Source organism: Pseudomonas sp. NPDC086581 (assembly GCF_044746165.1).
Taxonomy (GTDB): Bacteria; Pseudomonadota; Gammaproteobacteria; order Pseudomonadales; family Pseudomonadaceae; genus Pseudomonas.
Genome location: NZ_JBIVBR010000003.1, coordinates 389034 through 444968, shown reverse-complemented (window position 1 = coordinate 444968; position 55935 = coordinate 389034). Strand labels below are relative to the sequence as shown.

Annotated in this window: 53 protein-coding genes and 1 pseudogene (2 of these 54 running past the window's edge); 29 read left to right on the top strand and 25 right to left on the bottom strand. The window is 65.7% G+C overall.

What is annotated here, in order from left to right:
* The 8 genes from ACIPK7_RS09600 to ACIPK7_RS09565 form a co-directional block, all read right to left on the bottom strand.
* Positions 1 to 468, bottom strand: partial view of an FAD-dependent oxidoreductase gene (locus ACIPK7_RS09600; RefSeq protein ID WP_401087363.1) — the beginning only. The gene continues 1395 nt to the left of window position 1, outside the view; the window shows 468 of its 1863 coding nt (coding positions 1-468); its start codon is at positions 466 to 468; the stop codon falls past the left edge of the window.
* A gap of 158 nt (positions 469 to 626) precedes the next feature.
* On the bottom strand, positions 627 to 2051 hold the full coding sequence (locus ACIPK7_RS09595; protein WP_401087361.1) for a gamma-aminobutyraldehyde dehydrogenase: 1425 nt from the start codon (positions 2049 to 2051) through the stop codon (positions 627 to 629).
* 105 nt (positions 2052 to 2156) lie between these two features.
* Positions 2157 to 2963, bottom strand: coding sequence for an ABC transporter permease (locus tag ACIPK7_RS09590; protein ID WP_192224871.1), 807 nt, complete (start codon positions 2961 to 2963; stop codon positions 2157 to 2159).
* Complete coding sequence (locus ACIPK7_RS09585; RefSeq protein WP_081517783.1) at positions 2953 to 3903, bottom strand: ABC transporter permease; 951 nt, start codon at positions 3901 to 3903, stop codon at positions 2953 to 2955. Before ACIPK7_RS09585 ends, ACIPK7_RS09590 begins: the two co-directional genes overlap by 11 nt.
* A gap of 1 nt (position 3904) precedes the next feature.
* Positions 3905 to 4933 carry an ABC transporter ATP-binding protein gene (locus ACIPK7_RS09580; RefSeq protein ID WP_401087358.1) on the bottom strand — a complete coding sequence of 343 codons (1029 nt, stop codon included), beginning with the start codon at positions 4931 to 4933 and terminating at the stop codon, positions 3905 to 3907.
* Between the two features lie 232 nt (positions 4934 to 5165).
* Positions 5166 to 6311, bottom strand: coding sequence for a putative ABC transporter substrate-binding protein YdcS (gene ydcS / locus ACIPK7_RS09575; protein WP_401087356.1), 1146 nt, complete (start codon positions 6309 to 6311; stop codon positions 5166 to 5168).
* A gap of 129 nt (positions 6312 to 6440) precedes the next feature.
* A complete protein-coding gene (locus ACIPK7_RS09570) occupies positions 6441 to 7895 on the bottom strand; it encodes a gamma-aminobutyraldehyde dehydrogenase (protein ID WP_401087354.1) in 1455 nt (484 codons plus the stop codon).
* A gap of 173 nt (positions 7896 to 8068) precedes the next feature.
* Entirely contained in the window at positions 8069 to 8980 is a 912-nt protein-coding gene (locus ACIPK7_RS09565; protein ID WP_184587549.1) for a LysR family transcriptional regulator, read from the bottom strand.
* A 245-nt stretch (positions 8981 to 9225) separates the two neighbouring features.
* On the opposite strand from ACIPK7_RS09565, the gene ACIPK7_RS09560 reads away from it, so the two are divergent.
* From ACIPK7_RS09560 to eco, 3 genes are all read left to right on the top strand, one after another.
* A complete protein-coding gene (locus ACIPK7_RS09560) occupies positions 9226 to 9948 on the top strand; it encodes a tellurite resistance TerB family protein (RefSeq protein ID WP_401087352.1) in 723 nt (240 codons plus the stop codon).
* A 289-nt stretch (positions 9949 to 10237) separates the two neighbouring features.
* The gene (locus tag ACIPK7_RS09555; RefSeq protein WP_401087350.1) at positions 10238 to 10975 is read left to right on the top strand and encodes a tellurite resistance TerB family protein; all 738 of its coding nucleotides are present in this window, start codon (positions 10238 to 10240) and stop codon (positions 10973 to 10975) included.
* 108 nt (positions 10976 to 11083) lie between these two features.
* Positions 11084 to 11566 (top strand): serine protease inhibitor ecotin, encoded by a 483-nt coding sequence (gene eco, locus ACIPK7_RS09550; RefSeq protein WP_401087348.1) that lies wholly within the window; start codon positions 11084 to 11086, stop codon positions 11564 to 11566.
* A 40-nt stretch (positions 11567 to 11606) separates the two neighbouring features.
* Here eco and ACIPK7_RS09545 read toward each other — a convergent pair whose 3' ends face one another.
* Positions 11607 to 12512 (bottom strand): LysR family transcriptional regulator, encoded by a 906-nt coding sequence (locus tag ACIPK7_RS09545; protein ID WP_192436189.1) that lies wholly within the window; start codon positions 12510 to 12512, stop codon positions 11607 to 11609.
* A 124-nt stretch (positions 12513 to 12636) separates the two neighbouring features.
* Between ACIPK7_RS09545 and ACIPK7_RS09540 the strand changes: the two genes are divergently transcribed.
* Both ACIPK7_RS09540 and ACIPK7_RS09535 read left to right on the top strand, forming a co-directional pair.
* Positions 12637 to 14301 (top strand): GMC family oxidoreductase, encoded by a 1665-nt coding sequence (locus ACIPK7_RS09540; protein WP_401087346.1) that lies wholly within the window; start codon positions 12637 to 12639, stop codon positions 14299 to 14301.
* Between the two features lie 126 nt (positions 14302 to 14427).
* Positions 14428 to 16050 (top strand): MFS transporter, encoded by a 1623-nt coding sequence (locus tag ACIPK7_RS09535; protein WP_401087344.1) that lies wholly within the window; start codon positions 14428 to 14430, stop codon positions 16048 to 16050.
* A 214-nt stretch (positions 16051 to 16264) separates the two neighbouring features.
* Here ACIPK7_RS09535 and ACIPK7_RS09530 read toward each other — a convergent pair whose 3' ends face one another.
* On the bottom strand, positions 16265 to 17308 hold the full coding sequence (locus ACIPK7_RS09530) for an LLM class flavin-dependent oxidoreductase (protein ID WP_401087342.1): 1044 nt from the start codon (positions 17306 to 17308) through the stop codon (positions 16265 to 16267).
* Positions 17309 to 17512: 204 nt separating this feature from the next.
* On the opposite strand from ACIPK7_RS09530, the pseudogene ACIPK7_RS09525 reads away from it, so the two are divergent.
* Positions 17513 to 18604 (top strand): annotated as a pseudogene (locus tag ACIPK7_RS09525) (cache domain-containing protein); the annotation flags it as partial.
* A 126-nt stretch (positions 18605 to 18730) separates the two neighbouring features.
* Entirely contained in the window at positions 18731 to 19459 is a 729-nt protein-coding gene (locus ACIPK7_RS09520; RefSeq protein WP_401087403.1) for a methyl-accepting chemotaxis protein, read from the top strand.
* A 344-nt stretch (positions 19460 to 19803) separates the two neighbouring features.
* Here ACIPK7_RS09520 and ACIPK7_RS09515 read toward each other — a convergent pair whose 3' ends face one another.
* The gene (locus tag ACIPK7_RS09515) at positions 19804 to 20289 is read right to left on the bottom strand and encodes a flavin reductase family protein (RefSeq protein ID WP_401087340.1); all 486 of its coding nucleotides are present in this window, start codon (positions 20287 to 20289) and stop codon (positions 19804 to 19806) included.
* 333 nt (positions 20290 to 20622) lie between these two features.
* Here ACIPK7_RS09515 and ACIPK7_RS09510 point away from each other — a divergent pair, with 333 nt between their 5' ends.
* Positions 20623 to 22020: a purine-cytosine permease family protein gene (locus ACIPK7_RS09510; RefSeq protein ID WP_401087338.1), complete on the top strand. Its 1398-nt coding sequence runs from the start codon at positions 20623 to 20625 to the stop codon at positions 22018 to 22020.
* A gap of 539 nt (positions 22021 to 22559) precedes the next feature.
* Here the strand turns inward: ACIPK7_RS09510 and ACIPK7_RS09505 are convergent.
* Positions 22560 to 22853 (bottom strand): DUF1330 domain-containing protein, encoded by a 294-nt coding sequence (locus tag ACIPK7_RS09505; RefSeq protein ID WP_401087336.1) that lies wholly within the window; start codon positions 22851 to 22853, stop codon positions 22560 to 22562.
* An 88-nt stretch (positions 22854 to 22941) separates the two neighbouring features.
* Here ACIPK7_RS09505 and ribBA point away from each other — a divergent pair, with 88 nt between their 5' ends.
* The 5 genes from ribBA to ACIPK7_RS09480 all read left to right on the top strand — a co-directional run bounded on the left by ribBA (position 22942) and on the right by ACIPK7_RS09480 (position 28307).
* Complete coding sequence (ribBA, locus tag ACIPK7_RS09500) at positions 22942 to 24051, top strand: bifunctional 3,4-dihydroxy-2-butanone-4-phosphate synthase/GTP cyclohydrolase II (RefSeq protein ID WP_401087334.1); 1110 nt, start codon at positions 22942 to 22944, stop codon at positions 24049 to 24051.
* A gap of 322 nt (positions 24052 to 24373) precedes the next feature.
* Entirely contained in the window at positions 24374 to 25399 is a 1026-nt protein-coding gene (locus tag ACIPK7_RS09495) for a polyamine ABC transporter substrate-binding protein (RefSeq protein ID WP_401087332.1), read from the top strand.
* Positions 25384 to 26334 (top strand): ABC transporter permease, encoded by a 951-nt coding sequence (locus ACIPK7_RS09490; RefSeq protein WP_401087330.1) that lies wholly within the window; start codon positions 25384 to 25386, stop codon positions 26332 to 26334. The genes ACIPK7_RS09495 and ACIPK7_RS09490 overlap by 16 nt, the downstream gene beginning before the upstream one ends.
* Positions 26335 to 26337: 3 nt before the next feature.
* Positions 26338 to 27147 carry an ABC transporter permease gene (locus tag ACIPK7_RS09485; RefSeq protein ID WP_401087328.1) on the top strand — a complete coding sequence of 270 codons (810 nt, stop codon included), beginning with the start codon at positions 26338 to 26340 and terminating at the stop codon, positions 27145 to 27147.
* 17 nt (positions 27148 to 27164) lie between these two features.
* The gene (locus ACIPK7_RS09480) at positions 27165 to 28307 is read left to right on the top strand and encodes an ABC transporter ATP-binding protein (RefSeq protein WP_401087326.1); all 1143 of its coding nucleotides are present in this window, start codon (positions 27165 to 27167) and stop codon (positions 28305 to 28307) included.
* Positions 28308 to 28500: 193 nt separating this feature from the next.
* On the opposite strand, the gene ACIPK7_RS09475 is transcribed toward ACIPK7_RS09480, so the two are convergent.
* The 7 genes from ACIPK7_RS09475 to ACIPK7_RS09445 form a co-directional block, all read right to left on the bottom strand.
* The gene (locus ACIPK7_RS09475; protein ID WP_138212605.1) at positions 28501 to 29064 is read right to left on the bottom strand and encodes an NUDIX hydrolase; all 564 of its coding nucleotides are present in this window, start codon (positions 29062 to 29064) and stop codon (positions 28501 to 28503) included.
* A gap of 4 nt (positions 29065 to 29068) precedes the next feature.
* A complete protein-coding gene (locus ACIPK7_RS09470) occupies positions 29069 to 29821 on the bottom strand; it encodes a GntR family transcriptional regulator (RefSeq protein WP_081517812.1) in 753 nt (250 codons plus the stop codon).
* Positions 29822 to 29903: 82 nt separating this feature from the next.
* The gene (locus ACIPK7_RS09465) at positions 29904 to 30293 is read right to left on the bottom strand and encodes a carboxymuconolactone decarboxylase family protein (RefSeq protein ID WP_401087324.1); all 390 of its coding nucleotides are present in this window, start codon (positions 30291 to 30293) and stop codon (positions 29904 to 29906) included.
* Between the two features lie 187 nt (positions 30294 to 30480).
* Entirely contained in the window at positions 30481 to 30969 is a 489-nt protein-coding gene (locus ACIPK7_RS09460; RefSeq protein ID WP_401087322.1) for a flavin reductase family protein, read from the bottom strand.
* A gap of 13 nt (positions 30970 to 30982) precedes the next feature.
* A complete protein-coding gene (locus tag ACIPK7_RS09455; RefSeq protein WP_401087320.1) occupies positions 30983 to 32464 on the bottom strand; it encodes an aldehyde dehydrogenase in 1482 nt (493 codons plus the stop codon).
* The gene (locus ACIPK7_RS09450) at positions 32461 to 33294 is read right to left on the bottom strand and encodes an alpha/beta fold hydrolase (protein WP_081517816.1); all 834 of its coding nucleotides are present in this window, start codon (positions 33292 to 33294) and stop codon (positions 32461 to 32463) included. Before ACIPK7_RS09450 ends, ACIPK7_RS09455 begins: the two co-directional genes overlap by 4 nt.
* Positions 33295 to 33317: 23 nt before the next feature.
* Positions 33318 to 33908, bottom strand: a complete 591-nt coding sequence (locus ACIPK7_RS09445; RefSeq protein ID WP_192436242.1) for an amino acid synthesis family protein — start codon at positions 33906 to 33908, stop codon at positions 33318 to 33320.
* A 263-nt stretch (positions 33909 to 34171) separates the two neighbouring features.
* Between ACIPK7_RS09445 and ACIPK7_RS09440 the strand changes: the two genes are divergently transcribed.
* Entirely contained in the window at positions 34172 to 34456 is a 285-nt protein-coding gene (locus tag ACIPK7_RS09440) for a hypothetical protein (RefSeq protein WP_192436241.1), read from the top strand.
* A gap of 670 nt (positions 34457 to 35126) precedes the next feature.
* On the opposite strand, the gene ACIPK7_RS09435 is transcribed toward ACIPK7_RS09440, so the two are convergent.
* The 3 genes from ACIPK7_RS09435 to ACIPK7_RS09425 form a co-directional block, all read right to left on the bottom strand.
* Entirely contained in the window at positions 35127 to 35516 is a 390-nt protein-coding gene (locus tag ACIPK7_RS09435; protein ID WP_192436240.1) for a hypothetical protein, read from the bottom strand.
* Positions 35517 to 35634: 118 nt separating this feature from the next.
* Entirely contained in the window at positions 35635 to 37257 is a 1623-nt protein-coding gene (locus ACIPK7_RS09430; RefSeq protein ID WP_401087317.1) for a methyl-accepting chemotaxis protein, read from the bottom strand.
* A 156-nt stretch (positions 37258 to 37413) separates the two neighbouring features.
* A complete protein-coding gene (locus tag ACIPK7_RS09425; protein ID WP_192436238.1) occupies positions 37414 to 37851 on the bottom strand; it encodes a YqaA family protein in 438 nt (145 codons plus the stop codon).
* Positions 37852 to 38055: 204 nt separating this feature from the next.
* Between ACIPK7_RS09425 and ACIPK7_RS09420 the strand changes: the two genes are divergently transcribed.
* The 15 genes from ACIPK7_RS09420 (at position 38056) to ACIPK7_RS09350 (ending at position 54102) form a co-directional block, all read left to right on the top strand.
* The gene (locus tag ACIPK7_RS09420; protein WP_401087315.1) at positions 38056 to 39675 is read left to right on the top strand and encodes a methyl-accepting chemotaxis protein; all 1620 of its coding nucleotides are present in this window, start codon (positions 38056 to 38058) and stop codon (positions 39673 to 39675) included.
* A complete protein-coding gene (locus ACIPK7_RS09415; protein WP_401087313.1) occupies positions 39650 to 40162 on the top strand; it encodes a chemotaxis protein CheW in 513 nt (170 codons plus the stop codon). The genes ACIPK7_RS09420 and ACIPK7_RS09415 overlap by 26 nt, the downstream gene beginning before the upstream one ends.
* Entirely contained in the window at positions 40159 to 41394 is a 1236-nt protein-coding gene (locus tag ACIPK7_RS09410) for a CheR family methyltransferase (RefSeq protein ID WP_401087311.1), read from the top strand. Before ACIPK7_RS09415 ends, ACIPK7_RS09410 begins: the two co-directional genes overlap by 4 nt.
* Positions 41387 to 42073 (top strand): chemotaxis protein CheW, encoded by a 687-nt coding sequence (locus tag ACIPK7_RS09405; protein ID WP_401087309.1) that lies wholly within the window; start codon positions 41387 to 41389, stop codon positions 42071 to 42073. The genes ACIPK7_RS09410 and ACIPK7_RS09405 overlap by 8 nt, the downstream gene beginning before the upstream one ends.
* Entirely contained in the window at positions 42070 to 44349 is a 2280-nt protein-coding gene (locus tag ACIPK7_RS09400) for a hybrid sensor histidine kinase/response regulator (protein WP_401087307.1), read from the top strand. Before ACIPK7_RS09405 ends, ACIPK7_RS09400 begins: the two co-directional genes overlap by 4 nt.
* Positions 44346 to 45353 (top strand): chemotaxis response regulator protein-glutamate methylesterase, encoded by a 1008-nt coding sequence (locus tag ACIPK7_RS09395; protein ID WP_401087305.1) that lies wholly within the window; start codon positions 44346 to 44348, stop codon positions 45351 to 45353. The genes ACIPK7_RS09400 and ACIPK7_RS09395 overlap by 4 nt, the downstream gene beginning before the upstream one ends.
* A 38-nt stretch (positions 45354 to 45391) precedes the next feature.
* A complete protein-coding gene (locus ACIPK7_RS09390; RefSeq protein ID WP_401087401.1) occupies positions 45392 to 46402 on the top strand; it encodes a diguanylate cyclase domain-containing protein in 1011 nt (336 codons plus the stop codon).
* A gap of 120 nt (positions 46403 to 46522) precedes the next feature.
* A protein-coding gene (gene prfB / locus ACIPK7_RS09385; RefSeq protein ID WP_138212621.1) for a peptide chain release factor 2 occupies positions 46523 to 47618 on the top strand; the annotation gives its coding sequence in 2 pieces (ribosomal slippage) (positions 46523 to 46594 and positions 46596 to 47618; 1095 coding nt in all).
* A gap of 80 nt (positions 47619 to 47698) precedes the next feature.
* Complete coding sequence (lysS, locus tag ACIPK7_RS09380) at positions 47699 to 49204, top strand: lysine--tRNA ligase (RefSeq protein ID WP_081517829.1); 1506 nt, start codon at positions 47699 to 47701, stop codon at positions 49202 to 49204.
* A gap of 308 nt (positions 49205 to 49512) precedes the next feature.
* Complete coding sequence (locus ACIPK7_RS09375; RefSeq protein WP_192436230.1) at positions 49513 to 50229, top strand: TetR/AcrR family transcriptional regulator; 717 nt, start codon at positions 49513 to 49515, stop codon at positions 50227 to 50229.
* A gap of 107 nt (positions 50230 to 50336) precedes the next feature.
* The gene (locus tag ACIPK7_RS09370) at positions 50337 to 50900 is read left to right on the top strand and encodes a hypothetical protein (protein WP_401087302.1); all 564 of its coding nucleotides are present in this window, start codon (positions 50337 to 50339) and stop codon (positions 50898 to 50900) included.
* Positions 50897 to 52201 carry a flavohemoglobin expression-modulating QEGLA motif protein gene (locus ACIPK7_RS09365; RefSeq protein ID WP_401087300.1) on the top strand — a complete coding sequence of 435 codons (1305 nt, stop codon included), beginning with the start codon at positions 50897 to 50899 and terminating at the stop codon, positions 52199 to 52201. Before ACIPK7_RS09370 ends, ACIPK7_RS09365 begins: the two co-directional genes overlap by 4 nt.
* Before the next feature lie 88 nt (positions 52202 to 52289).
* Positions 52290 to 53225 carry an alpha/beta hydrolase gene (locus ACIPK7_RS09360; RefSeq protein WP_192436227.1) on the top strand — a complete coding sequence of 312 codons (936 nt, stop codon included), beginning with the start codon at positions 52290 to 52292 and terminating at the stop codon, positions 53223 to 53225.
* Positions 53222 to 53545 carry a hypothetical protein gene (locus ACIPK7_RS09355; protein WP_192436226.1) on the top strand — a complete coding sequence of 108 codons (324 nt, stop codon included), beginning with the start codon at positions 53222 to 53224 and terminating at the stop codon, positions 53543 to 53545. Before ACIPK7_RS09360 ends, ACIPK7_RS09355 begins: the two co-directional genes overlap by 4 nt.
* A gap of 38 nt (positions 53546 to 53583) precedes the next feature.
* Positions 53584 to 54102 (top strand): O-acetyl-ADP-ribose deacetylase, encoded by a 519-nt coding sequence (locus ACIPK7_RS09350; protein ID WP_192436225.1) that lies wholly within the window; start codon positions 53584 to 53586, stop codon positions 54100 to 54102.
* A 98-nt stretch (positions 54103 to 54200) separates the two neighbouring features.
* Here the strand turns inward: ACIPK7_RS09350 and ACIPK7_RS09345 are convergent, their stop codons facing one another.
* From ACIPK7_RS09345 to ACIPK7_RS09335, 3 genes are all read right to left on the bottom strand, one after another.
* Positions 54201 to 54992: an OmpA family protein gene (locus ACIPK7_RS09345; RefSeq protein WP_192431805.1), complete on the bottom strand. Its 792-nt coding sequence runs from the start codon at positions 54990 to 54992 to the stop codon at positions 54201 to 54203.
* A 37-nt stretch (positions 54993 to 55029) separates the two neighbouring features.
* Positions 55030 to 55449: a DUF4398 domain-containing protein gene (locus ACIPK7_RS09340; protein ID WP_225614796.1), complete on the bottom strand. Its 420-nt coding sequence runs from the start codon at positions 55447 to 55449 to the stop codon at positions 55030 to 55032.
* A 204-nt stretch (positions 55450 to 55653) separates the two neighbouring features.
* Positions 55654 to 55935: the end of a heavy metal translocating P-type ATPase gene (locus ACIPK7_RS09335; RefSeq protein ID WP_401087297.1), read on the bottom strand. It continues 2055 nt past the right edge of the window; only the last 282 of its 2337 coding nucleotides appear in the window; its start codon lies beyond the right edge, outside the window; its stop codon occupies positions 55654 to 55656.

Sequence of the window (55935 nt, the reverse complement as noted above, 5' to 3'; positions counted from 1 at the left end):
GTCGACGTTGAGCTGCTTGAGCAGCTTGTTCACCGTGTCGCTGTACAGGTGCTTGGGCGACTGGAAGGCTTCGCTGCCGCCGTAGCCGAGGATCATCCGGCCGCCGGCCTGGAACTCATTACGCTTGGCGTGGCCGCCGAAGTCGTCGTGGTTCTCGATGATCAGCACGCGCGCCTTGGGGTGCTTCTGCCGGTAGAACCAGGCTGCGGACAGGCCGCTTATGCCGCCGCCGACCACCACCAGGTCGTACTGCTCCTCGATCTTCAGGCCATCGGTATCGAATACCTTCTTCTCCCAGCCCATCTGGTGCGCGACCTCGAACGCGCCGGGATGGCTGCCGCGCATGCCGGTGAGGGCGGGCGGGTAGTAGCAGCCGGAGGGGGCGGCCTGGAGAAGTTGCAGCGGGGTGAGGCCTGCGCCGATGGTGAGGGCAACGCCGTTGAGGAAGTCGCGGCGGGTGATGGTCATGGGAAGTCCTTGCAAGGTGATGGCCCGGGGCACGGGCTGTCATGGTTTTACCCTTCCGCCCGGAAGGGGTTGCGGCATGCGTGGCCGCGCGGCGGTCCCGGTCGAGCGGGGCGCCGTAAAGCATCGGGCCCTCGTGTGAGGGCCCGACTTCTTACTGCTTAATGTTTGATCATCACGTGACGGATGGCGGTGTAATCCTCCAGGCCGTACATGGACATGTCCTTGCCGTAGCCCGACAGCTTCATGCCGCCGTGGGGCATCTCGGTGGTCAGCATGAAGTGCGTGTTGACCCAGGTGCAGCCGTACTGCAGGCGGGCGGACAGGCGATGGGCGCGGCCGATGTCGCTGGTCCACACCGAGGAGGCCAGGCCGTAGTCGGAGTCGTTTGCCCAGGCCAGCGCCTGTGCTTCGTCCTCGAACTCGGTGACCGACACCACCGGGCCGAAGATTTCGCGGCGGACCACTTCGTCGTCCTGGCGGGCGCCGGCGAGCACGGTCGGTTCGAAGAAGAAGCCCGCGCGGTCGGCACGCTTGCCGCCGGTGACCACTTCGATGTGCGGCACCTGGCGGGCGCGCTCGACGAAGCCGATGACGCGCTCCAGGTGCTGCTCGGTGATGACCGGGCCCAGTTCGGTGTTCGGGTCGTCCTGCTCGCCGTACTGGATGCTGGCCACCGCTTCGCCGAGCTTCTGCACGAACTTGGCGTAGACGCCTTTCTGCGCGTAGATGCGGCAGGCGGCGGTGCAATCCTGTCCTGCGTTGTAGAAGCCGAAGGTGCGGATACCTTCCACGGCGGCGTCGATGTCGGCGTCGTCGAAGATCAGCACCGGGGCCTTGCCGCCCAGTTCCATGTGCATGCGCTTCACGGTGTCGGCGGTGCCGGCGATGATCCGGCTGCCGGTGGCGACCGAACCGGTCAGGGACACCATGCGCACTTTCGGGTGGGTGGTCAGCGGCTCGCCGACGGTCGGGCCACGGCCGAACACCAGGTTGACCACACCGGCGGGGAAGATGCCGGCCATCAGTTCGGCCAGGCGCAGGGCGGTCAGCGGGGTCTGCTCGGAGGGCTTGAGCACCACGGTGTTGCCGGCGGCCAGGGCCGGGCCGAGTTTCCACGCGACCATCATCAGCGGGTAGTTCCACGGCGCGATGGAGGCAACCACGCCCACCGGGTCGCGGCGGATCATCGACGTGTGGCCCGGCAGGTATTCGCCGGCGGCGGAGCCCTGCATCACGCGGCAGGCGCCGGCGAAGAAGCGGAACACGTCGGCGACGGCCGGCAGTTCGTCGTTCAGCGCGGCGGAGTAGGGCTTGCCGCAGTTGTTGGATTCCAGGCGGGCCAGTTCCTCGGCGTTGGCGTCGATGGCGTCGGCCAGTGCCAGCAGGAGCAGGGAGCGGTCCTTCGGCGCGGTCTGCGACCAGCTGTCGAAGGCGGCGTCGGCGGCCAGCACGGCGGCATCGACCTGGGCCGGGGTGGCCTCGGCGATTTCCACCAGGGTGGTACCCAGCGACGGGTTCAGGACGGCGAGCTTCTCGCCTTCGCCAGCGACCAGTTGGCCGTTGATCAGCAGATTGGTTTGCATGGTTGAGTCCTCTAGCTCAGGAGCGTGGTGCAAATTCGGTTCGGGTATTTCTTTTTAAGGGGCCTGCCGGCGAACGGGCCGGCGGGCCTGAGGGGTTCTGTTGACTTACTTGCCGCTCCCCGCCACGCCCTCACCACCCTTGGTCAGGTAGTAGGCGCCGAGGATCGGCAGCATGGTCACGATCATCACCAGCATCGCCACCACGTTGGTCACCGGCACGTCGCGCGGGCGGCCCAGCTGGTTGAGCAGCCAGATCGGCAGGGTGCGTTCATGGCCGGCGGTGAAGGTGGTGACGATGATTTCGTCGAAGGACAGCGCGAACGCCAGCATGCCGCCCGCCAGCAGCGCCGAGCCGAGGTTGGGCAGGATCACGTAGCGGAAGGTCTGCCAGCCATCGGCGCCGAGGTCCATCGAGGCTTCGATGAGGCTGTGCGAAGTGCGGCGGAAGCGCGCGATGACGTTGTTGTAGACGATCACCACGCAGAAGGTGGCGTGGCCGATGACGATGGTCAGGAAGCCGGGCTCGATGCCGAGGGTCTTGAACGCCGAGAGCAGCGCGATGCCGGTGATGATGCCGGGCAGGGCGATCGGCAGGATCAGCATCAGCGAGATGCCTTCCTTGCCGAAGAAGTCGCGGCGGTACAGCGCGGCCGCGGCCAGGGTGCCCAGGAACATGGCGATCAGCGTGGCGACGCTGGCGATCTTCACCGACAGCTCGATGGCTTCGAGCACGTCCTGCCGCGCGAAGGCGACGCTGAACCAGTGCAGGGTGAAGCCCTTGGGCGGGAAGCTGAAGGCCGCGTCCTCGGTGTTGAAGGCGTACAGGAAGATGATCAGGATCGGGAAGTGCAGGAACACCAGCCCGCCCCAGGCGGCTGCTTTGAGCCCCCAGGAAGCTTTCTCAGAGTGCATCGAAGGCCCCCAGACGTTTGACGATGGAGAGATAGACCGCGATCAGTACGATGGGCACCAGGGTGAAGGCGGCGGCCATCGGCATGTTGCCGATCGCGCCCTGCTGGGCGTAGACCATGCTGCCGATGAAGTAGCCCGGCGGGCCCACCAGCTGCGGCACGATGAAGTCGCCCAGGGTCAGGCTGAAGGTGAAGATCGAGCCGGCGGCGATACCGGGGATCGACAGCGGCAGGATGACCTGGAAAAAGGTCTGCCGCGGGTGCGCGCCGAGGTCGGCCGAGGCTTGCAGCAGTGACGGCGGCAGGCGTTCCAGGGAGGCCTGGATCGGCAGGATCATGAACGGCAGCCAGATGTACACGAACACCAGGAAGCGCCCGAAGCTGGAGGTGGACAGGGTGTTGCCACCGATGCCCGGAATGCCCAGCAGCAGGTTCAACACTGGCTCAAGACCGAGGTGCTGGACGAACCACATGGCGACGCCACCCTTGGCCAGCAGCAGGGTCCAGGCATAAGCCTTGACGATGTAGCTGGCCCACATCGGCATCATCACGGCGATGTAGAAGAACGCCTTGGTCTTGCCGGTGGTGTAGCGCGCCATGTAGTAGGCGATGGGGAAGGCCACCGCGCCGCTGGCGATGGACACCGCGACCGCCATCAGCACGGTGCGCTGGATGATGTCGAAGTTGGAGCCGCTGAGCAGCGAGCCGAAGTTGGCCCAGGTCAGGTCCGGCGTCACCGTCATGGTGAAATCGTCGAAGGTGTAGAAACCCTGCCATAGCAGCGTCAGCAGCGAGCCGAGGTAGATCGCGCCGAACCACAACAGCGGCGGGATCAGCAGCAGCGAAAGATACAGCGTCGGCTTGCGGTAGAGCAGGTTGCACAGGCGGCGCAGCGGGCCATTGCTGGCCTGCGGCACCGGTGCGTTCATCGTCAGTTCCATGTCACGCGCCCTCGTTCAGCACCACCATCGCCTCGCGCGCCCAGCGGGCGGTCACGCGCTGGCCCGGCTGGTGGGCGAGGTCGATGTCGGCCCACTGGCTGTTGGCCTGGCTGAGGCAGAGGTTCTGGCCGTTGTCGAGACGGATCTCGTAGCGGGTCGCCGCGCCCTGGTACTGGATGTCGTGCAGCAGGCCGCTGATCTCGATGTCCGAGGCGCTGCGCTCGCCGTTGGCGAAACGGATGTGCTCGGGACGGATGGAGAAGGGCTGGGTATTGCCGGTCAGGCCCTGGGCGAGGTCGCCGCGCAGCACGTTGGAGGTGCCGACGAATTCCGCCACGAACGGGGTGGCCGGTTTCATGTAGAGGTTGCGCGGGGTGTCGACCTGCTCGATGCGACCCTTGTTGAACACCGCGACGCGGTCGGACATGGACAGCGCTTCGCTCTGGTCGTGGGTGACGAAAATGAAGGTGATGCCCAGCTGGCGCTGAAGCTTCTTCAGCTCGCTCTGCATCTGCTCGCGCAGCTTGAGGTCGAGGGCGCCCAGGGGTTCGTCCAGCAGCAGTACGCGCGGACGGTTCACCAGGGCGCGGGCCAGGGCGACGCGCTGGCGCTGGCCGCCGGAGAGCTGTACCGGCTTGCGCACGCCATAGCCGCCCAGGGCGACCATGCCGAGGGCTTCTTCGGCACGCTTGAGGCGTTCGGCCTTGCCGACGCCTTTCACCTTCAGGCCGTAGGCGACGTTCTCGAGCACGCTCATGTGCGGGAACAGCGCGTAGTCCTGGAACACCGTGTTGACGTCGCGCTGGTAGGGCGGTAGGCCCGCGGCCTCCTCACCATGGATGCGGATGGAGCCTGCGCTGGGTTGCTCGAAGCCGGCGATCAGGCGCAGGCAGGTGGTCTTGCCCGAGCCCGACGGGCCGAGCATGGAGAAGAACTCGCCGTCCTTGATGTCGATGGACACCCGGTCAACGGCCTTGACGTCGCCGAACTGGCGGGAGACCTGGGTGAATTGAACAGCGGGAGTGGTCATGGTGCACGCTCCAAGGGGCAGGAATCCGGCGTAGGGGAGCCCTGCCCGTGAATCTGAGATACGGGTGAATCGGTACAAGAAAGTAGGGGGAAAAGTCTTTCAGGAAGCGTCGCGAGCAGGCCCTCAGCCGCGTCCGGCCAGCGCACAGGAACCGCAGCGTACTTTAGTACGTGAGGATTCCGAGCACTGCCCGGGCGCGGATCAGGGCCGCGCAGCAGCTACCTGATGACTTTTAACGGCCGCCCATGATCCCGATGTAGTCCTGGGTCCAGCGGCTGTACGGCACGAACTTGCCGCCTTCAGCCTGCGGGGTCTTCCAGAAGGCGATCTTGTCGAACTGGTCGTAGCCGTTGGTGGCACAGCCCTCGGCGCCCAGCAGGGTGCTGGCCTTGCAGCCGGCCGGTACCGCCGGCACCGAACCGAACCAGGCGGCCACGTCGCCCTGGACCTTGGGTTCCAGCGACCAGTTCAGCCACTTGTAGGCGCAGCTGGGGTGCTGGGCATCGGCGTGCAGCATGGTGGTGTCGGCCCAGCCGGTGACGCCTTCTTTCGGGAACACGGTGGCGATCGGCTGACCTTCGGCTTTCAGGGCGTTGGCCTGGTACGGCCAGGCGCTGGAAGCGGCGACGCCTTCGTTCTTGAAGTCGCTCATCTGCACGGTGGTGTCGTGCCAGTAGCGGTGGATCAGGTCATGCTGCTTGCGCAGCAGGTCGACCACGGCGGCGTACTGCTTCTCGTCGAGCTGGTACGGATCGGTGATGCCTAGCTCCGGCTGGGTCGCCTTCAGGTACAGCGCGGCGTCGGCAACGTAGATCGGGCCGTCGTAGGCCTGCACGCGGCCCTTGTTCGGCTTGCCGTCGGGCAGGTTCTGGGCGTCGAACACGACCTTCCAGCTGTCCGGCGCGGTGGGGAAGACCTTGGTGTTGTACATCAGCAGGTTCGGGCCCCACTGGTACGGCGCGCCGTAGGTCTTGCCGTTGACCACGTACCAGGCGGCGTCCTTCAGGCGCGGGTCGATGTTCTTCCAGTTGGGGATCAGCGACGGATCGATCGGCTGCACGCGCTTGCCGTAGATCAGGCGCAGGGAGGCATCGCCGGATGCGGTGACCAGGTCGTAGCCGCCCTTGGCCATCAGGCTGACCATCTCATCCGAGGTGGCAGCGGTCTTCACGTTGACCTGGCAGCCGGTGTCCTTCTCGAACTGGGTGACCCAGTCGTAGTTCTTGTCGGACTGGCCGCGCTCGATGTAGCCGGGCCAGGCGATGATGTCCAGGCGGCCTTCGCCTTTGCCGACTTCCTTCAGGGCCTCGGCGGCCTGGACGCCGGCGCTGGCCAGCAGGGCGGTGGTGATGGCACTGAGCAGTGCGGTCTTGCGCATCGGGTGTCTCCCTCTCGTTGTTGTCTCTATTGGTGGGGCAGTTCAATCGAGCAACCACCCTCGTGCGAGCGGGCGCGCCGCTTCGCCGGGGTGCTTTCTTATGGTCCGGCGGGGGCGCCGCCGGGTCGTTCAATCCAGTTGCTGGCCGTGGCGCGCCATGATGTGGCGCACCACGCTGTAGTCCTGCAGCGAGTCGCTGGACAGGTCCTTGCCGTAGCCCGAGCGCTTGAGCCCGCCGTGGGGCATCTCGCTGGCGAGCATGAAATGGGTGTTGATCCAGGTGCAGCCGTATTGCAGGCGGTTGGCGATCTGGAAGGCTTTGTCCAGGTTCTGCGTCCACACCGAGGAGGCCAGGCCGTATTCGGAGTCGTTGGCCCAGTCCACCGCCTGTTCCAGCTGGTCGAAGCGGGTCACGGTGACCACCGGGCCGAACACTTCGCGCTGAACGATCTCGTCCTGCTGCTTGCAGCCGGCCAGCAGGGTCGGCTGGTAGTAGAAGCCGGGGCCCGAATGCACGGCGGCGCCGGTGACGCGCTCGATGTGCGGCTGGCCGAGGGCGCGTTCGACGAAGCTGGCGACGCGGTCGCGCTGGCGAGCGCTGATCAGCGGGCTGATCTCGTTGTCAGCATCGCGCTTGCGAGCGAAGCGGATGCTGGCCACGGCGTCGCCCAGTTCGGCGACGAGGCGGTCATGGATACCGGCCTGCGCATAGATGCGGCAGGCGGCGGTGCAGTCCTGCCCGGCGTTGTAGTAACCGTGGGTGCGCACGCCCTGGGCCACGGCTTCGAGGTCGGCGTCGTTGCAGACGATCACCGGCGCCTTGCCGCCCAGTTCCAGGTGGGTGCGTTTGAGGGTGCGCGCGGCGGCCTGGAGAATCTTCTGCCCGGTGACGATATCGCCGGTCAGCGAGACCATGCGCACCTTCGGGTGGCTGACCAGGTGGCTGCCGACGCCTTCGCCGCCGCCGCAGACAATGTTGATCACGCCGGCGGGGAGAATTTCCGCCAGTGCCGGGGCCAGCGCCAGGATGCTCAGCGGAGTGTGCTCGGACGGCTTGAACACCAGGGTGTTGCCGGCGGCCAGCGCGGGAGCGATCTTCCACGCGGCCATCATCAGCGGGTAGTTCCAGGGCGCAATCGACGCGACCACGCCTACCGGGTCGCGGCGCACCATGCTGGTGTGGCCGGGCACGTATTCGCCGGCGAGCTGGCCCTGCTGGCAGCGCACGGCGCCGGCGAAGAAGCGGAACACGTCTGCGGTAGCCGGGATGTCGTCCTGGCGCGCCAGGTGCAGCGGCTTGCCGCAGTTCAGCGATTCCAGCTGGGCGAGGTCATTCGCGCGCTTGTCGATGGCGTCGGCGATGGCGAGCAGGGCGGTGGCGCGCTGTGCGGGTGTGGTGCGGGCCCAGGCGGGGAAGGCGCGGTGCGCGGCAGCGATGGCCTGCTCGACCTGATCCAGGGAGCCGTCGGCGATGCTGACAACGATTTCGCCCGTGGTCGGGTTGATGATCGGCTCGGCCATGCCTTCGCCGGCGACCAGTTGGCCGTCGATCAGCAGGGCGGTGTGCAGGGTTGCGCCGGTCATCTTGGAAACTCGTCTTTTATCTGTCTTGTTTTCGGTGGCCATCTGCGTGCTCCGGATGGGGCTATACCCGGAGCTGGCCCTTTGTATGAGGGCAGAGACTAGAGTCCGGGCGTGGGGTCGACAAATTCTAATTACTGAAAGCGGCGTTCGATAAAATCGAATGCTGTAAGCCTTTAGATCGAAAGGCGTTTTGCGTTGGGTTGTTCACGGGCGACGGTAAGGAAAGGGTCCACCAGTGCCGGCCGCGCAGTACCGCGACGCCACGCCAGGCCAACGTCGAGCGGCTCGGACAGGTCCACCAGCGGCCGCGCCTCAATGATGTCGCCTTCCAGCGACCAGGGGCGGTAGGTCATGTCCGGCTGGATCGATAGGCCCAGACCAGCGGCCACCAGGCTTCGCACCGCCTCCACCGACGCTGTGCGCAGCGTCACCTGCGGTACCAGCCCGGCGCGGGACCAGATGCGCTGGGTGTGCAGGCCCATCTCGTCGGCGTTCAGCTGGATCAATGGCTCGCCCGCCACATCGGCCAGGCCGATGCTGTCGCGCTCCAGCAGCGGGTGCTGCGCCGGCAGCCACAGACGGTGCGGCGAGTGGGTCAGCACCTCGGTCTGCAGGGCGTGGCGGTCTTCCAGGTTGGAGAGGATCAGCACGCCGACGTCGATCTCGCCGCTCACCAGCAGGTGCTCGATGTACGGGCGCTCGTCCTCCACCACGCGGGTCTGCACGTTGGGGTAGGCGCGCTGGAAGCGGTTGATCAGGTCCGCCAGGTAGTAACCCGCTACCAGGCTGGTCACGCCGATGGTCAGGCTGCCGGCCACCTGGTCGGTGCTCTGCTGCAGGCTGCGCTTGGCGTTCTCTACCGTGGCCAGGATCAGGTGCGCCTGGCGCAGGAACTGGTGGCCCTGGTGGGTCAGGGTCATGCCCTTGGCGTGGCGGTCGAACAGGCGCACGCCGATCTCCTCCTCCAGTTGCTGGATGGCGAGGGTCAGGGTGGACTGGGAAATGAACACCGCCTGGGCGGCGGCGGATATCGAACCGGTCTCGGCGACAGCGATGAAGTGGCGTATCTGGCGGAGCGTCATCATGGTGATTGGCCGCTGGTGCGCGGAGCCGCGATCTAGAGCCTTGTCTAGCCGGTCTCGGCGCCTCTCATTGTTGATTATCAAAAATATATAGGAGCATTCTTTTAAATCGAATGAAAGCGGCCCATTTGCCCTGCGGACCCGCCGGTAATAGCCCGCAATATCCGGAAGCACACTGTCGCTGCGCCACTGAGGCGCGCTGGACTAGAGTCGGAATCCACAATTTTCGATAGACAGTGGAGATCGCCATGAACACTCGCGGCCTGCTCGACCAGCTCCTCAGATCCGGCCAGGACCTCCTGCAGAGCAAGGGCGTGGCCCGGCAGGACGGTGCCCAGCAGTCCTCTTCGTCCGGCAAAGGCGGCGGCCTGGACCTGGGCAGCCTGCTCTCCGGTGCCGGTGGTGGCGCCCTGGCGGCGGGCGCGCTGGGCCTGCTGATGGGCAGCAAGAAGGCGCGCAAGATCGGCGGCAACGTCGTCACCTATGGTGGCCTCGCGGCGCTTGGCGTGCTTGCCTACAAGGCCTACGGCAACTGGCAGCAGAAGCAGGCCAGTGCCCCGCGCGGCGAGCCGCAGACCGTCGACCGCCTGCCCCCGGTGCAGGCCGAGCAGCACAGCCATGCCATCCTGCGAGCCATCGTCGCTGCCGCGAAGGCCGACGGACATATCGATGATCGCGAACGCCAGCTGATCGACGGCGAGATCGCCAAGCTCACCGGCGACGTCGAACTGCAGGGCTGGCTGGACCGCGAACTGGCCAAACCGCTGGACCCGGCCGAAGTCGCCCGCGCCGCCACCAGCGAGGAAATGGCCGCCGAGATGTACCTGGCCAGCCTGCTGATGGTCGACGAGACCAGCTACATGGAACGTGCCTACCTCGACGAGCTAGCCCGCCAGTTGAGCCTTGATGCCGGCCTCAAGGTCGAACTGGAAGCCCAGGCGCAGAAGGCGCTGGACGCCGTCCCCGCGTGACCTTGCTCGCAATCGCCGGCTGAAGTCGGCGCCGGGCGACAATCGCCTGGCTGGCTAACTCTCGCGGCGGCAGGCTTCGCCCCGGGTGTCCCGCCCTGACACCCGGCCGGCGAACGGCGCTGGCACATCGGTGTGGCGGGACTATCGTTGCCCAACGCATAGCGAGAGTTGTCATCTCATGAATGCTGGTTCTCTTTTCGAACAACTGCTCAAGGCAGGACAGAGCTCATTGCTGCAACAGGTTGGCGACGCCGCCCGGCGCGCCACGCAAGCCGGCGAGGGTCACTCAATGAACACTGCAGATCTACTGGAACAATTGCTGCGCGGCAGCCAAGGCGCGGCGACACAACAGAGCGGCGGCGCCGGAGGCCTGGGCGGCCTCGGCGGGTTGCTGGGTGGGTTGCTGGGCGGCTCATCCGGCGGCGCCGGCGGTGGGCTCGGCGGCCTGGGCGGCGTACTGGGCGGCATGCTCGGGGGCGGTATGAACAGCGGCGGCGCCCCGCAAGGCCGCACGGGCAGCAGCGGCGGCATCAACTACGCCATGCTCGCCTCCCTCGGCATGATGGCCTTCCAGGCTTATCAGAATTACCAGCGCCAGCACCCGGCTGCCGCGCCGCAGCAGCAGTCGCTGATGACCGTGGACCAGCTCTCTGGCCCGGAAGCCGAGGCCCACAGCCATGCGATCCTGCGCGCGATGATCGCCGCCGCCAAGGCCGACGGTCGCATCGATGAAAAGGAAAAAGCCGCCATCCAGGCCGAGATCGCCCGCCACACCGATGAGCCGGAGCTGCAGGACTGGCTCGACGCCGAGGTGCGCAAGCCGCTTGACGCCGCTGAAGTTGCCGAGTCTGCCCAGGGCGACCCGGCCGTGGCCGCCGAGATGTACCTGGTCAGCGTGATGCTGGTGGATGATCAGCAGGATACCGAGCGCACCTACCTGGACGAACTTGCCTACAACCTCAACCTCGCCCCGGAACTCCAGGCCCACCTGGAGCAGCAGGCCAAGGCCGGCGGTGAAGTGGCTTGATACAACTCAGCACGCAGATGTAGGAGCGCTCGTACAGTTTGACGGTCAGATCGCTCGGACGAACGCACCACGCGGTGCGTTCGTTCTTCATTTCTGCAAGGAGGCTTCATGCCGTTCGTACGTTTCACCCTCCCCACCGCGCTGCTGCTCAGCGCCACCGCCACCTTCGCCAGCGCCGCCAAGCTGGAAGACGTTGCGCCTTATCCCAAGGCCGAGGACGGCTTCGTGCGCCAGGTCATCCACCTGCCCAAGCAGGCGCAGGAAGAGAACTTCAAGGTCGAGATCCTCGCCGGCAAGACGCTGACCGTCGACTGCAACCGCCAGCGCCTTGGCGGCAGCCTGGAAGAGAAGACCCTGGAAGGCTGGGGCTACACCTACTACCGCCTGGACAAGGTCAGCGGCCCGGCCAGCACCCTGATGGCCTGCCCGGACGGCAAGACCCGCAAGGACTTTGTCCCGGTGGTCGGCGATGGTTTCGTGCTGCGCTACAACAGCAAGCTGCCCATCGTGATCTACGTGCCCAAGGACATCGAGGTCCGCTATCGCCTGTGGTCGGCGTCCGAGAAAGTCGAGAAGGCCCGCGCCGAATAACGCTATCCCCTGTAGGAGCGAGCAAGCTCGCTCCTACAGGTCAGGCCAATGACGTCGTTTGGCCGCCCACCAGAATCCCCTGCTCACGCCCGCAGACTTCCACCAGGAAATCCCACACCAACCTCAGCCGCACCGAGCGGTGCAGTTCGCGCCGGGTGCACATCCAGTATTCGCGTTCGATGAACTCCTCCGGCAGCACCGGCATCAGTCGCGGGTCGTGCAGGCCCATGTACTGCGGGAGGATGGCGATGCCGATGCCAGCCTGGGCGGCCTGTTGCTGGGCGACCACGCTGGTGCTGCGGAACACCACCTGCGGGTGGCGGCAGAAACTGTGGTGGAACAGCAGTTCCTGGCTGAACAGCAGGTCGTCGACGTAGCCGATCCACGGGTGGCGGCTGAGGTCTTCGCGGTCGCGCAGGGGCGGGGCGTTTTCCAGGTAGGCGGGGCTGGCGAACAGGCTCAGGCGGTAGCGGGTGAGCAGGCGGCTGATGACCAGGTCGGCGCTGGGACGTTCCAGGGTGATGGCGATGTCTGCTTCGCGGTTGGTGATGCTGACGAAGCGCGGCACCGATACCAGTTCCACTTCCAGGCCAGGATAGCGCTGCATCAGTTCGCCCAGGCGCGGGGCGAGGAACATGGTGCCCAGGCCCTCGGTGACACCGATGCGCACCTGCCCCAGCGGTGAGATGGCCTGGCTCATTTCCTCCTGAGCGAGGAGGGCGGTGTTCTCCATGGCCTCGGCGTGCTTGAGCAGTGCTTGGCCGGCTGGGGTGAGCTGGTAGCCGCCGGTGTGCTGGGCGAACAGCTGGGTGCCGAGGTCGCGCTCGATGCTCTCGATATGCCGCGCCACGGTGGCGTGGGTGGTGCCCAGGCGCTTGGCGGTGGTCAGCAGGCGGCCGCTGCGATGCAGCTCCAGGAAGTAGCGCAGGTCATTCCAGTCGAACATCGCGGCAGTCCTTGTTGTTAGAAAACGCACAGCAGCTGACTCGAAACGACTGTTCTTTTATCACGAACGAACGACTAGGCTCGGTTTTCAGATAACAAGAACAAGCACGACGAGGTACTTCTCCATGCCCCAGGCACTGGATGCTTATGACTACCTGATCGTCGGCGCGGGCCCCGCCGGCTGCCTGCTGGCCAATCGTCTGTCCGCCGACCCTGCCAACCGCGTGCTGCTGCTCGAAGCCGGCGGCCCGGACAACTATCCCTGGATCCATATTCCCGTCGGCTACCTCTATTGCATCGGCAACCCGCGCACTGACTGGTGTTTCGACACCGAACAGGTGCCGGGCCTGAACGGCCGCGCGATCAAGTACCCGCGCGGACGCACCCTCGGTGGCTGCTCGTCGATCAACGGCATGATCTACATGCGCGGCCAGGCGCTGGACTATGACGGCTGGGCCGCCGAGGGCAACCCCGGCTGGGCCTGGAACGACCTGCTGCCGCTGTTCATGAGGATGGAGGACCACTTCGCCGGGTCGAGCGAGCTGCACGGCTCGGGCGGCGAATGGCGGGTGGAGAAGCAGCGGTTGTCGTGGGCGATCCTCGATGCCTTCCGCGAGGCGGCGGCGCAGTCTGGGGTCCGCTCGGTGGATGACTTCAATGGCGGCGACAACGAGGGCTGCGGTTACTTTCAGGTGAATCAGCGCTCCGGTGTGCGCTGGAACGCCTCGAAGGCCTTCCTGCGGCCTATCGCCAACCGGCCTAATCTCACCGTGCTGACCAACGTCGAGGCACAGCGCGTGCTACTGGAGAACGGCCGCGCCGCTGGGCTGAAGGTGAACTGGCAGGGCACGCGGCGCGAACTGCGCGCCAAACGCGAGGTGATTCTCTGCGCCGGTGCGATCAACACGCCGGTGCTGCTGCAACGCTCGGGCATCGGCCCGCGCGATCTGCTGGAGAAGCACGGCGTCGGCGTGCGACATGAGCTTTCCGGCGTCGGCGGCAACCTGCAGGACCACCTGCAACTGCGCCTGATCTACCGCATGAACGGCGCGCCCTCGCTGAACCAGATCGCCTCGACGCTGTGGGGCAAGATGGGCATGGGCCTGGAGTACCTGCTCAAGCGCAGCGGCCCGCTGTCCATGGCACCCAGCCAGCTGGGCGCGTTTGCCAAGTCCGACCCCGGCCAGCGTTCGGCCAACCTCGAATACCACGTGCAGCCGCTGTCGCTGGAGCGCTTCGGCGAACCCCTGCACAGCTTCCCGGCGTTCACCGCTTCGGTGTGCGACCTGCGCCCGCTGAGTCGGGGCACAGTGACATTGCGTTCGGTGGACCCGCGCGACAAGCCGGTGATCCAGCCCAATTACCTGAGCCACCAGCAGGACCTGCGGGTGGCCGCCGATGCCATTCGCCTCACCCGCCGCATCGCCGCTGCGCCGGCGCTGGCGCGCTACCAGCCGGTGGAGTTCAAACCCGGCCCGGACTACCAGACCGAGGAAGACCTGCACCGCGCCGCCGCCGAAATCGGCACCACCATCTTCCACCCGGCCGGCACCTGCCGCATGGGGCAGGGCGAGGGCGCGGTGGTGGACAGCCAGCTGCGCGTGCACGGCATCCCCGGCCTGCGCATCGCCGATGCTTCGATCATGCCCAGCCTGACCTCCGGCAACAGTTGCTCGCCGGTGCTGGTGATCGCGGAAAAGGCCGCGCAGATGATTTTGAGCGAACCCGCGCGTGGCGCGGAGGTCATCCCTTCCAGTGGGCACACACAGGAGGAAGCTCCGGTGGCGTGACGGTGATCCCGTCTGCCCACTTTTTTATTTGGCGTGTAGCAACTCAACGGTATCGCGCGGTGTGAAAACCGTGGCAGTCGAGGCTGACAAAAACAAAAGCCCCCAGAAGGGGCAGGAGAGCCCGTAATGACCGATGTAGCACAGACCAGCTCCTACGAGCGGCCCGCGACCTCCCGTCGCGACGAGCGCAAGGTGATCTTCGCCTCGTCGCTGGGCACGGTATTCGAGTGGTACGACTTCTTTCTCTACGGATCGCTGGCGGCCATTATCGCCAAGCACTTTTTCGCGGGGGTCAACGACACCACCGCCTTCATCTTCGCCCTGCTGGCGTTCGCCGCCGGCTTCCTCGTCCGCCCGTTCGGCGCACTGGTGTTCGGCCGCCTGGGGGACATGATCGGGCGCAAGTACACCTTCCTCGTCACCATCCTGCTGATGGGCCTGTCGACCTTCGCGGTGGGCCTGCTGCCGGCCTACGCCACCATCGGCGTGGCGGCGCCGATCATCCTCATCGTGCTGCGCCTGCTGCAGGGCCTGGCGCTGGGCGGTGAGTACGGCGGCGCGGCGATCTATGTGGCCGAGCACGCGCCGGACCACAAGCGCGGCGCCTACACCAGCTGGATCCAGTGCACCGCCACTGGCGGCCTGCTGCTTTCGTTGGTGGTGATCTGGGGTTGCCGCCAGATCACCGGCGCCGAGTTCGAGACCTGGGGCTGGCGCCTGCCGTTCCTGATTTCCATCGTGCTGCTGGGCATCTCCACCTGGATTCGCCTGTCCATGCAGGAGTCGCCAGCGTTCCTGAAGATGAAGGCCGAGGGCAAGGTGAGCAAGTCGCCGCTCAAGGAGTCGTTCACCAACTGGAGCAACCTGAAGATCGTCCTGATCGCCCTGTTCAGCATCAACGCCGGGCAGGCGGTGACCTTCTACGCGGCGCAGTTCTACGTGATGTTCTTCCTCACCCAGGTACTCAAGGTCGACCCGGCGCTGTCCAACGGTCTGCTGATCATCTCCCTGGTGATCGGTGCGCCGCTGTTCGTGCTCATGGGCTGGCTGTCGGACAAGGTCGGGCGCAAGCCGGTGCTGATCACCGGCCTGCTGCTGGCCACGGTGCTGTACTTCCCGCTGTTCAAGGCGCTGACCCACTACGCCAACCCGCAGATCGATGCGGCCTCGCGCCAGGCGCCGGTCACCGTGATGGCGGACCCGGCCACCTGCACCTTCCAGTTCGACCCGGTGGGCAAGGCCAAATTCGACAGCGCCTGCGACAAGGCCAAGACCCTGCTGGTGAAGGGCGGCGTGCCCTACAGCACGGTGGCCGCGCCGGCCGGCAGCGAGCTGGTGGTGACCGTCGGCGAGATGCGCCTCGAGGGCTTCGACGCCGCCGCGCTGGGCGCTGCGGTGAAGGATGCCGGCTACCCGACCGTGGCTGACTCTTCGCTGGTGAACCGGCCGATGGTGGTGGCGATCATCGTCGCGCTGATCTTCATCGCTACCTGCTGCTACGGCCCGCTGGCGGCGCTGATGGTCGAGCTGTTCCCGACGCGCATCCGCTACACCTCGCTGTCGCTGCCGTATCACATCGGCAACGGCTGGTTCGGCGGACTGCTGCCGACCATCTCGTTCGCGCTGGTGGTGTACACCGGCAACATCTTCTACGGCCTGTGGTACCCGGTGCTGATCACGGCGATGAGCCTGGTCTGCTCGCTGCTGTTCCTGAAGGAGACCAAGGACAACGACATCCACGCGGATTGAGCCTCGGCTGAGGTGAAAGGGCCCGGCGGATGCCGGGCTTTTTCGTTTGACGCTGGAATTCCATGGTAGAGCGCGCCATGCGCGCGATCGCGGGCATCGCCGGTTCCCACAAGGTGGCACCGGAGCTGGGCGAGCAAGCTCGCTCCTACAGGGAGGCACGGTGCCGCAAATACAAAAGGCTCCCGAAGGCGCCTTTTGTGGCGAGCAGCGACGATCAGCGGAAAGCCGGCACCACGTGCTTGATGAACAGCTCCAGCGACTTTTTCTTCTGCGCATACGGCAGGCTGTTGTCGGCCCAGAAGCTGAACTCGTCCACGCCCAGTTCCTGGTAGTGGCGGATGCGCGCGATGATTTCTTCCGGGGTGCCGATCATGGTGTTCTTGCGGATGTTCTCCAGCTCGAACTCCGGACGCTCCTTGAACTTCTCCTCGGGGCTGGGCGGTAGCAGACCGTTGACTGGCGTCTGCTTGTTGCCGAACCAGGCGTCGAAGGTGCGGTAGAAGCGCGAGATGGCCTCGGCACCGACCTTCCAGCCTTCCGGATCGTCCGCGGTGTGCACGTGGGTATGGCGCAGCACCATCAGTTGCGGGCGCGGCACATTCGGGTTGTTGGCCAGTGCGGCTTCGAATTTGTTCTTAAGATCGACGACTTCTTCGTCGCCTTTCATCAGCGGAGTGACCATTACGTTGCAGCCGTTGGCCACCGCGAAGTTGTGCGAATCCGGGTCGCGGGCGGCGATCCACATTGGCGGGGTCGGTTTCTGGATCGGGCGCGGCGAGGAAGTGGAGGTGGGGAACTTCCAGATCTCTCCTTCGTGGGCGACGTCGCCCTGCCACAGCGCTTTCACCACCGGGACCATCTCGCGCAGGTACTTGCCGCCGTCGCCGGCCGGCATGCCGTTGGCCATGCGGTCGAACTCGTACTGGTAGGCGCCGCGGGCCAGGCCCACTTCCATGCGGCCATTGCTGATCACGTCGAGCAGGGCGCATTCACCCGCAACGCGGATGGGGTGCCAGAACGGCGCGATGATGGTGCCGGCGCCCAGGCGGATGGTCTCGGTGCGCGCGGCGAGGTAGGCCAGCAGCGGCATCGGGCTCGGCGAGATGGTGTACTCCATGGCGTGGTGCTCGCCGATCCAGACGGTGGAAAAGCCACCGGCCTCGGCCATCAGCGTCAGTTCGGTGAGCTCTTCGAACAGCTGGCGGTGGCTGGGCTGGTCGTCGTAGCGCTCCATGTGCACGAACAGGGAAAACTTCATATCGCTTACCTCGAACCTTTCTTGTATCCGGCGCGGCAGCCGGCGGGAGATGCGCAGGCACGCATCGCTGCTTTTCGGCGGTCAGGCGCGACGGCGGAGAACAACGGCCGGTTTACGCGCTAGGGAATCCGTTGCATATTGGTATACCATAATACGGGATGTCTGCAAGGCGTTTCTGCCGCGAGCAGACCAAGGGAGTAAGGGATGAACCTCAAACAAAAACTGATCCTCGCGTTTTCCGCCATCGCCAGCTTGCCGGTGATCCTGGTTGCCGTACTGGTGATCCTCAACTTGCGCGGCGAGGCCCGGGACAGCTTCATCGACGGCAGCAGCCGGGAGATCCGCCAGGTCGAGAACGCCATGCAGCTGTTCTTCGATGGCATCACCCAGAACGTCGAATATCTGGCCAGCCATCCGCAGCTGGCGGCCATCGACGGCAGCCTCAAGCAGTACATCGCCAGCGATGCCGCGCAGCATCCTACCGGCGAGCTGGACAAGCGCGTCTTCGACCTCTTCAGCGGGCTGGCGCAGAGCCACCCGGATTACGCCTACGTTTCCCTCGGCACGCGCGAGGGCGGCTACAGCTTCTGGCCGGGCGATGCCAAGCTGGCCAACTACGATCCGCGCACCCGTCCGTGGTACCAGGCGGCGATGGCCCAGCCGGGCAAGACCCTGCGCACCAAGGCCTACTACTGGGCGGCGGACAAGGTGGTGCTGGTGAGCAGCGTGCGTACCTTCGCCAACCAGTTCGGCCCTCAGGGCGGGGTGGTCAACATCGACGTCTCGCTCAAGCGCCTGACCGATATCGTCAAGGCGATCCGCCTGGGCGAATCCGGCTACCTGATGCTGATGGAAGGCGATGGCACCATCCTGGTCGACCCGCACAACCCTGATAACAACTTCAAGCAACTGGGCGAACTGGGCGGCGATTTCCAGCGCCTGGCCAGCGCGCAGAAGGGCCTGGTGGAGGTGGATATCGGCGGCGAGCCTTACCTCGCCAACGTCTGGCCGTCCGAGACCCTGGGGTGGCGTTTCGTAGGACTGGTCAAGGAGAGCGAAGTGATGAGCGCGGCGACCCGCCTGACCTGGGGCATCGCCCTGATAGCCGTAATCATCGCGCTGGTGTTTGCCGGCCTCGGCTCGCTGTTCGCTGGGCTGGTTGTACGCCCGGTGCGCGCGGTAGCCGCCGGCCTGGAAGGCATCGCCCAAGGCGATGGCGACCTCACCGGACGCCTGGCCGTGCGCGGCCGCGACGAGACGGCGCAGCTGGCTGGCTGGTTCAACCAGTTCCTCGATGCTATTCGTGCGCTGGTGCAGAGCATCGGCACCGCCGCTGGCAGCATTCACCAGAGTTCGGGCAGCAGCCGCGAGACTTCGCAGGCGCTGGCCGATACCGCCGCTCGCCAGCGCGAGGCGGTGGACATGGTCTCCACCGCGTTCAACGAAATGGTGATGACGGCCAACGAGGTCGCGCGCTCCTGCAGCCAGGCGGCGGAATCCGCCGACAGCGGCCAGCGCCAGGCCCACGATGGCCAGCAGCAGATCGACGATGCCGTGGACAGCGTGGGCCGCCTGAGCGAGGAGATCGCCCACTCCGCCGACGCCATGCGCCAGCTGGAGCAGGACAGCAACGACATCCAGTCGATCCTCGGCACCATCCGTTCCATCGCCGAGCAGACCAACCTGCTGGCGCTCAATGCGGCCATCGAGGCGGCGCGCGCGGGCGACCAGGGCCGGGGTTTTGCCGTGGTGGCCGACGAGGTGCGCGCGCTGGCGCGGCGCACGGCGGAATCCACCGGGGAGATCGACAACCTGCTCGGCACCCTGGCGCGCCGCACCCACGACACCGGGCGGCAGATGCAGTCGAGCCTGGAGGCGTCGCAGCGCACCGTGGGTTCGATCCGCGAGGCGCGCGCCTGCTTCGGGGCGATCCGCGAGTCGGTGGACGTGATCCGCGACATGAACGCCCAGATCGCCACCGCCGCCGAAGAACAGCACCAGGTGGCCGAGGAGATCAATCGGCACATCAGCCAGATCCACCGTGACGCCCAGGAAGTCGCCGGCCTGGCGGACGCCACGCGGGGCGATGCGCAGACGCTGGGCGGGTTGTCCGATGAGCTGAACCGGCTGGTGTCGCGGTTCAGGACCTGAGGCACGAGACGGGCTCGCGAAGGCGGGCCCTTTTTCTTGGCCGATGAGCGCGCTCCTACAATTTGCACCTTCACCACCCTGTGCCCTGGTGAGGGCGGATTCCGCAGCGCGGGATTTCGCGGACTAGGTCCGTTCCTACAAACGTGCCTCGTGGCAATCGTAGGGGCGGATAACGCTCTAGCGTTATCTGCCGCAGCAGCGGCGGATAACCTATTCCAGGTTGTTTGCCCTAGGCCCGGGCTTTCCGGTTGGGGCAGGGCGCTTCGCTAATCTTCGGGCCAAAGAAAAGCCCCTTCTCACTCCCGCAAGAAGGGGCCTGCGCCGGACGGCGAAAGATCAGGCGGTCAGGCGAAAGCCTGCAGCGCGCCCATCTTTCCGCGGCAGTAAATCATCGGGGTGATCTGCTGGTCCGGCACGATCAGGTTCTTCACCGCGCCGACCAGGATGGCGTGGTCACCGCCTTCGTATTCGCGCCACAGTTCGCATTCGATGATGGCGGTGGCATTTTCCAGCAGCGGGTTGCCGCGTTCGCTCAGGGTCCATTCGATGCCCTGGGACTTGTCCTTGCCCTTGCTGGCAAAGGCGTAGGCCTCGCCCTTCTGGTCCGCGGAGAGCAAGTGGATGGCGAAGTGCTTGCGGCGGATCAGCACCGGGTAGGAGTCGGAGCTGTAGTTGGGGCAGAACAGCACCAGTGCCGGGTCCATCGACAGGGAGCTGAAGGCACTCGCGGTGAGGCCGACCACCTGGCCATCGTCGTCCATCGTGGTGATGACGGTGACGCCGGACGGGAAGGAGCCCATGACTTGTTTGTAGGCAGCGTGGTCGATCATTGCGAGTACCTGTCTTGTGAGCCGGCCATCGGGAGCGGTCGTTTAGTCTGATGGTATACCGTAATACTTCGAAAGCAAGCCCTTTCTTTTCCCGATGGATGGACGGTGAAAGGCCGACTGTCGGCTGGAGGCTACGGAATACGGGGCTTCCGCCGATAGGGTGGGTGTCCGCCAGACACCCCGTTGGCACCATTCGACCAACGGTTACTCAGAAATACCTTGCCTGGTATTTGGAATACCATAATATTGCTTCCGTCACCGCAGCGCCGTTTCTGCCCGATTCAGGGCGCCGGATGACCAGACCTTACAAAGACAATAAGCAAGGCAAAAACGATGTCCGATACTCCGTTGATCGAGAACCATACCGTCGATTACGTGCCGCCGGCCGAGCGTCATGGGCGCTCCCGCGACCTGTTCACGCTGTGGTTCAGCACCAACATCGCACCGCTGCCGGTGGTCACCGGCGCGATGGCGGTGCAGGTGTTCCATCTCGACCTGCTCTGGGGGCTGATCGCCATCGTCCTGGGGCACATGTTCGGCGGCGTGTTCCTCGCCCTGGCATCGGCGCAGGGCCCGCAGATGGGCATCCCGCAGATGGTCCAGAGCCGGGGCCAGTTCGGTCGTTACGGCGCCTTGCTGATCGTGTTCTTCACCGCGCTGATCTACGTCGGCTTCTTCATTTCCAACATCGTCCTGGCGGGCAAATCGATCCAGGGCCTGGTGCCGGCGACCCCGACGCCCGTTGCGATCATCCTCGGCGCGCTGAGCGCCACCGCCATCGGCGTGATCGGCTACCGCTTCATCCACACCCTCAACCGCATCGGCACCTGGGTGATGGGCGGCGCGCTGCTGCTGGGCTTCGTCATCATGCTCGGCGGCGACCTGCCGGCGGACTTCCTGTCCCGCGGCGCCTTCAACCTGTCCGGCTTCCTGGCCACCCTGTGCCTGGGCATCATCTGGCAGATCAGCTTCGCGCCCTACACCTCGGACTACTCGCGCTACCTGCCGGCCAGCGTCGGCATCGGCAAGCCATTCCTGGCGACCTTTGCCGGCGCGGTGGCGGGCACCAGCCTGTCGTTCAGCTTCGGTGCCGTCGCCGTGCTGGCGACCCCCGAAGGCAACGACGCGATGGTCGCGGTCAAGCAGGCCACGGGGCTGTTCGGCCCGGTGCTGATGCTGCTGTTCCTGCTCAACATCATCAGCCATAACGCGCTGAATCTATATGGCGCGGTGCTCTCCATCGTCACCTCGATCCAGACCTTTGCCGGCAGCTGGACGCCCAGCGTGCGGGTGCGCGTGGCGTTGTCCTCGGTGGTGCTGGCGGGCAGCTGCCTGATGGCGCTGGGAGCCTCGGCGAACTTCATCTCGCAGTTCATCGGCCTGATCCTGGCGATGCTGATCGTGCTGGTGCCCTGGGCCTCGATCAACCTGATCGACTTCTACCTGATCAAGCGCGGCCGCTACGACATCAACTCGATCTTCCGTCGCGACGGCGGCGTGTACGGGCGTTTCAACCCGCACGCGATCATTGCCTACTTCATCGGCATCATCGTCCAGTTGCCGTTCGCCAATACCTCGCTGTTCGTCGGCCCGTACGCCAACTACATCGACGGGGTGGACCTGTCGTGGCTGGTCGGCCTGCTGGTGACCGTCCCGCTGTACTACTGCCTGGCCACCCGCGGCCAGGCCCGCGAAGTCGGCCAGCCGGTGGCGCTGGGGATCGCGGAATAAGGTTTCGACTTGGGTTTTACACTCTCTGCCCCGCCGGGTTTCGGTGGGGCTTTTTTTGCCTGTGCGGTATAGCGCCTGATCCGCTATCGACTGCCTGGGCGTTGGTATTTCTGCGCCGCGTCGGAGTGCGCGCTGAGCCTGTGGTTTCGCCCCCTCGGGCGACCTACTTTGGCAAACGCCCCAAAGTAGGCAAAAGTCTTGCCCCGGACATCCGGTTTTTCGCTTAAGCGAAAAATTCCCTCGTTGAAGCAGAGTTTCAGGGGCACGCTGCGAAGGGCCGTCCCTGGCCCATCGCAGCTCTCGCGACATCCATGTCGCTCAACCCCTGAAACTCCGCTTCAACGAGGCCTCCTGAACGGGGCAGTCGGAGTGTGCGGATGTTTCTCTTGAGGGCCTCAAGAGCCAAAGCGGAGCATCGGCTCTTCGTAGGAGCGAACTTGCTCGCGAACCGCATGGCACAGCACTCCCTGTAGGAGCGGGCCATGCCCGCGATCCGTCGGCAGGGCCGACGGCAATCCAACTCGCCCATGGCCGGGGCCTTACCCCTCGAATCCCTCGACGATAACGATATCCGCCTTCGCCACGCCCTGCCGGTGCGCGCAGGCCTCCTGGTATTCCGCCGAGCGGTAGCAGGCCACCGCCTGCTCATAGGAATCGAACTCGATCACCACGCTACGCTGAGGAGTAGGGCGCCCCTCCAGCGCTTCGGAGCGGCCGCCGCGGGCGAGGAACCTGCCGCCGTACTGGGCGAAGGCCGCCGGGGCGCGGCGGGTGTATTCGCTGTATTGCTGAGGGTTGGTGATATCGACGTGAGCGATCCAGTAAGCCTTCATGTTCACCTCTGCTTGCTGCTGTTTCGGATAAGAAATGTATTATGGTATACCAGATTTTTTCATCCACGATTCAGCCGAGTACCGCACCATGCCGTTCGACCGCATCGAAGACATCATCGAAGACTACCGCCAGGGCAAGATGGTGCTCCTGGTCGACGACGAAGACCGTGAAAACGAGGGCGACCTGCTGCTCGCCGCCGAGCGCTGCACGCCCGAGGCCATCAACTTCATGGCCCGCGAGGCGCGTGGGCTGATCTGCCTGACGCTGACCGACGAACACTGCGTGCGCCTGGGGCTGGAGCAGATGGTGCCAGCCAACGGCAGCGCCTATTCCACCGCCTTCACCGTGTCCATCGAGGCCGCCACCGGCGTTTCCACCGGTATCTCCGCCGCCGACCGTTCGCACACCGTGCTCACCGCAGTGAAACCGGGTGCCCGTGCCGAGGACCTGGTGCAGCCCGGCCACATCTTCCCCCTGCGCGCCCGCGAAGGCGGCGTGCTCACCCGTGCCGGCCACACCGAAGCGGGCTGCGACCTGGCGCGCCTCGCCGGCCTGACTCCGGCCTCGGTCATCGTCGAGGTGATGAACGACGACGGCAGCATGGCCCGTCGCCCTGACCTGGAAGCCTTCGCCAAGCGCCACGGCATCCGCATCGGCACCATCGCCGACCTGATCCACTACCGCCTGAGCAACGAGCACACCGTCGCGCGCATCGGCGAGAGCGAACTGCCCACCGTGCACGGTAGCTTCCGTCTGGTCACCTACGAGGACCGCATCGAAGGCGGCGTGCACATGGCCATGGTGATGGGCGACATTCGGCGCGACGAGCCGACCCTGGTGCGCGTGCACGTGATCGACCCACTGCGCGACCTGGTCGGCGCCGAGTACACCGGGCCGAAGAACTGGACGCTCTGGGCCGCTCTGCAGAAGGTCGCCGAAGTCGGCCATGGCGTGGTCGTGGTGCTGGCCAACAACGAATCCTCCCAGGCGCTGCTGGCCCGCGTGCCGCAGCTGACCCAGGCGCCGCGGCAGTTCACCCGCTCGCAGTCGCGCATCTATTCGGAAGTCGGCACCGGCGCGCAGATCCTGCAGGACATCGGCGTCGGCAAGATTCGCCACCTCGGCGCACCGCTGAAGTACGCCGGCCTCACCGGCTACGACCTGGAAGTCGTGGAAACGCTGCCTTTCGAGGGCTGATCCGTTCGTCCGCTCGCCGTGCTGGCGTTTTGCCAGAAAACTTCAATGCGGCGAGTGTGAAAAAAGATTTCCTTTCCAATCAATAACCTGAGCAACACGAGGAACGGCGCGGTGTTCACCCAAGCTTCGCTGCCACGATGGCCGGTGTCGCCGGGGACTTGCGGAAAGTTTGGAATACCATAATATGACATTCCGTAGGCCTTACAGTTTCTGCCCGTCAGCGCGCCACTCCATCGCAACCTGACGACGCTCCGGCCACCTGCTCCAGACAGGCGTTCCACGAAGACCGCCGTGAACAATCACAACAATGAGGGCAAGCAAGATGGTGTTCAAAAAACGTGCGATGGCGGTCCTGACCGCTGCGTTCCTCGGCGCAACCGGCACCGCTGCCTTCGGCGCCGACAGCCTCAGCTTCGTCAGCTGGGGTGGTACCACCCAGGATGCGCAGAAGCAGGCCTGGGCCGAACCCTTCAGCCAGTCCACCGGCATCCCCGTGGTGCAGGACGGCCCCACCGACTACGGCAAGCTCAAGGCCATGGTGGAGAGCGGCAACGTTCAGTGGGACGTGGTCGACGTCGAAGCCGACTTCGCCCTGCGCGCCGCCGCCGAAGGCCTGCTGGAGCCCCTGGACTTCAACACCATCAAGCGCGACCGCATCGACCCGCGCTTCGTCTCCGACCATGGCGTCGGTTCCTTCTATTTCTCCTTCGTGCTCGGCTACAACCAGGGCAAGGTTGGTGGCAAGCAGCCGCAGGACTGGTCGGCGCTGTTCGATACCACCACCTATCCAGGCAAGCGCGCGCTGTACAAGTGGCCGAGTCCCGGCGTGCTGGAACTGGCCTTGCTGGCCGACGGCGTAGCCAAGGACAAGCTCTACCCGCTGGACCTGGACCGCGCCTTCAAGAAGCTCGACACCATCAAAAAGGACATCGTCTGGTGGGGCGGCGGCGCGCAGTCGCAGCAACTGCTCGCTTCCGGCGAAGCGACCCTCGGCCAGTTCTGGAACGGCCGCATCTACGCCCTGCAACAGGACGGCGCTCCTGTCGGCGTGAGCTGGAAGCAGAACCTGGTCATGGCCGATTTCCTCGTGGTGCCCAAGGGCGCCAAGAACAAGGACGCGGCGATGAAGTTCCTGGCCAACTCCAGCAGCGCCAAGGGCCAGGCCGACTTCGCCAATCTGACCGCCTACGCTCCGGTGAACCTGGACAGCGTCGGCCAACTCAAGGCTGACCTCGCGCCGAATCTGCCCACCGCCTACGCGCAGGAACAGATCACCCTCGACTACGCCTACTGGGCGAAGAACGGCCCGGCGATCGCCGCACGGTGGAACGAATGGCTGGTCAAGTGAAAATGGCTGTGATGCAGCCGGGCCAGGCAACCGGAGGCGCAGCCCGCGCCGCCGGCACGCCGGCCCCGAAGGCAGAACCCATGCGACAGGATGAAGTGCTCACCCACCGCTGGCGCGGCTTCCGCAATCTGCTGCCGGCGCTGCTGTTCCTCGGCCTGTTCTTCCTCGCCCCACTGATCGGCCTGCTGCTGCGCGGCGTGCTGGAGCCGACCCTGGGCCTGGACAACTACGCCCAGCTGTTCGCCAACTCGGCGTACTCGCGGGTGCTGTTCAACACCTTCGCGGTCGGCGCGCTGGTCACCGTGATCAGCCTGCTGCTGGGCTTCCCGCTGGCCTGGGCGATCACCCTGGTGCCGCGCGGCTGGGGACGCATGCTGCTGAACATCGTGCTGCTGTCGATGTGGACCAGCCTGCTGGCGCGCACCTACTCCTGGCTGGTGCTGCTGCAGGCCTCGGGGGTGATCAACAAGACTCTGATGGCGCTGGGCATCATCGACCAGCCGCTGGAACTGGTGCACAACCTCACCGGCGTGGTGATCGGCATGAGCTACATCATGATCCCGTTCATCGTGCTGCCGCTGCAGGCCACCATGGCCGCCATCGACCCGATGGTGCTGCAGGCCGGTTCGATCTGCGGCGCCAGTCCCTGGACCAACTTCTTCCGGGTATTCATCCCGCTGTGCCGGCCGGGTCTGTTCTCCGGCGGCCTGATGGTCTTCGTTATGTCCCTGGGTTACTACGTCACCCCGGCGCTGCTGGGCGGGGCGCAGAACATGATGCTGCCGGAGTTCATCGTCCAGCAGGTGCAATCCTTCCTCAACTGGGGCCTGGCCAGCGCCGCCGCCGCGCTGCTGATCGCCATCACCCTGGTGCTGTTCTACCTCTATCTGAAGCTGCAGCCGGAATCCCCGGTAGCTTCCAGTAGCGCGAGGTAAGCCATGCTGCTCTCACCCAATGCCATGAGCCGGCGCATGCGCGTCGGGCTCTACCTCACGACTGGCACCATCGCGGTCTTCCTGCTGCTGCCCATCGTGTTCATCGTCCTGTTGTCGTTCGGCTCCTCGCAGTGGCTGGTGTTCCCGCCGCCGGGCTGGACGCTGAAGTGGTACGGCCAGTTCTTCTCCAATCCCGAGTGGATGAGCGCCGCACTGGCCAGCCTGAAGGTGGCGATCCTCACCACTATCTGCTCGGTCGCCCTGGGTCTGCCCACCGCGTTCGCCCTGGTGCGTGGCAAGTTCCCCGGTCGCGAGCTGCTCTATGGGCTGTTCACCCTGCCGATGATCGTGCCGCTGGTGATCATCGCGGTGGCGGTCTACGCGCTGTTCCTCAAGCTCGGCTACACCGGCACGCTGTTCTCCTTCGTGGTCAGCCATGTGATCGTCGCGCTGCCCTTCACCATCATCTCGATCATCAACTCGCTGAAGCTGTTCGACCAGTCCATCGAGGACGCCGCGGTGATCTGCGGGGCGTCGCGCCTGCAGGCGGTGATCAAGGTAACCTTCCCGGCGATCCGCCCCGGCATGGTGGCCGGCGCGCTGTTCGCCTTCCTGGTCTCCTGGGATGAAGTGGTGCTGAGCGTGATGATGGCCAGCCCGACCCTGCAGACCCTGCCCGTGAAAATGTGGACCACCCTGCGCCAGGACCTGACCCCGGTGATCGCCGTCGCATCGACGCTGCTGATCGGCCTGTCGGTGCTGGTGATGGTGATCGCCGCCGCCCTGCGCCGGCGCAACGAAATCCGCGCCTGAGCGCCGAGGTAAATGCCATGAGTGCCGTGATCCAAGAATCCCGCGAGCAGCAGACCCTGGTCAGCCTGCGCAACCTGAACAAGTTCTATGGCGACTTCACCGCCGTGGACAACATCTCCCTCGACATCCAGGACGGCGAGTTCCTCACCTTCCTCGGCTCCAGCGGCTCGGGCAAGAGCACCACGCTGTCCATGCTGGCCGGCTTCGAGACGCCCAGCAGCGGCGAGATCCTGGTCGAAGGCCAGTCGCTGGTGAACGTGCCGCCGCACAAGCGCGACATCGGCATGGTGTTCCAGCGCTACTCGCTGTTCCCGCATCTGTCGGTGCGCGACAACATCGGTTTCCCGCTGGACATCCGCAAGCAGAAGGGCGCCGAGCGCGACCGTCGCGTCGACGCCATGCTCAAGCTGGTGCAGCTGGACAAGTTCGCCCACCGCCGCCCGGCGCAGCTCTCCGGCGGCCAGCAGCAACGCGTCGCCATCGCCCGCGCGCTGGTCTACGAGCCGCGCATCCTGTTGATGGATGAACCCCTCGGCGCGCTGGACAAGAAGCTGCGCGAAGACCTGCAGGACGAACTGCGCCACCTGCACCGTCGCCTGGGCATCACCATCGTCTACGTCACCCACGACCAGGAAGAAGCCATGCGCCTGTCCCAGCGCATCGCCATCTTCAGCCACGGCAAGATCGTCGGCCTGGGTAGCGGTTACGACCTCTACCAGAACCCGCCGAATGCCTTCGTGGCGTCCTTCCTCGGCAACTCCAACTTCCTTCGCGCCCGTGCCCATGGCAACGCCGCGGCGGAGTTCGAAGGCCGCGCAGTGGCCATCCGCCCGACCGCGAACCTGCACGAGGGCCAGGACATTCTGCTGATGGTGCGCCCGGAGAAGGCTCAGGTGCTGAGCCCGGCCCAGGCTGCTGCCACGCCGCTGGCGGCGGGCTGGAACGAGATTCCGGCGAAGGTTGCCGAGACGGTGTTCCTCGGCGAGAGCCTGACCTGCAGTGTGGTTACCGCCAGTGGTGCGGCGCTGACGTTGAAAGAGCTGTCCGGCAACATCCAGCCGCTGGCCCCCGGAAGCGAAGTCCGCGTGCGCTGGGCCGCCGCCGATGCGTGCGTGTATGACCAGTGGAACGAGAGCGACCTGACCAAGGGCGCGCATTGATTCGATTCTGACGTTTCATCCCTTGAACCCCCGGTTTCCCTCGTGGAGCCGGGGGCTTTTTTTGCCCGGAGTTCTTGCGGGCGACGGTGGCATCTGGGTGAATCGTCGGCCCTGCCGACAGATCGCGTGCAGGGCACGCTCCTACAGGTTGGAATCGGGTGACAGGGTTTGTTGTTCGCCGCAGCGTTGGGCGTTAGCGAATGAAGTGCACCTTGCCGGTGTCGTCATTGCCCATGTAGATGCCGTACACCCCGGCCTGGCGCTCCTCGATGTAGCGTTCGAGGATCTGCCGGATGGCCGGGTAGTAGATGCATTCCCAGGGGATTTCCTCGGGGGCGAAGAACTTCACCTGCAGGGTCTCGGGGCCGTGCTCGCCGGTTTCCTCGATCACGCTGGCGCGGAAGATGATGTAGACCTCGCTGATCTTCGGCACGCTGAAGATGGAGTAGGGCGAGACGATGTCGGCGCGTACGCCGGTTTCTTCCCAGACTTCGCGCAGGGCTGCCTGTTCGGTGGTTTCGCCGTTTTCCATGAAACCGGCCGGCAGCGTCCAGGTGCCCGGGCGCGGCGGGATGCCGCGCTGGCAGAGCAGGTACTTGCCGTCGCGCTCGATGATGCAGCCGGCAATGACCTTGGGGTTCTCGTAGTGGATGTAACCGCAGCCCGCGCAGATCAGGCGCTCATGGGTATCCCCCGGCGGGCACTGGCGGCTGAGGCCGCCACTGCCGCAAGCGGGACAGAAGCGCGGGGCGGGCATGGCGTCAGCGGCCTATGCGCGGCTCTTTGAGCGCGATGGGGGTGGCGATGTCGCGCACGTTGCCGGCGCCGTCCTGCTTGGAGCGCAGGTAGTCCAGGGCGACCTTGGCGGCGGCGCGGACGTGGTCGACCGAGGCCTGGTGAGCCGCGACCGGGTCGCCGCTCTTGATCGCCTCGACCATGCGCTCCATTTCCTGGTTGCTGGCGGCGCGGCGGTTTTCCTGGGACACGGAGGTGGCCCGCAGGTAGCTGATGCGCGCCTGCAACTGGCGCAGCTGGGTGGCGGCGGTGCGGTTGCCCGAGCCTTCGAGCAGCACGTCGTAGAAGCCCTGCACGGATTCGATCACCTGCTGCAGCTCGCCGTCTTCGAGCGCCTGGCGGTTCTCTTCCAGCGCGCGCTCCAGGTTGCGGATGTCGCGGGCCTTGGCGTTCAAGGTGAAGAGCTGGACGATCAGGCCTTCGAGCACGCAGCGCAGCTCGTAGATGTCGACCGCGTCTTCCAGGGTGATGATGGCGACGCGCGGACCCTTGGCATCGGCGAACTCCACCAGGCCCTCGGACTCCAGGTGGCGTAGCGCCTCGCGCACCGAAGTGCGGCTGACGCCCAGGCGATCGCACAGATCGCGCTCCACCAGGCGGTCGCCTGGCAGCAGCTGGAAGTTGAGGATGGCGCCGCGCAGCTTGTCGAGGACGATTTCGCGCAGGGTGACGGGGTTGCGATTGACCTTGAAGCTATCGTCGAGTGGCAAGCGTTTCATGGGGTCCGCTCTGTGTTCTGGCTGTCCATAGGGAGGACGATGGAGCACCCTGGAGTGCCCTATCGTCAAGTCGGCCCAGCAATCAACCACGTTCCTCGGCGTCGGCCTCGGCGAAGGCTTCGCGGGCGAGGCGGAAACTGTCCACCGCCGCGGGAACCCCGCAATAGATGCCGACCTGCAGGAGGATCTCGCGGATCTGCTCGCGGGTTAACCCGTTACGCAGAGCGCCGCGCACGTGCAGCTTGAGTTCGTGGGGGCGGTTGAGTGCCGAAATCATCGCCAAGTTTATCATGCTGCGTTCCTTGAGCGATAAGCCGTCCCGGCCCCAGACGTGGCCCCAGCAGTACTCGGTGACCATCTCCTGGAGGGGGCGGGTGAAGTCGTCGGCGTTCTGGATCGACTTGCTGACGTAGGCCTCGCCCAGCACCTGGGTGCGGATGGCCAGGCCTTTTTCGTATTTCTCGTTGCTCATCGGTAGCTCCTTTCTATCCCTGTAGGGGCGAGGGGGACGCCATCGTTATTGCTCGCGAAGCCGCCCAGCATCGGTGACGCCGGGAGATCCGTTCGCAAGCAAGCCCGCTCCCACGAAAAGCGCCAGCCCCTGGGCTGGAATAAAAAAGGCCGCTGCCGAGGGTGATGGCGAGCGGCCCAGGAAAGCGTTAGCCGGCTATCTCCGGCAGCGCGCCGAGCTTGCCGCGGTGATAGACCATCGGGGTGACCTCCTGCTCCGGCAGGATCAGGTTCTTCACCGCGCCGACGATGATCGCGTGATCACCGCCGTCGTACTCGCGCCACAGCTCGCATTCGATGATCGCGGTGGCTTTGGTCAGCAGCGGGTTGCCCAGTTCGCTCAGGCGCCACTCGATGCCCTTGGCCTTGTCCTGGCCCTTCTTGGCGAAAGCGTAGGCCTCCGCCTGCTGGTCGGCGCACAGCAGGTGGATGGCGAACTGCTTGCTGTCGCGCAGGATCGGATAGGTGTCCGATTCGTAGTTGGGGCAGAACAGCACCAGCGCCGGATCGATCGACAGCGCGCTGAACGCGCTGGCGGTGATGCCGACGATCCTGCCGTCGGCGTCCAGGGTGGTGACCACGGTGACGCCGGACGGGAAGGAGCCCATCACTTCTTTGTAGATGCCAGGTTCGATCATCTCGTCGCTCCTCTTAGCGCATCACGAAGGGATCAGGCATGGGCGCCTGCGAGAGGTTGATCCACACCGTCTTCAGCTCGGTGTAGGCCAGCACCGAATCGATGCCGCTCTCGCGGCCGTAGCCGCTGTTGTGGAAGCCGCCGATGGGCGCCATGACGGACACCGCGCGGTAGGTGTTGACCCAGATGATCCCGCTGCGAACGCCACGGGCCATGCGGTGGGCGCGGCCCAGGTCGCGGGTCCAGATGCCGGCGGCGAGGCCGAACTGCGAGTCGTTGGCCATGGCCAGCGCTTCGGCTTCGTCCTTGAAGCGGATCACCGAGGCGACCGGACCGAAGACTTCTTCCTGCATGATCTTCATCGAGTGGCTGTCGCACTCGAACAGGGTCGGTTCGTAGAACCAGCCCTCGGAGTCGATTTGCGGACGCTTGCCGCCCAGGCGCAGGCGGGCGCCTTCGGCCAGGGCGTCGGCGACCAGGCCTTCGACCACGGCGAGCTGCTGCGCGGTGGCCATGGGGCCCATCTCGCTCTGCTCGTCCTGCGGGTTGCCGATGCGGATGCGCTGGGCGCGCTCCACCAGGCGGGCGACGAACTCGTCGTAGATCTCGTCCTGCACCAGCAGGCGCGAGCCGGCGACGCAGCTCTGCCCGGAGGCGGCGTAGATGCCGGCCACGGCGCCGTTGATGGCGCTGTCGAGGTCAGCGTCGGCGAAGATGATGTTGGGCGACTTGCCACCCAGCTCCAGCGACAGCTTGGCGAAGTTCTCCGCGCTGCTACGCACCACGTGGCGCGCGGTGGCAGCGCCGCCGGTGAAGGCGATCTTGCGCACCAGCGGATGGCGGGTGAGCGCCGCACCGGTGCTCGGGCCGAAGCCGGTGACCACGTTGACCACGCCGGCCGGGATGCCGGCTTCGGTGGCCAGGCGGGCCAGTTCGAGGATGGTCGCCGAGGCGTGTTCGGACGGCTTGAGCACGATGGTGTTGCCGGCGGCCAGGGCCGGGGCCAGCTTGATCGCGGTCAGGTACAGCGGGCTGTTCCACGGGATGATCCCGGCGACCACGCCCAGCGGCTCGTGCACCGTGTAGGCGAACAGGTCGGGCTTATCCAGCGGCAGGGTGCCGCCTTCGAGCTTGTCGGCAAGGCCCGCGGTGTAGTGGAAGAACTCCGGCAGGTAGCCGACCTGGCCGCGGGTCTCGCGGATCAGCTTGCCGTTGTCGCGGCTTTCCAGCTGCGCCAGGTGTTCCTTGTTCTCGGCGATCAGGTCGCCCAGGCGGCGCAGCAGCTTGCCGCGGGCGGTGGCGGTGAGGCCACGCCAGGCCGGGTCGTTGAAGGCGCGCTGGGCGGCCTGCACGGCGCGCTCGACGTCGGCTTCATCGGCATCGGGCAGTTCGGCCCAGGCTTGCGCGCGGGCGGGGTCGAGGCTCTCGAAGGTCTTGCCGGAGACGGCGTCGACCCACTGGCCATCGATGAACATCTGGAAGCGTGCGAGGGTCATGCGACATTCCCCTGTACGTGATTCTTGGAAACCTGCGCCTGTTGCAGGAAGTCGAGCAGCATCTGGTTGACCAGCCGCGGCGACTCCACCGGCATCATGTGGCGCTGTTCGTCGAGCACCGTCACCTTGGCGCCCGGAATGCGTTCGGCGAGCTCGGTGGCCATCTTCGGCGTCGAGCCCGGGTCCAGCTCACCGGTGGCGACCAGGGTCGGCACCTTGATGCTGCCCAGGTCGTCCACGCGGTACATGTCCTGCGTGGCGAACAGGGTGTAGGTAGTCAGATAGCCCTGCGGATCGTTGCTGGCAAGGGTCTGGCGGATCGCGGCGATCTGCGCCGGATTGGCGGCCTGGTACTCGCGGCTGAACCAGCGCGACAGGGCGGCCTCGGCGTTGGCGTCCGGGCCGTGTTCGGCGGCTTGGCGGGTCCGCTCGATCACCCCGGCGCGCTGTTCGGCGCTGCGGTTGAACACGCTGTTCAACACGACAAGGCCGTCCAGGCGCTCGGGGTAGTGCAGGGCGAAGGCCCGCGCCACCAGACCACCCATGGAGAAGCCGATGACCGTGGCACTGGTCACGCCCAGGTGGTCGAGCAGCTCGCGCAGCTGGTCGGCGTAACCGACCAGCCCACAGTCCGGCTGCGGCAGCTGACTCGCGCCATGGCCAAGCATGTCATAGGCGATGACCTGGAAATGCGGGGCCAGACCGACGATCTGGCCGCCCCACATTTCCTTGTTCAGGCCGACGCCGTGGATCAGTACCACGGGGTGGCCCTGGCCGGTCGCCAGGTAACTGGTGCCGGCCGGTGTGCGTTCAGCGGTGAGCCGAATCATGGAGCGCTCCTGCACGGTATGGATCACTGAGCCTGTTCGGCGGCCAGTTCTTCCAGGTCGATGTAACGGTTGCCGATGCGCGGGTGCAGACGGCCACCGTCCGCGGCGCCCAGTACCACGACGATCTCGTCGGCGCGCGGGGCGTCTTCGATCTGCATTTCCAGGGTGATGTAGTGCGAGCGCAGGCCTTCATCTTCCTTGTGCATCATCGGGATCTGGATCGAGGTGCCCGGGCCGCCGCGCTTGTTGGTGAAGCTCAGGTAGCTCTTGGCGTCCACCGCCTGGCGGTAGTGGTTGCCGAAACGCAGGGTGTGGATGACGGCAGAGGCGTGCTCGATCTCGCCGTCGGCGCCGACCACGGCGGCTTTGCCGTAGGCCTGGATCTTGTCAGCACCACCGATGGCGGCGGTCAGGCGCTCGACCATCAGCGCACCCAGCTCGGAGCAGTTGGCCTTGATCTCGGGCTTCAAGTCTTCGACGAAGCCGCGGCCGGCCCACGGGTTCTTGATCACCACGGCCAGGCCGACCATGGTCACCGGGGTGTCGGTGGCCTTGCCGGCTTCGATGAAGGTCTGCTCGCTGTAGGTGACGATCTTGCGAATCTCGAAACTCATGGGTCGCTCCAGTTGTGACTTCGGCTGGGTTGGGGAAGGGATTCGGTATCATGGTATACCATAATACGGTTTGCGCAAGGCGTATTTGCCTTGGGGCGGAGCGGCCAAAGCCAGCCGTGGCGGGTGGTGCGTGGGAGTGCGGGAAAGGCAGGCGACAGGCGGTCGCCGGGAGAAACCGCCGTTTCGGCGGCTTCGGCGGCGCGGTATCCTTGGCGCCATCAGCCGGCGCGCATGGCGCCGGAGCCTTTGGAGAGTCGTCGAGCATGAAACAGGAAATCGCCACCGTGACCGTCAGCGCCGAGCACTGGGGACGCGAGGCCGAAGCGGTGGACAACGCCCGCGTGACGGTGACCCTCAGCGCGCCGGAAGAGGGCGTGATCGAGGTGAGCTTCAAGGGCCAGTTGGACGCGCCGGACGAGCCGACCCACGTCTGTGTGACGCTGGAGAACGGGCTTTCCTATTACGGGGAGATCCAGGGTGGCGAGGCCAACGAGGAGGGCGGGTCGATTCGCTTCGAGGGGGAGTTGATCGATCTGGAGGGGTTCTGACCCTTTCATCCGCCGGTGGTCGCGGGTCCTGCCCGCGGGTCGCGAGCATGGCGCACTCCTACAGGCCGGCGCCGATATCACCTGTAGGAACGTGCCATGCCGGTGATCCGTCGGCAGGGCCGACGCTTCTTTTGCTCGGATGTTGCAGGGCGCTGCCTTGGCTTGGCGGGGGCTGCGCCGCTTCGGCGTGCGCTGGGACTTCATGTTTCGCCTCTCGGCGAGTCCCTTTTGTCAAACGTCGGAGAGCCGCCCTCACAAAAGGAACCAAAAAGTCTTGCCCCGGACATCCGGTTTTTCGCTTAGGCGAAAAATTCCCTCGTTGAAGCGAAGTTTCAGGGGCACGCTGCGAAGGGCCATCCCTGGCCCATCGCAGCTCTCGCGACATCCATGTCGCTCAACCCCTGAAACTCCACTTCCACTCGGCCTCCTGAACGGGGCGGTTCGGAGTGCGCCGGTGTTTCTCTGGAAGTCGTAGAAAAACAGAGCCAAGGCTGGATCGGAGAAGCGGGCTCTTCGTAGGAGCGAGCTTGCTCGCGAACCGCATGGCACCCACGTTCACCTGTAGGAGCGGGCCCATGGGACGCTCCCACGGATTGCTTCGACGCGCGATCCAATCGCCCAATAAAAAACCGGCCACGTAGGCCGGTTTTTTATTGCCTGTGGATAACCCTCACTGCTGCGGGATCATCCCCTCGATGCGCTTGGCGAAGGCGTTCGCCAGTGGGCCGTCGGCGAGCAGCAGCAGGTAGTCGTGCTCGGACTTGGCCGCCGGCGCGATCTGGTATTTCAGGGTGCCCGAGGCCACCTGGCCGACCACCGGCACGGTCAAGGTGCCGACGCATTCCAGCACGCCGCTGTCCGGGTCCTTGTCGATGATGGCTACGTCCTTCAGTTCGGCCTTGCTCAGCGCGTCGGACTGGGCGGAAAGTGCGCCGGAGAGAAAGATCTTCACCAGCTGGTTCTTCACGTCGTCCGAACCGCAGACCTTGGCCTCGTTGCCTCCGCAGGCGCTCAACAGCGCGGCGGTGGCCAGCACGGCCGACAATTTCAATACGTTCATCTATCCACCCTGTGGCGTTCCATGATGGCCATTGGATAGGAAAATGCCGGAAAAATTCCCCGTCCAACCTTCCCGTTTCGCCGAGCAGTTGGCGAAACGGGAGTAGGGCAGGTCGCCGTCAGACCACGAAGCGCGCCACCATCCCGTTGAGGTCCACGGCCAGGCGCGACAGCTCCTGGCTCGCCGCGCTGGTCTGGGTGGCGCCGGCCGAGGTCTGGGTCGCCAGGTCACGGATGGTCAGCAGGTTGCGGTCCACTTCGCGGGCGACCTGGGCCTGTTCCTCGGTGGCGCTGGCGATCACCAGGTTGCGCTCGTTGATCAGTGACATGCGCTCCAGGATCACCTGCAGCGAAGCGCCGGCCTCGCCGGTGCGGCTGACCGTGCGTTCGGCGTGGGCGGTGCTGCTGAGCAGGGCGGTGACGGTGCGGTCGCTGCCGTTCTGGATGGCCGAGACCAGCTCTTCGATCTCGCGGGTCGAGCTCTGGGTGCGCTGGGCCAGCGAGCGGACTTCGTCGGCGACTACAGCGAAGCCGCGCCCGGCCTCGCCGGCGCGGGCGGCTTCGATGGCGGCGTTGAGCGCCAGCAGGTTGGTCTGCTCGGCCACGCTGCGGATCACCTCCAGCACCTTGCCGATGTCCTGCGCCTGGTTGGCCAGGACTTCCGCCTGCTGCGAGGCCTGGCCCACTTCGCCGGCCAGGGTGCCGATGGCGTTGGAGGTTTCGTCGACCCGCTCGCTGCCGCTGCGTGCGGCGTCGATGGCCTCGCGCGAAGCGGTGGAGGTGGAAGCGGCGTTGCTGGCGACTTCCTCCACGGCACTGGTCATCTGGTTGACGGCGGTGGCGGCCATTTCGATCTGGTCACTCTGCTGCTGCAGCGCGCGGCTGCTTTCTTCCATCACGCTGTGCATCTCTTCGGCCGCCGAGGCCAACTGGCTGGCCGAGTTGCCGATGCCGCGGATGGTCTCACGCAGGCTGCTCTGCATGTTCGCCAGGGCGTTGAGCAGTTGCGCCGGCTCGTCGCGGCCCTCGACCGTGAAGCGCTGGCTGAGGTCGCCGCTGGCGATGGTCTGCGCTACGCGTACTGCCTGGCCCAGCGGCACGACGATGCTGCGGGTGAGCTGCCAGGCCAGCAACAGGGTCAACACGACGCTCAGCACCAGGATGCCGGACACCACCACGCGGCCGCTCTGGAACTGCTCGACGGCGCGGTCGGCGGCGGCAGCGGCGCCATTGCGGTTGAGGTCGATCAGCGCAGTGAGGCGCTTGTTCAGCTCCGCGCCTTGCTGGGCAATGCTGCCATTGAGGATGTGCAGTGCGCCCTCGTCGTCGTTCTGCCGAACCTTCTCCACCAGATGATCGACCAAGCCCAGATAGCCATCCAGCGTCTGACGCAGTTCATCGGTCGAGCGCTGCTCTTCGGCGCTGAGGATCAGCCGACGGTAGTCGGCGAGCACCTTGTCCTTGTCCTGCCGAGCTTCGGCGATCAGGCCCAGGCTGCGTTCGCGGGCGGCGCTGTCATGGTTGACCAGCAGGCGCATGGATTCCAGGCGGATGCGGGCGATGTCGCCCGACAGCTGATTCATGTGGTTGATGCTCAGCAGCCAGTTGCTATCGATCTCCTCGGAAGCGGCGCGCAGGGTCGAGAGCTTGTACAGCGAGAACAGCCCGAGAAACACCAGGAGCAGGCCCATGACGGCGAAACCCAGGGACGCGCGGCGGCCAATACTCATGCTTCTGAACATCGTGAAATTCCCTTTTCTTCATCCAATGTGTGGAGCCTTTGGGCCCTGCCATGCACGGTGATGGCGCTGTGATATTACTTGGCGCCAATTTTTCGCAGCAGTGGCAAAACAGGACTAGCAGACGAAAAACCTGTCTGTTTTTGAGATGGGGCTCATTCAGGCGAGCGTGAGCCAGGCCAGCACAGCGTAACGCCCGACCTTGGCGACGGTGACCAGCAGAAGGAAGCGCCAAAGCGGCTCGCGCATGACGCCGGCGATCAGTGTCAGCGGGTCGCCAATCACCGGCGCCCAACTCAGCAGCAGCGACCAGCTGCCAAGGCGCCGGTAATGGCGCTGGGCCTTCTCCAACGCCGCATCGCTCACGGGGAACCAGCACTTGCCGCGCCAGCGCTCCAGTCCGCGGCCCAGCAGCCAGTTCGCCAAAGAGCCGAGCACGTTACCCAAGCTGGCCGCCAGCAGCAGTGACCACAGCGCGTACTGCCCGCCCAGCAGCAGCCCGACCAGCACGGCTTCCGATTGCAGCGGCAGCAGGGTGGCGGCGCCAAAGGCGGAGAGGAAGAGACCGGCGTGGGCGGCGAGAGAGAGGCTCAACATCGGGTATGTGCGAAACGGCGAGTAGGGGCGGTCAGAATGAGAGGAACCGTCGTACTAAAAATTTGGAATAAAGAGAGGAGCTTCAGGCGTCTACAGATACTATATGTCCTATCTTGCTGACGATTTAGTAGGAATTTACATTCGCGCGATTGTCCGCCCGAATCCATCATCCGTCGGCACGCCACACATCTTCTGGGGAACGCTGTGAAGAATTGGACTCTACGCCAACGCATCCTGGCCAGCTTTGCCGTCGTCGTCGCGATCATGCTGCTGATGGTGGTGATTTCCTACACGCGCCTGCTGCGGGTGGAGCACAGCACCCAGCGGGTGAGTCAGGACGCCATGCCCGGCACCTACGCGCTGACCACTGTGCGTTCGGCATGGACCGACAGCATCCTGATGACCCAGGTGCTGGTCGGCCTGAGTGATGGCAAGCCTCTGGACGATGCCCGTCGCCAGGAATTCCGCGCCAACCATGACGCACTGGTTGAGCGCATTGCACGTTACGAGCTCACCGTCAATGACCCCCGCGATAAGGAAATGCTCGCTCACTTCAAGCAGCAGGCGAGCGAGTACGACACCTTGCTGGCGCAGGTGCTGCAGCTCTACGGCACTGACCGTGAAGGCGCGCGGCGCCTGCTGCTGGAACGCCTGGAGCCGTTGTGGGAAGACGGCCGCAAGACGCTCAACCAGCTGATCTCACTGAACAAGGAAATCGCCGATGCCGCAGCGTCCGACATCGTCGACGAGGTGGCTACTGCCAAGGCGATCATGCTCATTTCTCTGTTACTGGCCATCGTCGCCGCAGCGGTTTGCGGGCTGCTGCTGATGCGCGCCATCACCGAGCCGGTGCGCCAGGTCGTGAAAGGCCTACAGGTCATGGGTAGCGGCGACTTCACCACGCGCCTGGCGATGGAGCGCAACGACGAATTCGCGGTGATCGAGACCGGCTTCAACGGCATGGCCGAAGAGCTCAAGGGCCTGGTATCGCAGGCGCAGCGCTCGGCCATCCAGGTTACTACCTCGGTGACCGAGATTGCCGCCACCTCCAAGCAGCAGCAGGCCACGGCAACCGAAACCGCCGCCACCACCACCGAGATCGGCGCCACCTCGCGGGAAATCGCCGCCACCTCCCGCGACCTGGTGCGCACCATGACCGAGGTGTCCTCGGCCGCCGAGCAGACCTCCACCCTGGCCGGCTCCGGCCAACTGGGCCTGGCGCGCATGGAAGAAACCATGCATCACGTGATGGGAGCGGCCGAGCTGGTCAACGCAAAGTTGGCGATCCTCAACGAGCGCGCCGGCAACATCAACCAGGTGGTGACCACCATCGTCAAGGTAGCCGACCAGACCAACCTGCTCTCGCTCAACGCCGCCATCGAGGCGGAGAAGGCCGGCGAGTACGGCCGCGGTTTCGCCGTGGTCGCCACCGAAGTGCGCCGCCTGGCCGACCAGACCGCCGTGGCCACCTACGACATCGAGCAGATGGTACGCGAGATCCAGTCCGCCGTGTCCGCCGGCGTGATGGGCATGGACAAGTTCTCCGAGGAGGTGCGTCGCGGCATCTCGGAAGTCGGCCAGGTCGGCGAGCAGCTCTCGCAGATCATCCAGCAGGTGCAGGCGCTGGCGCCGCGTGTGCAGATGGTCAACGAAGGCATGCAGGCCCAGGCCACCGGCGCCGAGCAGATCAACCAGGCGCTGGTGCAGCTCGGCGAGGCCACCGGCCAGACCGTGGAATCCCTGCGCCAGGCGAGCTTCGCCATCGACGAGCTGAACCTCGTGGCCAACGGACTGCGCAATGGCGTCTCCCGCTTCAAGGTCTGACGCCGCTGCGGCGGGCAGGCTGTACCTGCAGTTCCGCCTGGGCGCGGATCGCTATGCGCTGGACGTCCACGACGTCATCGAGGTGCTGCCGGTGCCTGCGCTCAAGCGCGTGCCGCAAGCGCCAGCCTGGGTGGCAGGGCTGATCCCGCACCGTGGTGAACTGCTGCCGGTGCTGGACATGAACCAACTGGCCTTTGGGCACAGCGCGCCGCGTCGCACCAGCACGCGCCTGGTGCTGGTGCGTTACCGCGCCGCAGGCGAGGGCCCGGAGCAGCGGCTTGGGTTGATTCTCGAACAGGCGACCCACACCCTGCGCCGTGATCCTGCAGCCTTCCGTGACTACGAACTCGACAACGGCAGCGCCCGCTACCTCGGCCCTGTGCTGGAAGACGAGCAGGGCCTGCTGCAGCGCGTGGGCGTCGACCAGTTGCTCAGCGATGAAGCCCGCGCGCGCCTTCTGCAGGACGCGGGAGGAGCGCCGGCATGACCGATCCGCGTTTCGCCCAATTGCTCAAGGAGCGTATCGGCCTGGATGCCGAGTCGGTCGGCGACGCCGTGATCGAGCGCGCCGTGCGCCAGCGCTGCAACAAGGTCAGCGGTGGCAACGCCGAGCATTACTGGATGCAACTGCAAGGCTCCGCCGAGGAAATGCAGGCGCTGATCGAGGCGGTGATAGTCCCCGAAACCTGGTTCTTCCGTTACCCCGAATCTTTCGGCGCGCTGGCGGAGCTCGCATCCCGGCGCGTACTGGAGCTGGCCGGCGCCCGGCCGCTGCGCATCCTCAGCCTGCCTTGCTCCACCGGCGAGGAACCGTACTCCATCGTCATGGCGCTGCTGGATGCGGGGCTCGCGCCGGCCGCCTTCCAGGTCGACGCGCTGGACGTCAGTCGTGCGGTGCTGGAGCGGGCGGAGGAGGGGCGCTACGGGCGCAACTCGTTCCGTGGCGCTAGCCTGGCATTCCGTGACCGTTATTTCAGCGCCGACGGCAATGACTACCAACTGGCCGAGGCGGTGCGGAAAAAGGTTCGTTTGCGCGTCGGTAACCTGCTCGCGCCGGGCCTGCTGGCCAGCGAAGCGCCCTATGACTACGTGTTCTGCCGCAACCTGCTGATCTATTTCGACCGCCCGACCCAGGAGCAGGTGGTGGACGTGCTGCGCCGGCTGGCGCGGCCCGACGGCGTGCTGTTCATCGGGCCGGCCGAGGCAAGCCTGATGTCGCGCATCGGCCTGCGTCCGCTGGGCGTGCCGCAATCCTTCGCCTTCCCCTTGCAGAATGCCGAGCCGGCGCCTCGTGCGGCGCCGCTGAACTGGACGGCTCCGCCGCCGATTCCACGCCCAGCTCCGCCCAAGCCCGCGCCGGTTCGCCCGCGCCCACTGAGCCAGCCGGAGCAGCTGCCCGCCGCCCCTGCCGGCAACGCGCTGGCGGAGATCGCCCGGCTCGCCAACTCCGGACAGGCCGCCGAAGCGCGCCAACGCTGCGAGACGCTGCTGGCGGAGCAGGGCCCGGACGCTGAAGTCTTCTACTGGCTCGGCCTGCTGGCTGATGCACAGGGGCAAGGCAGCGAGGCCCAGGCTTACTACCGCAAGGCCCTGTACCTGCAACCCGATCACCAGGAAAGCCTGCAACACCTGGCTGCGCTGCTCGCGGCCCAGGGCGACGCAGCCGGCGCCCGCCGTTTGCAGGAGCGCGCTGCGCGAGGAGTGAAGCGCAATGGTTGAACCTGGCTACTCGTCATTTGACGGTGACCTGCCGGCAGTGGACGACTGCTGGAACCGCATCGGCGTGCGCGGCGACCGCAGCTGCCCGAAGCTGGCTGAGTACGTCCATTGCCGCAACTGCCCGGTGCACGCCGCTGCGGCCATCAGCCTGCTGGACCGCTACGCGCTGGGCAGCGAAGGCACGCACCTGGCGCCCGTCGAAGTCGCCGAAGCGGCTGCCGAGGATGGCCGCCCGCACCTGATCTTCCGCCTTGGCGATGAATGGCTGGGCCTGCCCACCCGTGCCCTGGCCGAGGTCGCTCCGGCCTGCATGGTGCATTCCCTGCCACACCAGCGCTCGCCCGCGCTGCTGGGCGTGGCCAACGTGCGCGGCACGCTGGTGGCCTGCATTTCCCTCGGCGAACTGCTCGGCCTCGACAGCCGCGCGGCCGCCCGCGACGACGCTCGCATCGTGCCGCGCATGCTGATCCTGGCGGCGGTTGGCGGGCCGATCATCTCTCCGGTGGACGAGGTCGAAGGCATTCATGAGCTGGACGAGAAGGCCATCGTCGAAGCCTCGTCCCAGAGCCACGCCGCCAACGATCGCTTCACCCGTGGAGTGATGCAGTGGCGCACCCGCAGCATCCGCCTGCTCGACCAGCAAGCCCTGCTCGACGCCGCCACCCGGAGCCTCGCATGACCCCGGACCAGATGAAGGACGCGTCGATGCTGGAGCTGTTCCGCCTGGAGGCGGAGGCTCAGACGCAGGTGCTGGTTCACGGGCTGATGGCGCTGGAGCGCAACCCGACCCAGGCCGACCAGCTCGAAGCCTGCATGCGTGCCGCACATTCGCTCAAGGGCGCCGCGCGCATCGTCGGCCTCGATGCCGGCGTGCAGGTTGCGCACGTCATGGAGGATTGCCTGGCCGGCGCTCAGGAAGGCCGGCTGCTGCTGACTTCCGGGCATATCGACGCGCTGCTGGCCGGCACCGATATCCTCCTGCATATCGCGGACGCCCAGCCCGAGCGCGCCGAGCAGGCCCAGCAGGGCGTGCCGGCCATGGTCGAGCGCTTGCAGGCACTGGTTTCCGGGCAGGCCCCGGCGCAGCCGGCAGCATCTGTTCCAGTGCGCGCCGAGCCCGCTCCGGCAGCTATCGAACCGCCCGCGCCGGCTCCCGCGGCTCCCGCCGAGCGCCCCCAGCGCCGCCGCTCCAGCGACAGCGATGAGGCTGGCGAGCGCGTGCTGCGGGTGACCGCCGAGCGCCTCAACCAGTTGCTCGACTACTCCAGCAAATCGCTGGTGGAGTCCCAGCGCCTGAAGCCGCTGCTCGATTCGCTGCAGCGCCTCAAACGCATCCAGGCCAGCGCCAGCCGTGTGCTCGATGGCGCCCGCGATGCTGCCAGTACGGCGAATCTGGATGCCGAGGCGCAGGCCTATCTGGCTGACGCGCGGCGGCTGGTCGGTGAGTGCCAGCAACTGCTCAGCGAGCAGATCGCCGAGCTGGACGAATTCAGTTTCAAGGCCGGGCAGCGCGCCCAGTCGCTCTACGACACTGCGCTGTCCTGCCGCATGCGGCCATTCTCCGACGTGCTCTCCGGGCAGGCGCGGATGGTCCGCGACCTCGGCCGCTCGCTTGGCAAGACCGTGCGCCTGGAGATTCAGGGTGCCACCACCCAGGTCGACCGCGACGTGCTGGAGAAGCTCGAAGCGCCGCTCACCCACCTGCTGCGCAACGCCGTCGACCACGGTATCGAGTCCGCTGAAGTGCGCGCCCGCAATGGCAAGCCGGAGGAGGGCACGATCCAGCTGCTGGCCCGCCATCACGCCGGCATGCTGGTGCTGGAACTGCAGGATGACGGCGGCGGCGTCGATCTCGACCGCCTGCGCTCGGCCATCGTGCGCCGCCAGCTGTCCACCGAGGAAACCGTGGCGCGCCTCACCGAGGAAGAGCTGCTGAGCTTCCTGTTCCTGCCCGGCTTCAGCATGCGCGAGCAGGTCACCGAGGTGTCCGGCCGCGGTGTCGGCCTGGACGCTGTGCAGCACATGGTGCGCCAGCTGCGTGGTGGCATTCGCATGGAACAGGTGAGCGGGCAGGGTGCGCATTTCCACCTGGAAGTGCCGCTGACGCTGTCCGTGGTGCGCAGCCTGGTCGTCAGCATCGGTGGCGAGGCCTACGCCTTCCCGCTGGCGCACATCGAGCGCATGCGCCGCCTGGCGCCGGACGAGATCGTCCAGCTCGAAGGCCGTCAGCAGTTCTGGCACGAGGGCCGACATGTCGGCCTGGTGTCCGCCAGCCAGCTGTTGCAGCGCCCCAACGGCGAAGCCACGCCGCACGAGATTCCCGTCGTGGTGATCCGCGAACGGGACAGTGCCTACGGCGTGGCGGTGGAGAAATTCATCGGCGAGCGCACCCTGGTAGTGGTGCCGCTGGATGCCCGGCTGGGCAAGGTGCAGGACGTTTCCGCCGGCGCGCTGCTGGACGACGGCACGCCGGTGCTGATCCTCGACGTCGAGGACATGTTGCGCTCGGTGGAGAAACTCCTGGCCACTGGCCGTCTGGAGCGCATCGATCCCACCGGTCGCCTCACCGGCCCGGCGCGCAAGCGCGTGCTGGTGGTGGATGACTCGCTCACCGTGCGCGAGCTGGAGCGCAAGCTGCTGCTGGGGCGCGGCTATGATGTCGCCGTGGCGGTGGATGGCATGGACGGCTGGAACGCGCTGCGCTCGGAGCATTTCGACCTGGTCATCACCGACATCGACATGCCGCGCATGGACGGTATCGAGCTGGTGAACCTGATCCGCCGCGACACCCGCCTGCAGTCGCTGCCGGTGATGGTGGTGTCCTACAAGGACCGCGAAGAAGACCGGCGGCGCGGGCTCGATGCTGGCGCCGACTATTATCTGGCCAAGGCCAGCTTCCATGACGAGGCCCTGCTGGATGCGGTGGTCGACTTGATCGGAGGAGCCCACGGGTGAAGATAGGGATAGTCAACGATATGCCACTGGCGGTCGAGGCGATGCGCCGCGCGCTGGCTTACGAGCCGGCGCACCGCATAGTCTGGGTCGCAGCCAACGGCGCGGAAGCGCTGGAGATGTGCGCGGCGCACAAGCCCGACGTGATCCTCATGGATCTGCTGATGCCGGTGATGGATGGTGTCGAGGCTACCCGCCGGATCATGGCCCAGAGCCCCTGTGCGATCATCGTCGTGACGGTGGACCTGGAGCGCAACATGAGCCGCGTGTTCGACGCCATGGGCAATGGCGCGGTGGACGCGGTGAACACCCCGGTCATGGGCACCGGCGACGCCGCCGAAGCGGCCCGCCCGCTGTTGCGCAAGCTGCAGAACCTGGCGTGGCTCAATGCCCCGCGTGACAGCCGCCCGGCCATCAGCGCAGTGCCAGCGCGCAAGAGCAGTGGCGCGCGCAAGCTGATCGCCATCGGCTCCTCGGCCGGCGGTCCGGCGGCGTTGGCCGATCTGTTCGCCCGCCTGCCAACGGACTTCCCCGCCGCCATCGTGGTCGTCCAGCACGTGGACGAAGTCTTCGCCGCCGGCATGGCCGAATGGCTCTCGACCCAGTCGAAGATTCCCGTGCGCCTGGCGCGCAACGGCGAGCCGCCGCAGCCGGGCTGCGTGCTGCTGGCCGGTACCAACCACCATATCCGCCTGCTCAAGGGCGGCGAGCTGGCCTACACCGCTGAGCCCTGCAGCCACATTTACCGGCCGTCCATCGACGTGTTCTTCGACAGCGTGGCCGAGCACTGGAGCGGCGATGCCGTCGGCGTACTGCTCACCGGCATGGGCCGGGACGGCGCCGAAGGCCTGAAACAAATGCGCGAGCGCGGTTTCCTGACCCTGGCCCAGGATCAGGAGAGCAGCGCTGTGTACGGTATGCCCAAGGCCGCCGCGGCGATAGGCGCTGCAGTAGAGATCCGTCCCCTGGGCGATATCGCCCGCAGACTCACTGAGGTCTGCGCCTGAGCGCGGGCTACGGAGCTGATTGCATGAACTCCACATCCATGAACTCAAGCCAGAGTGACTACCCCGTGACGACCCCAGGCGATACCGCAGTCATGGTGCTGCTGGTGGACGACCAGCCAATGATCGGCGAAGCCGTGCGCCGCGCGCTGACGGATGCCCCTGGCATCGACTTCCACTTCTGCTCCGATCCCCACCAGGCCATCGCCCTGGCGATTCAGATCAAGCCCACGGTGATCCTTCAGGACCTGGTGATGCCCGGCGCCGACGGTCTCTCGCTGGTGCGTGAGTACCGCGCCAACCCGGCTACCCGCGACCTCCCGATCATCGTACTGTCGACCAAGGAGGACCCGGCGGTGAAGAGCGCGGCGTTCAGCGCAGGCGCCAACGATTATCTGGTCAAGCTGCCCGATGCCATCGAGCTGATTGCGCGAGTGCGCTACCACTCGCGCTCCTACCTCGCACTGCAGCAGCGCGACGAGGCCTACCGCGCTTTGCGCGAGAGCCAGCAGCAACTGCTGGAAACCAACCTGGTGCTGCAGCGGCTGATGAACTCTGACGGCCTCACCGGGCTGTCCAACCGCCGGCACTTCGACGAGTACCTGGAAATGGAGTGGCGCCGCTGCCTGCGCGAGCAGACCCAGCTGTCGATCCTGCTGATCGACGTGGACCACTTCAAGGCCTACAACGACACCTTCGGCCACGTGCAGGGCGACGAGGCGCTGCGCCAGGTCGCCGGGGCGATCCGCGCCAGCGCCAGCCGCCCCTCGGACCTGCCGGCGCGCTATGGCGGCGAGGAGTTCGTCATGGTCCTGCCCAACACCTCGCCCGGCGGCGCGCGCCTGTTGGCGGAGAAGCTGCGGCGCCTGGTGCAGGACCTGAACATTCGTCACGAGCTGCCGACACCGGCTTCGTCGCTGACCATCAGCATCGGCGTGGCGACCCTGATCCCCCAGGCCGGGCAGACTTGCCGTCAGCTCATCGAACTGGCCGACCAGGCGCTCTACAACGCCAAGCATGGTGGGCGCAACCAGGTGGCCATCGCCGGCTAAGCCAACGGGGAAGGGCGCCGGGCGGGCGGTGGCGATCTGTCGTAAACCTTTTTAGGGGCGACACAGTTCACGTATACTTGCCGGCTTTTCTACGCCCTTTACCCGTGAGAGATGCCCGCCATGGAAATCCAACCGATCCTCAACAGCATCAAGGACCTCTCCGACCGTACCCATTCGATTCGGGGGTATCTTTGACTACGATCTGAAACATGATCGTCTGATCGAAGTAAACCGCGAACTGGAAGACCCGGCGGTCTGGAACAAGCCCGAGTACGCCCAGAACCTGGGCCGCGAGCGCGCCATGCTGGCGCAGATCGTCGAGACCCTCGACGAGCTCACCGGCGGTCTGGCCGACTCCCGCGACCTGCTCGACATGGCAGTCGAGGAAAACGACGAAGGCGCCGTTGGCGACGTCGAAGCCGAAGTCCAGCGCCTGCGCGAAATCCTCGAGAAGCTCGAGTTCCGCCGCATGTTCAGCGGCGAGATGGACCCCAACAACGCCTACCTGGACATCCAGGCCGGCTCCGGCGGCACCGAGGCCCAGGACTGGGCCAACATGCTGCTGCGCATGTACCTGCGCTGGGCGGACAAGAACGGCTTCAGCGCCGAGATCGTCGAGCTGTCCGAGGGCGAAGTCGCCGGCATCAAGGGCGCCACCGTGCACATCAAGGGCGAATACGCCTTCGGCTGGCTGCGCACCGAGATCGGCGTGCACCGCCTGGTGCGCAAGAGCCCGTTCGACTCCGGCAACCGTCGGCACACCTCGTTCACCGCGGTATTCGTGTCGCCGGAAATCGACGACAACATCGAGATCGAGATCAACCCGGCCGACCTGCGCATCGACACCTACCGCTCCTCCGGCGCGGGCGGTCAGCACGTGAACACCACCGACTCCGCGGTGCGTATCACCCACGTGCCGACCAACACCGTGGTGGCGTGCCAGAACGAACGCTCCCAGCACGCCAACAAGGACACCGCCATGAAGATGCTGCGGGCCCGGTTGTACGAGCAGGAGATGCAGAAGCGCACCGCCGCCTCGCAGGCGCTGGAAGACACCAAGTCCGATATCGGCTGGGGTCACCAGATCCGTTCCTACGTGCTCGACCAGTCGCGCATCAAGGACCTGCGTACCGGCGTGGAACGCAGCGATTGCGACAAGGTGCTCGACGGCGACCTCAACGAATACCTGGAAGCCAGCCTGAAACAAGGCCTGTAACAGCATCCCTGCGGACGGGCCGCGTGGCCCGCTCCCGCCAGTAACCCCTATTGATCAAGACGCCAGGCAGATAGACGACCATGAGCGACCAACAACTCGACGCTACCGAACTGCAACAGGAAGAAAACAAGCTGATCGCCCAGCGCAAGGAAAAGCTTGCCGCCGTGCGTGAAGCCAAGGCCATCGCCTTCCCCAACGACTTCCGCCGCGAGAACTACTTCGCGGACCTGCAGAAGCAGTACGAAACCGCGACCAAGGAAGAGCTGGAAGCAGCTGCCATCCCGGTCAAGGTTGCCGGTCGCATCATGCTCAACCGCGGCTCCTTCATCGTCCTGCAGGACAGCAGCGGCCGTCTGCAGGTCTACGTGAACCGCAAGACCCTGCCCGAAGAGACTCTGGCCGAGATCAAGACCTGGGACCTGGGCGACATCATCGGTGCCGAAGGCACCCTGGCCCGCTCGGGCAAGGGCGACCTGTACGTCGAGATGACCAACGTGCGCCTGCTGACCAAGTCGCTGCGCCCGCTGCCGGACAAGCACCACGGCCTGACCGACACCGAGCAGCGCTACCGCCAGCGCTACGTCGACCTGATCGTCAACGAGGAAACCCGCCACACCTTCCGCGTGCGCTCGCAGGTCATCGCCCACATCCGTCGGTTCCTCTCCGATCGCGGCTTCCTCGAAGTGGAAACCCCGATGTTGCAGACCATCCCCGGCGGCGCGGCGGCCAAGCCCTTCGAAACCCACCACAACGCGTTGGACATGGCCATGTTCCTGCGTATCGCCCCGGAGCTGTACCTCAAGCGCCTGGTGGTCGGTGGCTTCGAGAAGGTCTTCGAGATCAACCGCAACTTCCGTAACGAAGGCGTTTCGACCCGTCACAATCCCGAGTTCACCATGCTCGAGTTCTACCAGGCCTACGCCGACTACGAAGACAACATGGACCTGACCGAGGAGCTGTTCCGCGAGCTGGCCCAGGCCGTGCTCGGCAGCACCGACGTGCCCTACGGCGACAAGGTCTTCCACTTCGGTGAACCGTTCGCCCGTCTGTCCGTGTTCGACGCCATCCTCAAGTACAACCCGGAACTCACCGCGGCTGACCTGACCGACCTGGAGAAGGCCCGCGCCATCGCCAAGAAAGCCGGCGCCAAGGTCCTCGGCCACGAAGGCCTGGGCAAGCTGCAGGTGATGATTTTCGAAGAGCTGGTCGAGCACAAGCTGGAGCAGCCGCACTTCATCACCCAGTACCCGTTCGAAGTGTCTCCGCTGGCCCGCCGCAACGACAACGACCCGAGCGTCACCGACCGCTTCGAGCTGTTCATCGGTGGCCGCGAGATCGCCAACGCCTACTCCGAGCTCAACGACGCCGAAGACCAGGCCGAGCGCTTCATGCTGCAGGTCAAGGAGAAGGACGCCGGTGACGACGAGGCGATGCACTACGACGCCGACTTCGTCAACGCGCTCGAATACGGCATGCCGCCCACCGCCGGTGAAGGCATCGGCATCGACCGACTGGTGATGCTGCTGACCAACTCGCCGTCGATCCGCGATGTCATCCTCTTCCCGCACATGCGCCCGCAGGCGTAAGCGCAGGAACAGGAGAGAAAGGCCGCCCTCGGGGCGGCCTTTTTCATTTCTGCGGCTGACAGATTCTCCAGGAACGAGCAAGCTCGCTCCTGGAGAATCGGACGGTATACCATCCGACGAAATGCACGCCTCCTGCCGTGGCTCGGCCACGCTGTGGCACGTCTCACTCCCAGGCCTGATTCCCAGCCGCCTGATCTGCCTCGAGGCCCGCTCTGTGCGCCGCTGTCGCAGCTGCAAGGCGGCAATTGTTTTCCCACAGAAAAGCTCGAACAATGAGCCATCAGGTCGCGCCGCCGGAGGTAATGCCAGTGACCCAAGTTTCCCCGCGAGACAGCGCCGCGCAAGTCGCCAGCGCCATCGCAGAAAGTGTCAAATACCAGGGCCGCAAGGCCAGCCGCCAGGGCAGCGAGCAACGCCGCCAGGCGATTCTCGACGCCGCGCTGCGGATCATCGTGCGCGATGGCGTCCGCGCTGTGCGCCACCGCGCCGTGGCCGCAGAGGCCGGTGTGCCGCTATCGGCCACCACTTACTACTTCAAGGACATCCAGGACCTCATCACCGACACCTTCGCGCTCTTCGTTGAACGCAGCGCCGAAGCGCTGTCGACCTTCTGGACCAGCGTGGAAGGCGACCTCCAGGCCATGGCTGCCGGCCTCGGGCAGGACGACCCGCAGGCGCGCCGGGAGCTGACCGCCAATATCGTCGAGCTGGCGATCCAGTACGTCATGGTCCAGCTAAACGAGCGCCGTGAGCACCTGCTGGCCGAACAGGCGTTCCGCCAGGAGGCGTTGCTCAACCCCAGCCTCAGCGATCTGGCGCAGCGCCATCGGCGGATTCTTTCCCTGGGCGTGGTGCATTTCTTCGAAGTGCTCGGTTCAAAGCAGCCCGAGCAGGATGCCCGGGTGTTGACGGCCATCATCCTGCAGATGGAGTATCAGGGCCTGCTGGACGGGGCTGACCACCTGCAGATCGAGGAAATGCGTGCCATCCTTAGCCGCTATCTCGACCTGGTGATGGGCCTGTAGCCCCGGCTGCTGCATTCCAACCCCGCCATCCGGCGGGGTTTTCGTGTCGGAATTCCGAGTGCCCGCGCCTGTCGCATGGGAAGGCATACGGATCTAAGGAGGACGTGATGAAAGTCTGGCGTGCACTGCTGCTGTTGAGCATCGGCCTGCTCAGTGGCTGTCTGGTGACGTTCAAGGACCCGATTCCGGCCAACGAGCCCGCGCCGGCTCACCTGCTGGGCCAGTGGTCGCGTGTGGACGAGTACGGCGAGGAGCAGTTCCTCGAAGTCACCCGCTCCGGCTCCAACCTCTACCGCGCTCTGAGCTACGTCGATAGCAAGGACAACACCGATAGCGTCGAGGACTTCGGCTTCACCGTCGCCCACCACGGCAAGCGCTGGTACCTGTCGGCCGGTTTGCCGAAAAGCATGGGCGGTAACTTCGCCCTGGCCGGCTTCGAGATCACCGACAAGGACGAACTGGTGATCTATAACCTGGATGTCGAGCACATCCTGCAGGACATGAAGGAAGGCACGCTCAAGGGCGAGAAGGTCGACACCGAACAGGGTGCCGGCGCGCTGGTGAGCAGCCAGTTGCCCGAGGTGATCGCCTACCTCAACGATCCGGCCAACTCCGACGTGTTCGTCGAAGCGCTGCGCTTTTCGCGCGTGACCCCGGGAGAAAAGCAATGACCCCACGGCGCAAGAGGTCCACGCCCAACGAGTACCAGCAGATCATCCGCGGCCTGTCCGACCGCATCGTCGAGGCGCAGACGCCGATCCGCGTGCTCGACGCCATCAAGTGGGACGACGGCATTCGCGACGATTTCCTCAAGGGCCGCGGCAAGCACGCGCCCAAGGTCGACCGCGCCTACTATGACGGCCGCCCGCTGTCCTTCGACAGCAGTGCGAAGAAGCAGGAATTCCAGAACATCGAGCGCGACATCACCCGCCACCTGGGCCAGTTCAACCCGGTCGGGCAGATCATGCGGCGCATGTGCAAGGAATACCGCATGGTCATCCGCATGCTCGAAGCGCGCGGCACCCAGGACTTTGGTCTGATCTCCCAAGAGCTCTACGGCTCGGCCTCCGACGCCTTTCATGCCGGCGACCCGACCCTGGCCGACCTGGGCCTGATGCTCTCGGACTACCTGAACAATATCGCCGATCGTGGCGACCTCAAGGACGAACCCAAGACCCTTACCGCCAGTGACGCGGTGAAGATGCTGCAGGAGCGCCTGAACAAGGTGTTCGACGGTAAGGAAGACACCATCCGCGTCTTCGAGTCCGACGGCATCGTCGCCGACGCCGCGGCTGGCGCCGACTACATCAAGGTGCGCGCCGACGCCATGTTCAACGAGCGCGACGTGCGCGCGCTGGAAGTCCACGAAGGCCTGGTGCACGTCGGCACCACGCTCAATGGCCTCAACCAGCCGATCTGCACCTTCCTCGCCAAGGGGCCGCCGTCCTCCACCGTGACCCAGGAAGGCCTGGCGATCCTGATGGAAGTGATCGCCTTCGCCTCCTACCCGACGCGCCTGCGCAAGCTCACCAACCGCACCCGCGCCATCCACATGGCCGAAGAGGGCGCAGACTTCCTCGAGGTGTTCCACTTCTACCGCGAGCAGAACTACAGCGTGGAGAGCAGCTACCAGAACGCCAGCCGCGTGTTCCGTGGCTCGACCCCGGTCGGCCTGCCGTTCACCAAGGACCTGTCGTACCTAAAGGGCTTCATCCTGATCTACAACTACATCCAGCTCGCCGTGCGCAAGGGCAAGCTGGAGCAGATCCCGCTGCTGTTCTGCGGCAAGGCCACCCTGGAAGACATGCGCACCCTGCGCCAGTTGGTGGACGAGGGCCTGGTAGTGCCGCCCAAGTACCTGCCGCCGCAGTTCCGCGATCTCAACGCGCTCTCGGCGTGGATGTGCTTCTCCAACTTCCTCAACCACCTCAGCCTCGACCGCATCGAGGCGGATTACGCCAATATCCTCTAACCAGTCGGTCACCGTGTAGGAGCGGGCCATGCCTGCGATCGCGCCCATGGGGCGCTCCTACAGGTCAGTTTCCAAGGATGACTTGCCGATGATCCGTTGCTTCAAGGCCGCCGCTCTCACGCTGCTTTTCACACTCGGCGGTTGCAGCTCCCTGCTGTTCTACCCCAGCGACGATGTCGCCATCACCCCGGCTCGGGCCAAGCTCGACTATCGCGACGTCACCCTGACCACTGCCGATGGCGTGAAGCTCGCCGGCTGGTGGCTGCCAGCGAAGGCGGGCGTTCCGGTGAAGGGCACCGTGCTGCACTTGCACGGCAACGGCGGCAACATGGCGTGGCACTTGGGCGGCGCTTACTGGCTGCCGGAGCAGGGCTACCAGGTGCTGATGGTGGATTACCGCGGCTACGGGCATTCCGAGGGTGAACCGAGCCTGCCGGCGATCTACCAGGATATCGATGCTGCCTTCGCCTGGCTGGACAAGGCGCCGGAAGTGCAGGGCAAGCCGGTGATCCTGCTCGGCCAGAGCCTGGGCGGCGCCATGGCCGTGCACTACCTGGGCCTGCACCCGGAGCGGCAGAAGCAATTGCACGCGGTGGTGCTCGATGGTGTTCCGGCCAGCTACCGCGACGTGGCGCGATACACGCTTTCCACCAGCTGGTTGACCTGGCCGCTGCAGGTTCCGTTGTCCTGGCTGGTGCCCGACGGCGACAGCGCGATCCGCTCCATGCCGCGACTTTCTGGCGCACCCGTGCTGCTCTTCCACAGCATCGACGATACCATTGTGCCCCTGGCCAACGGCCTGAACCTCTACAAGGCCAAGCAGCCGCCCAAGGTCTTCCAGCTGACGCGCGGCAACCACGTGGAAACCTTCGGCGAACCCGTGTGGCGCGAAGTGATGCTGCGCTTCCTCGACGATCCGCAGCACTTCACCGGTCTGCGTCGCCTGGCTGAAGTCCCGAACTATCCTTCTCCGGCGAAGCCGCAGGCATCGCAGGCAGACCCGAAACAACAAGGCAACCCATGAACGAGCGCAACCCGATCCCCTATATCCTCACCGTCATCGCCACCATCTTCGTCTCGGTCGGCACGCTCTGGTACTACGGCTACCTGCACTTCGCCAAGCCCGAGGACGCACTGGAGCTGACACAGTTCACCATGCTCAAAAGCATCCCCGGCCAGGACACCAAGCTCTCCCTGGACCCGGCCGACCAGCAAGCGCAGTGCATCGACGGCGTGCTGGTGATGTTCGACATGAGCCAGAAGGGGCTGACCGGCGTGCTGGTCGACGGCCGCAAGCGCGCCGTGCGCTGCATGGGCGAGCAGACCCCGCAAGAGGTCAAGTGACGGCGAGCCCGCCGTCGCAGGCCAAGGGAGCAAGCACCATGAGTCATCCCGAAATCCGCGTCTGGCAGGGCGATATCACCCGTCTCGATGTCGATGCCATCGTCAACGCTGCCAACAGCTCGCTGCTGGGTGGCGGGGGCGTCGACGGCGCCATCCACCGGGCTGCCGGACCGGACCTGGTCCACGCCTGCCGCCCGCTCGGTGGCTGCAAGACCGGCCAGGCGAAGCTCACCGCAGGCTTTCGCCTCCCGGCGCGCTTCGTCATCCACACCGTCGGGCCGGTCTGGCGCGGGGGTGAGCATGGCGAGCCGGAGCTGCTCGCCCAGTGCTACCGCAATAGCCTGCAATTGGCCGAGGACAAGGGCCTCGCCAGCGTCGCCTTTCCCGCTATCAGCACCGGCATCTACGGCTATCCCGCCGAGCCGGCGGCGCAGGTCGCAGTGGACGAGCTGCGTCGGCCACGCGGGGAGGGGAGTTCGTTGAGGGAACTGGTGCTGGTGCCATTCTCGGCGGAGATGGCGGAGCTCTACCTCCGCCTGCTCGCCTACGTACGGTAGGCCCGCAGGGGCTAAGGGAACTCCTGCGCGGCAATGGGTACGCGAGCCAACTCGCTCCTACGAAGAGCCACTTCGCAGGAGCGAGCCGTTGTGCTGGATCAGTAGGTGCCGCTTACCGAAGAGCGCGGCTGCACCGGGTTGGCATCGTTGGAGATGGTCACCTCGACGCGGCGGTTCATGGCGCGGCCGGCCGGGGTGGCATTACTCGATACCGGATACTCCTTGCCGTAGCCACGGGCGACGACGCGGTCGGGCGTCACGCCCTGGCTGAGCAGCGCCAGGCGGATGGCCTCGGCGCGGCGCTCGGACAGCCCCTGGTTGTAGGAGGACGAGCCGCTGCTGTCGGTGTAACCCTCGACTATGACCTTGCGCTCCGGGTTCTGCTGCAGGTAACCGGCCAGGTTCTGCACATTGCTCATCGCGCCGGGCTTGAGTTCGGCGCGGTCGAGATCGAACAGCACGTCACCGAAGGACACCATGGTCCCGCGCGAGGTCTGCTTGGCGTTCAGCTCGCCCTTGAGCTTGTTCAGCTGCGCGGTACGAGCATCGAGACGGGCCTGGGCGCGCTGGGCGGAGGTGTTCTTCAACTGATCCTCGGCGTCGCGCAGGGCCACGGTCTGGTTGGCCAGCTCGATGCGTTGCTGGGTCAGGTAGGCCAGTTGGTCCACTTCCTTCTGATTCGCGCCGTCACGGTAGGCTTGGTCGGCCTTGGCCAGCCAGTCGCCAGCGTCCTTGGTTTCCAGTGCGGCCTGCTGAGTGGCCTGGGGCTCGGCCTGCAGGGCCTGGAAGTCGCTACGGGCTTTCTCCAGGTTCGCGTTGGGCGGCGTCGAGCAGGCGGCCAGGGCCAGAGCGAGGGTCGAGATGGCGGGCAGTACGATGAGTTTGTTCATGTCGAAATTCCTTATATGACCGGGCGTGGGGGCGGGATCACTGGGCCTGCTGCAGGCCTTCCTGACGCAACTCCATCACGCCCTGCTGGGCGTCCTTCACCGCGTTCTGGGCCTTCACGGCCTGGGACTTGCGCTCGGCCACACGGGCGTCCCACTCGGCCTGCTGGGCCAGGTTGCGAGCCTGGTCGTATTCCTTGTCGTTCAGGGCGATGCGCGCCTGGGCGAGCTTGTCCTGGGCGTTCTTGGTTTCCACTGGCGCGAATTCCGGCCCGCCGTTGCTGACCGCAGCGTTCACCGCCGATTCGGTGACGGCCATCTGTTCGCTGGGCGGGTTACCGGCGCAGCCGGCCAGCAGCATCGCGCTGCCGAGGGCGAGCAGCCCCAGGCGCCAACTGCGCAGCGGGGCGCGGGTGGAAAGGGCAGGGACGGTTCGAGCGCTTTGAGATTTCAGTTCCATTGGGTGAATCCTCTGACGTTTGCTTAGGGTTTCCCTCGGCGTTTCGATTGCCGGCGGATGCGGGCGGCTCTCCCGCGCGGTTCTGCGCGATGTGGCTCATGCCTTGAGAGCAGCGGGCATCTATTTAGGGGACTAAGGGTTTTGCCAGGGGGTTCAAAAAAAATGCCCGCCGTGATGGCGGGCATTTTCAGCGAGCAGCGTCGATCAGACGCGATGACGCAACAACTGCAGGCCGTTGAACACCACCAGCAGGCTGGCGCCCATGTCGGCGAACACCGCCATCCACAAGGTGCCTTCGCCGGCCAAAGTGAGGGCGAGGAACACCGCCTTGATGCCCAGCGCCAGGGTGATGTTCTGGATCAGTACGCGATGGGTCTGGCGCGACAGGCGAATGAAGGACGGCAGCTTACGCAGGTCGTCGTCCATCAGCGCGACGCCGGCGGTTTCGATGGCCGTGTCGGTACCTGCCGCACCCATGGCGAAGCC

Bases quoted from the DNA above. Each gene is read 5' to 3' on its own strand.
- ACIPK7_RS09390 (WP_401087401.1), top strand. From the start codon at position 45,392: ATGAACTCAAGCCAGAGTGACTACCCCGTGACGACCCCAGGCGATACC.
- ACIPK7_RS09570 (WP_401087354.1), bottom strand. From the start codon at position 7,895: ATGACCGGCGCAACCCTGCACACCGCCCTGCTGATCGACGGCCAACTG.
- ACIPK7_RS09340 (WP_225614796.1), bottom strand. From the start codon at position 55,449: ATGGAACTGAAATCTCAAAGCGCTCGAACCGTCCCTGCCCTTTCCACC.
- ACIPK7_RS09560 (WP_401087352.1), top strand. From the start codon at position 9,226: ATGAACACTCGCGGCCTGCTCGACCAGCTCCTCAGATCCGGCCAGGAC.
- ACIPK7_RS09450 (WP_081517816.1), bottom strand. From the start codon at position 33,294: ATGATTCGGCTCACCGCTGAACGCACACCGGCCGGCACCAGTTACCTG.
- ACIPK7_RS09535 (WP_401087344.1), top strand. From the start codon at position 14,428: ATGACCGATGTAGCACAGACCAGCTCCTACGAGCGGCCCGCGACCTCC.
- ACIPK7_RS09510 (WP_401087338.1), top strand. From the start codon at position 20,623: ATGTCCGATACTCCGTTGATCGAGAACCATACCGTCGATTACGTGCCG.
- ACIPK7_RS09545 (WP_192436189.1), bottom strand. From the start codon at position 12,512: ATGTTCGACTGGAATGACCTGCGCTACTTCCTGGAGCTGCATCGCAGC.
- ACIPK7_RS09515 (WP_401087340.1), bottom strand. From the start codon at position 20,289: ATGATCGACCACGCTGCCTACAAACAAGTCATGGGCTCCTTCCCGTCC.
- ACIPK7_RS09475 (WP_138212605.1), bottom strand. From the start codon at position 29,064: ATGCCCGCCCCGCGCTTCTGTCCCGCTTGCGGCAGTGGCGGCCTCAGC.
- ACIPK7_RS09590 (WP_192224871.1), bottom strand. From the start codon at position 2,963: ATGCACTCTGAGAAAGCTTCCTGGGGGCTCAAAGCAGCCGCCTGGGGC.
- ACIPK7_RS09345 (WP_192431805.1), bottom strand. From the start codon at position 54,992: ATGAACAAACTCATCGTACTGCCCGCCATCTCGACCCTCGCTCTGGCC.
- ACIPK7_RS09540 (WP_401087346.1), top strand. From the start codon at position 12,637: ATGCCCCAGGCACTGGATGCTTATGACTACCTGATCGTCGGCGCGGGC.
- ACIPK7_RS09455 (WP_401087320.1), bottom strand. From the start codon at position 32,464: ATGACCCTCGCACGCTTCCAGATGTTCATCGATGGCCAGTGGGTCGAC.
- ribBA (WP_401087334.1), top strand. From the start codon at position 22,942: ATGCCGTTCGACCGCATCGAAGACATCATCGAAGACTACCGCCAGGGC.
- ACIPK7_RS09425 (WP_192436238.1), bottom strand. From the start codon at position 37,851: ATGTTGAGCCTCTCTCTCGCCGCCCACGCCGGTCTCTTCCTCTCCGCC.
- ydcS (WP_401087356.1), bottom strand. From the start codon at position 6,311: ATGCGCAAGACCGCACTGCTCAGTGCCATCACCACCGCCCTGCTGGCC.
- ACIPK7_RS09360 (WP_192436227.1), top strand. From the start codon at position 52,290: ATGATCCGTTGCTTCAAGGCCGCCGCTCTCACGCTGCTTTTCACACTC.
- ACIPK7_RS09460 (WP_401087322.1), bottom strand. From the start codon at position 30,969: ATGATCGAACCTGGCATCTACAAAGAAGTGATGGGCTCCTTCCCGTCC.
- ACIPK7_RS09400 (WP_401087307.1), top strand. From the start codon at position 42,070: ATGACCCCGGACCAGATGAAGGACGCGTCGATGCTGGAGCTGTTCCGC.
- ACIPK7_RS09470 (WP_081517812.1), bottom strand. From the start codon at position 29,821: ATGAAACGCTTGCCACTCGACGATAGCTTCAAGGTCAATCGCAACCCC.
- ACIPK7_RS09565 (WP_184587549.1), bottom strand. From the start codon at position 8,980: ATGATGACGCTCCGCCAGATACGCCACTTCATCGCTGTCGCCGAGACC.
- ACIPK7_RS09490 (WP_401087330.1), top strand. From the start codon at position 25,384: ATGGCTGGTCAAGTGAAAATGGCTGTGATGCAGCCGGGCCAGGCAACC.
- eco (WP_401087348.1), top strand. From the start codon at position 11,084: ATGCCGTTCGTACGTTTCACCCTCCCCACCGCGCTGCTGCTCAGCGCC.
- ACIPK7_RS09415 (WP_401087313.1), top strand. From the start codon at position 39,650: ATGGCGTCTCCCGCTTCAAGGTCTGACGCCGCTGCGGCGGGCAGGCTG.
- ACIPK7_RS09350 (WP_192436225.1), top strand. From the start codon at position 53,584: ATGAGTCATCCCGAAATCCGCGTCTGGCAGGGCGATATCACCCGTCTC.
- lysS (WP_081517829.1), top strand. From the start codon at position 47,699: ATGAGCGACCAACAACTCGACGCTACCGAACTGCAACAGGAAGAAAAC.
- ACIPK7_RS09480 (WP_401087326.1), top strand. From the start codon at position 27,165: ATGAGTGCCGTGATCCAAGAATCCCGCGAGCAGCAGACCCTGGTCAGC.
- ACIPK7_RS09365 (WP_401087300.1), top strand. From the start codon at position 50,897: ATGACCCCACGGCGCAAGAGGTCCACGCCCAACGAGTACCAGCAGATC.
- ACIPK7_RS09445 (WP_192436242.1), bottom strand. From the start codon at position 33,908: ATGAGTTTCGAGATTCGCAAGATCGTCACCTACAGCGAGCAGACCTTC.
- ACIPK7_RS09430 (WP_401087317.1), bottom strand. From the start codon at position 37,257: ATGTTCAGAAGCATGAGTATTGGCCGCCGCGCGTCCCTGGGTTTCGCC.
- ACIPK7_RS09530 (WP_401087342.1), bottom strand. From the start codon at position 17,308: ATGAAGTTTTCCCTGTTCGTGCACATGGAGCGCTACGACGACCAGCCC.
- ACIPK7_RS09520 (WP_401087403.1), top strand. From the start codon at position 18,731: ATGGTCTCCACCGCGTTCAACGAAATGGTGATGACGGCCAACGAGGTC.
- ACIPK7_RS09495 (WP_401087332.1), top strand. From the start codon at position 24,374: ATGGTGTTCAAAAAACGTGCGATGGCGGTCCTGACCGCTGCGTTCCTC.
- ACIPK7_RS09505 (WP_401087336.1), bottom strand. From the start codon at position 22,853: ATGAAGGCTTACTGGATCGCTCACGTCGATATCACCAACCCTCAGCAA.
- ACIPK7_RS09370 (WP_401087302.1), top strand. From the start codon at position 50,337: ATGAAAGTCTGGCGTGCACTGCTGCTGTTGAGCATCGGCCTGCTCAGT.
- ACIPK7_RS09485 (WP_401087328.1), top strand. From the start codon at position 26,338: ATGCTGCTCTCACCCAATGCCATGAGCCGGCGCATGCGCGTCGGGCTC.
- ACIPK7_RS09595 (WP_401087361.1), bottom strand. From the start codon at position 2,051: ATGCAAACCAATCTGCTGATCAACGGCCAACTGGTCGCTGGCGAAGGC.
- ACIPK7_RS09440 (WP_192436241.1), top strand. From the start codon at position 34,172: ATGAAACAGGAAATCGCCACCGTGACCGTCAGCGCCGAGCACTGGGGA.
- ACIPK7_RS09435 (WP_192436240.1), bottom strand. From the start codon at position 35,516: ATGAACGTATTGAAATTGTCGGCCGTGCTGGCCACCGCCGCGCTGTTG.
- ACIPK7_RS09355 (WP_192436226.1), top strand. From the start codon at position 53,222: ATGAACGAGCGCAACCCGATCCCCTATATCCTCACCGTCATCGCCACC.
- ACIPK7_RS09555 (WP_401087350.1), top strand. From the start codon at position 10,238: ATGAACACTGCAGATCTACTGGAACAATTGCTGCGCGGCAGCCAAGGC.
- ACIPK7_RS09410 (WP_401087311.1), top strand. From the start codon at position 40,159: ATGACCGATCCGCGTTTCGCCCAATTGCTCAAGGAGCGTATCGGCCTG.
- ACIPK7_RS09580 (WP_401087358.1), bottom strand. From the start codon at position 4,933: ATGACCACTCCCGCTGTTCAATTCACCCAGGTCTCCCGCCAGTTCGGC.
- ACIPK7_RS09465 (WP_401087324.1), bottom strand. From the start codon at position 30,293: ATGAGCAACGAGAAATACGAAAAAGGCCTGGCCATCCGCACCCAGGTG.
- ACIPK7_RS09585 (WP_081517783.1), bottom strand. From the start codon at position 3,903: ATGGAACTGACGATGAACGCACCGGTGCCGCAGGCCAGCAATGGCCCG.
- ACIPK7_RS09405 (WP_401087309.1), top strand. From the start codon at position 41,387: ATGGTTGAACCTGGCTACTCGTCATTTGACGGTGACCTGCCGGCAGTG.